This window comes from Arenibacter palladensis, from assembly GCF_900129275.1.
Classification (GTDB): domain Bacteria; phylum Bacteroidota; class Bacteroidia; order Flavobacteriales; family Flavobacteriaceae; genus Arenibacter; species Arenibacter palladensis.
The window spans coordinates 1-46,178 of the sequence record NZ_FQUX01000015.1; the positions used below are offsets into that span (position 1 = coordinate 1).

Genomic DNA, 46,178 nt, shown 5'->3' on the forward strand with positions numbered 1-46,178 from the left:
AAGAGGAGCTCCGGCGCAGCCATATCACCCCATCGATGACCGATGGATATGACTGCTACCAGAATGCACTGGCCGAGCGGATCAATGGGATATTGAAAGGGGAATTCTTAATATATAAATGTAACAACGGTAAAGATTTAAAGCAACTCATTGTAGATTCCATCAATACATACAACAACAGAAGACCACATTTGAGCCTTAATTATAAAACACCTAATTTTATACATAACAAAAAACCTGTGAAGTTAAATTCACAGGTCTAATATATATTCTTTAAAAACCGTCAACCTATTTTAGGACGACTCATTTTAAAGTATTCGATTTAAGCCAACATGGTAACCGGATTCTCCAAATACGCTCTAAGTGTTTGCAAAAATTGAGCTCCAGTAGCACCATCCACCGTTCGGTGATCGCAAGCCAATGTTACCTTCATGGTATTGCCAACCACGATCTGGCCATTTCTAACCACTGGCTTTTGGACAATGGCTCCTACAGATAATATTGCAGAATTGGGCTGGTTTATGATAGAGGTAAATTCGGTAATACCAAACATCCCTAAATTGGAAACGGTAAAAGTACTGCCTTCCATTTCCGCAGGACTAATTTTCTTATTTCTTGCCTTGCCTGCCAAATCCTTCACTGAAGCCCCAATTTGGGTCAGTGTCATCTGGTCTGCAAATTTAAGAACAGGAACCAAAAGTCCGTCTTCAACTGCAACCGCTACCCCTATATGTACATGTTGATTATAACGAGTAGTCTCATTGTTCCATGAGGTATTTACCTGTGGATGCTTTTTTAACGCCATAGCACACGCCTTAACCACCATATCATTAAAGGACACCTTGGTATCTGGCAAACCATTGATCTGCTCTCTTGAGGTCTTGGCATAATCCATATCGACCTCTATGGTTAAATAGTAATGTGGAGCGGAAAACTTTGATTCTCCCAAACGTTTGGCAATAACCTTACGCATTTGAGAATTCTTCACTTCCTCAGTCCCTTCTTGCCCTACCGGTAAATTGATTGGAGCCGCAACAGCCGCTTGTGGGGAGGAAGCCTTTTCCTGGGCAGGAATTGCTTTCTCGGCAGCTTTTTGTTTTGGCTGATATTCTTCGATATCTTTCTTTATAATCCTTCCCTGATCACCACTACCTTTAACATCCTCAAGATTTATTCCCTTATCCTGGGCAATTTTCTTGGCCAATGGCGATGCAAAAATCCTTTGGCCATCATTGGCAGCAATAGGTGCAGATTCCTGACCATTACTGGAAGAAGCTTCAGCCTTCTTGGCTTCTGCAGGTGCACTTTCTTCTTCAGAATCGGAACCTGATCCCGCACTCAATACAGCATCAACATCCGTCCCATTGGGACCTATAACGGCAAGAACAGAATCTACAGGTGCAGTTTCCCCTTCATTGATTCCTACGTACAACAGGGTACCCGAATAGAAAGATTCAAACTCCATTGTAGCCTTATCGGTCTCAATTTCTGCAAGAATGTCTCCTTCTTCAACTTCATCCCCAACTTTTTTCAACCATGTTGCCACGGTACCTTCTTCCATAGTATCACTAAGGCGAGGCATTTTTACAATCTCCACACCTTCAGGAATAGCAGTTGCCGTAGTTTTAGGAGCTTCCTTCTTATCTTCCTTCTCGGCTACAGCTTCTGTTTGTTTTTCCTCTTTGTCATCCGAAGATGCACTATTGATCAATCCGGATACATCTTCGCCCTTTTCACCAATTATGGCCAAAAGTGAATCTACTGGAGCCGTATCACCTTCTTTAATACCTATATATAATAAAGTTCCTTCATTGAAAGATTCGAACTCCATTGTAGCCTTGTCGGTTTCGATTTCTGCCAATATATCACCTTCTTCGATCTTGTCGCCTACTTTCTTTAGCCACTTAGCAACGGTCCCCTCTTCCATGGTATCGCTAAGTCTTGGCATATTTATTACTTCTGCCATTTACTTATATTTTATGTTGTACAAATGGATAATCCTCTTGATCGTATACCATATCATATAATTGATTTATAGGTGGATAATCCGATTCCTCTGCAAATTTTTCGCACTCAGAAACCAACTTTTTAACCCTAGTATCTATCTCCTTTATCTGAGCGTCAGTGGCATATTTGTTTTCCTTTATAGTAGCCAATACTTGGGATATTGGATCTATTTTCTTGTACTCTTCCACCTCTTCCTTGGTTCTGTAATGCTGGGCATCTGACATGGAGTGTCCTCTGTACCTATAGGTCTTCATTTCAAGAAAAGTAGGTCCGCCTCCAGACCTGGCACGCTCAATAGCCTTGCTCATTTCCTTGGCAACCGTCACCGGATCCATTCCATCTACTGGTCCACATGGCATTTCGTATCCCAATCCCAGTTTCCAGATTTCGGTTGAATGGGACGTTCTAGCTACAGATGTTCCCATGGCATAACCATTGTTCTCACAAACAAAAACAACTGGCAACTGCCAAAGCATGGCCAAGTTAAAACTTTCATGAAGCGATCCCTGTCTTACTGCCCCATCTCCCATATAACACAAGGTTACGGCATCCCTTTTAAAATACTTATCAGCAAAAGCCAATCCAGCACCCAATGGGATCTGACCACCAACTATACCATGGCCACCATAGAAACGATGTTCTTTGGAAAAAATATGCATGGATCCACCCATTCCTTTGGAAGTTCCCGTGACTTTACCATAAAGTTCCGCCATCACCTTTTTGGGATCAACACCCATACCTATTGGCTGAACGTGATTCCTATAAGCGGTAATCATTCTATCCTTGGTAAGGTCCATTGCATGCAATGCACCTGCAAGAACAGCTTCCTGTCCATTGTAAAGATGTAAAAATCCACGAACTTTTTGTTGAATATAGACTGCAGCAAGTTTATCTTCAAACTTTCTCCAGAACAGCATGTCCTCATACCATTTAAGGTAGACCTCTTTGGTTATTTTTTCCATTAATTGATAATTTATGTAGTAATTCGCTTTAATCAAAAACAAGTTTATGACCAAAACGGAAAACAAAAATACATATATAAATCAATAGGAAAAAAAATTAAATCAAAAGCTTCGCATAAAGCTATTATATAAAACAAAATAAGGAATAGTTGAGAAATACCTAAAATTTAAAGGCCATACTTCTTTTCCTATTCAAGAAATGTACTGTTAAAAGCCAAAGGAAGTATGTCGGCCACAGAATTACATTTTAAGATCTCTCCTGTTTCCCCAGACATAATTATTGATATAGGCCTCATTTGTCTTATTTCATATTCCGAAATGGACTGCCGACAATTACCACAAGGGGCAGCAGGTTTATTAACTACAAAATTTTTAGAAGTGGCGCTTATGGCAATGGCTTTGACACCTACACCAGGAAATTTTGCGGATGCGTAAAATATAGCCACTCTCTCCGCGCACAGACCAGAAGGATATGAGGCATTTTCCTGATTGTTGCCAATTACAATTTCATCATTATCCAACAATACCGCAGCTCCAACATTAAATTTGGAATAAGGGGAATAAGCGTTCTGCCTAGCCTTTACCGCTTCACGCATTAAAACTTGGTCCTCCTGTTCCAGTTCATCCACAGATTCATAGACCATTAGATCAAATACCACCCTACGTAGTTTCATAGCCAATTTGCATTAAACAAGTTTGTAAAAATAAACAAAACCTGCTTGTTGGCAGGTTTTGTTTATAAGCTATATATTTTTTTGGCACATTAATCATTTAAAAATTCTTCTCCCAGATTGAATGTCAGCGAAAACCTAAGTGTATTCTCCAAAGGATTTCTGACCTGGGAAGTGGAGAACAAATAAGACAGGTCTACTTGAGCGGATTTAAATCTAAAACCGGCACCCAAAGTGAAAAATTTTCTCGACCCTTTTAAATCGCTCTCATTAAAATATCCAGTTCTTAACATAAATGCATTTTGGTAGGTATATTCAGCACCAAGTGCCCATGTAAATTCTTTCAACTCCTCACTAAAGCCATCGGGTGCATCGCCAAATGATTTAAAAACGCCTTCAAAAAATGTAGTTTGCTGATATTCGTCATTATCTGTCCCGTCAATAACCCCGTCATCGTTATAATCTTGTGGTGTAGGAACCAATAATTTATTAAATTCAGTTGTAAGTCCAAGCACATTATCCTGGTCCAAAATTAAATCAAAACCTAGACCCGCTTTCAAATTGGTAGGAAGAAAATTTTCTTGTCCCGCATCATCATACTTTAGTTTACTTCCTAAATTTGAAATGTTGAAACCGGCCCTCCAACGACCATCAAAACTATTATAAGCAATTTCCCTAGAACGATAGAACCCCGAGACATCCACAGCAAATGAACTTGCCGCCTTGGAATCCTCGCTGCCGTTATCAGGCAATTTTAAATTAGAGCTAATAAACCTACCAGCAACAGCCATGGAAAAGGTTTCGCTTAACTTTAAAGAATAGGAACCATCAAATGCCAACTCGTTGGGTTTGGCCAATCTTGCCTGATCCCCGGCGAATTGCCTAAGTTCAATTTCTCCCAAGGTAAAGTACCTTAAACTTAAGGCGAAGGCACTTCTATCATTGATTTTCTTGTGAAAATTTGCACTTAACAGGGCTATATCGGTAATTATACTCTCCAAATACGGTGTATAACTAAGTCCTATTCCCATTTCCCTTTCGGCAAAGGCAAATTTTGCCGGATTCCACTGTTGCGAGAAAGCATCGGTAGAGGTGGCAACCCCCATATCCCCCATACCTGATGCCCTAGCATCTGCGGCAATGGTTAAAAAAGGAACAGCAGTGGTAATCACCCTATCTTCCTGAGCAGCAACTTTAAACACCAAGAAAAGCAAGAAAAGTATTGATAATTTTTTCATTTTAACTTGTTATAATTAAGATTTGGTTTCTATAGTTATCCAAAAGAACCCAAATGATAGATATCTCGGTTCATTATAGTCAAACGTCCATTTTCCAAATATCTTATATGTACCATAAAAAAATTGAGCATTTAAGTGCTTTTTACAATCAAGATATAATATAATAGGAATAATCCATTGCTTAAATTGTTTCATAGTAATTGAATTTACTTGTTATTTTACAAAGAATTATCAACTATCCATACTATATTAAATTTTAAGTCGTTATTCATGTTAAGCGATGCTCTTTGCATGTTAAATAAATCATCAATTTTTTTCATTTAACAAAATATTATGCCTTAATCATCGTTCTAAATGCCGAAAGCGACACAAAATATTAATAAAATATGAATCGCAAACTCCTTTAAATAGAAGTTTGTCCTTTGAACTCAAGTCCTAATTATGAAAAAACAATTCATCAAAGTTGTACTCTCTTGCGCTATTATAGCTGGTGGTTTTTCAAGCTGTAAAAACTCATCATCCTCTAAAAATGTCTCAAGGGCTACGGGCTGGAATATTAACGCCAAGGAAGGTGGATTTCAGTACAATTCAGACTTTAAAGAGCAGGAAACTGCACCAGGTTTAGTATTTGTAGAGGGAGGAACCTTTACAAAAGGTCAGGTTCAGGATGATGTGATGCACGAATGGAACAACACCCCTACCTCACAGCACGTGCAGTCTTTTTATATGGATGAGACCGAAGTTACCAATGTTATGTATTTGGAATATTTGGATTATCTGAAAAGCGTATATCCTCCAGAAAATCCTAAATATGTACACATATACACTGGTGCATTACCAGATACCTTGGTATGGAGAAACAGGTTGGGATTCAACGAAACTATGACCAATAATTATCTACGCCACCCGGCTTATGCCGAATATCCCGTAGTTGGTGTAAACTGGATCCAAGCGACCCAATTTGCAGAATGGAGGACAGACCGTGTGAATGAAGTAATGCTGGAAAGAGAAGGCTATCTTTCAGAAGATGCCAAATACAAAGTAATTAATGGCGAGGCAGAAGGTGGTTTTAGCACGGAAGCCTATTTAAACAGACCGGAATCCGTATACAATGGACAGATAGACTCTCTACAAGGGAAAAAGAAAAGAGATTCAGTTTCCGTCTTTGCCAAAAGGAGCTCCGGGGTTATTTTACCGGAATATAGATTACCTACTGAGACGGAATGGGAATATGCAGCCCAAGCACAGATTGGAAGCAGGGAATACAATAACTATAGAGGTAGAAAAAAATATCCTTGGGAAGGAGATTATACCAGAAATGGACAAAGGGTTGGTAGAGGAGATCAATTGGCCAACTTCAAACAAGGAAAAGGAGATTACGGCGGAATTGCAGGATGGTCCGATGACGGCGCCGATATTACCGCGGAAGTTAAATCTTACAAGCCCAATGATTTTGGATTGTATGATATGGCAGGAAACGTGGCCGAATGGGTTGCGGATGTCTACAGACCTATAGTAGACGACGAAGTAAGTGACTTCAACTATTTCCGAGGAAACGTTTATATGAAAACAGCCATTGGAAAAGACGGAAAAGTAAATGTAATTCGCGACTCCATTGTGTACGACACCTTGCCAAACGGTAAAGTAGTAGCGGTAAATTTACCAGGTGAGATTAAAATGGTACCGGTAGATGAGGAAGAAACCTTCTTAAGGACCAACTTCTCTTCCAGTGACAACCGTGGATACAGGGACGGTGAACCAGGGTCTACCAGATTTTATGATAGGTTTAGCGATGAGGACGAGGATGAAACAAATAAAAAGAAAATGTATGATTCTCCTGTCAGCAAGGTACAGGTAGACTCTACAGGAAATATCATCAGAGCTTATGACAAATCCAATAACAGAACTTCCTTGATCAATGATGAAGTAAGAGTCTTCAAAGGAGGTTCATGGAGAGATAGGGCCTATTGGTTAGACCCTGCACAAAGAAGATATCTACCACAGTATATGTCAACAGATTACATTGGATTTAGATGTGCCATGTCTAGAGTAGGTTCCAAATCCAAAACAAAAAACAAAACCCCTAGAGGCAAGAAAGCCAAATAGGCATAGCAAATAATTATATGAAGAAGCCCTTTTTAAAAAGGGCTTTTTTTATATCTTAGTTTTATGACAATAGAACATTTGCACCAACTCTTTTTAGAGTTTCCCCTAGTTTGTACAGACACTAGAAAAATAAGCCCTAATTGTATATTTTTTGCCTTAAAGGGAGATAATTTTAATGGCAACACTTATGCCGCACAAGCTCTTGAGAAGGGCTCATCTTACGCCATTGTTGACGAAGAGGAATTTGCAGGCCACGACAAGGCCATATTGGTAAATAATGTACTCAATACACTCCAAGAACTTTCCCGATTTCACAGGAATTATTGCAAAGCAAAGGTAATTGGCCTTACTGGAAGTAATGGCAAAACCACTACAAAAGAACTTATTACCGCTGTTCTATCAAGAAAATACAAAACTATTGCTACAAAGGGCAATTTAAACAATCATATAGGTGTCCCATTAACACTACTTTCCATTACCCCGGATACGGAAATGGCCATCGTTGAGATGGGTGCCAACCACCTTAAGGAAATAGAGTTCCTTTGTAAGTTGGCCATGCCCGATTTTGGATATATTACCAATTTTGGCAAAGCACATTTGGAGGGTTTTGGAAGTGAGGAAGGAGTAATAAAAGGCAAAAGCGAGCTGTACGACTATTTAACCAGCCACGATAAATCCATTTTTTTTAACGCGGACGACCCTATTCAAAAAGAAAAACTATCTAACGTCATCAAGAAATTTGGGTATAGCCAAAACAATAGTGAATTCTTTCGAATAAAACTTGTTGGCGCTGATCCTTTTGTTAAAATTTCTGTAGATGATATCCAAATTACAACCCAATTGGTGGGCAGCTATAATTTCACGAATTGCTGTGCCGCAATATTAATTGGAAAATATTTTAATGTTGAGTTAGACGAAATAAAAAGAGGAATTGAAAATTACATTCCCCAAAACAATCGTTCACAAATAATCAAAAAAAATGGCCACCATATAATTCTGGACGCCTATAATGCCAACCCTACTAGTATGAAGGCCGCCTTGGAAAACTTTCAGCAATTAAAGGCCGATTATAAGATTGCATTCTTGGGAGACATGTTCGAATTAGGAAAAACGGCAGAAAATGAACATCAGGAAATATCCAATATAGCCACCAATATGCAATTTGATCAAGTGTTTTTAATTGGGGAAAACTTTTTCAAGACAAAAAGTGACTTAAGTAAATTCAAGTCATTTGACCATCTTAGGGAAACACTTAATAACAAAACCTTGAAAAATGCCACAATCTTGATAAAAGGATCCCGTGGCATGGCATTGGAAAGAATACTCGATTTATTATAACCTTTAAAAATTAGGTTTTTGTGGGACATACTGGATTCGAACCAGTGACCTCTGCCCTGTCAAGGCAGCGCTCTAAACCAACTGAGCTAATACCCCATTCTCTGTAACAACAGAAAAAATAGTCCGCCAAAATTACACCAATTTTAAGAGTTTAAAACAACCTAGGAAAGTTTTTTTCAATAATTTGATCCTTTGGTATTCAAAATCCATTTCTCAACTATTGAAACAAAGGCAATAGGCTTCCACTTCACAACTATTCCGCAACACCTTATTAAAGAATAAAATCAACCCCTAATAAATTTGAATGGAATCCATTACTTTCTACTTTACTTTATTTCGATTTCCCAAACCTGAATACCTCTGAAGGGGTTCTGGCCCTTTCCAAAATACTTTCCATTTCAGCAACCACCTCTGGAAAATCGGAGGCCACATTATTGGCCTCTCCTGTGTCCTGGGACAAATCATATAGCTCTATCCGGGCATCCGGATTCTGTAGAACATTGTACTTCACCGCCTTCCAGTCCCCCATTCTAACTGCTTGCCTCCCCCCTTTTTCGTGAAACTCCCAATACAAATACTTGTGTTCCTTTTGTTCCGTGGAATTACCTAGCAAGGTGGGCAATAGGGAAATCCCATCCAAACCTGGGGTCTCCTTTACCCCCGCAATTTCCGCCAAAGTGGGAAAGACATCCCAAAATGCCGAAACGTGGCCCGTAACGGTTCCCGGTTTAATCTTATTGGGCCATTTAACCATCATAGGGACACGAATACCACCTTCGTACAAATCCCTTTTATATCCCTTTAACATACCATTGCTATCAAAATAATCCGGATCTGCCCCACCCTCTAAATGTGGACCATTATCCGACGTAAAAATTATGATAGTATTGTCCGCTATTCCCAAATCGTTTACCTTCTGAACAATTTCACCTACCTGTTCGTCCAAGATACTCACCATGGCCGCAAAGGCAGCATGACTTTCTGTTTGGGAACCATACCCCCCTATTTTATACTTAGGGCCTTCATCTATTCCCTTATATACTTTTTCTGGCCAATACTTTCCTCTAAATCTGTTCAGCACCTCCTCTGGGGCCACCAACTCTGCATGTGGAATTATCGATGGTACATAAGCAAAAAATGGTCTATCCTTATTCTCCTCTATAAACTGTAATGTCTTTTCATGAATAAGACTAGGAGCATAAATACCTTTTTTGGTACCGGAATTCTGTGGTAGCACTATAGAGTCTTGATTGGACCACAAATGATAGGGATAATAATTATGCCCTATCGTTTGACAATTGTATCCATAAAAAGTATCAAATCCTTGGTTATTGGGATCACCTTCCGACCCTGGATAGCCCAACCCCCATTTTCCAAAAGCACCGGTGCTATAACCAGCTTTCTTTAAAACTTCCGCAATGGTAAGGGTGCTATCGGGAATAGGAAATTGACCTTCGGGCTTAATGCCATAATTCCCCCTAACCACCGTATGCCCAGTATGCATACCAGTCATAAGCGCCGATCTGGACGGAGCACAAACAGTACTCCCGGAGTAATGCTGAGTAAAAAGCATTCCCTGGGCGGCCAATTTATCAATATGGGGAGTTTGAAATTTTTTTTGACCATAAACACTCAGATCCCCATACCCCAAATCATCGGCAAGAATATAAATAATATTTGGCGGGCCAATTGTTTTTGAAACTTGCGCAGAACCTACAACAGAAGATTTCTTTTCCATTTTACATGAAGTGAATCCCATTGCAGCAATTATCATCAATCCAAAAACAACTTTAAAATCCATTACCCATTTATTTATGATAAACATACGGAGAATTATAATAAGTCACGCTTGGAAATATTAAAAACCAATAAACACAATCCCCATTGACATCATCTTCAGTTTGTAGCCGTTAGTTCAGCTTCAAAAGGAACGGTAAATTTAAGATCATGAAACCAATACACCGAGGAAATCACCTCTATGACCATGGATTTATCTCCTAGCGACTCCCTATTATACTGCCAAATTATATCCTTTGCATCCGGAAAAGCTTGGCCTTCCAATTGTTCCGAAAACAACCTATTCAATAAAGTGTTCTTAGGCATACCCGCGACTAAAAGTCTAATGATCGATGCCTCAAAATCGGACTTAAACACAGACATATCTTCCTTTTTGGCAGCTTCCAACTCCAGTTTAAATCTTAGGGCCTCCGGCTGGGGAAATTTGCCATTAAAGGCTTGAAACAATAATTGTCCTGCATTAAAAAATTGTTCGTGCAATGATAAATCCGCATACTCCTCCCACATTTTTTCATGAAGCATTTCATGTGATAGATTGGCAATCTGACTGCTACTCAAATTATCTTTGAACAAATACTTTAAAACAATTTCCGCTGCTTCCGAGGGCTCAAAATCTGTTAAGGACAACATACACATTTCCTTTAATTCTGAAGACGGAATAGTGGCCGTATCCCCAAATTCCATAATCTCCAAAAGTTCCACATAATTGTCATTATCCCAGGAATTGGGCAATTCACGAATGGTTTCAAACTTTTTTAGTTCAATTCTGTATTTCATAATTATGGATTTTATTATTGCCGGTGCAACCCAAGTTACGCAAATAGAGGATTATGTTGTTAAATTTAATCCCTTGAATTTACCATCTACAATATAATTCCAGTTCAAAATAAAAATCAGTGAAATTTAAAGTAAATTTACCACTATCACATACTTAAGAAACACCAATAAATAGTAGTCCTTTTGAAATTTTATATCCTCATTTTAATCAGTCTTATCAATTGCCCCAACCTCTTTGCACAGAAACAAAATACCAAAATAGTGTTTGTTATTGTTGATGGTATCTCTGCAGACGTATTGGAAAAATTGGAAACACCCCAGCTCGATGCCATAGCTATAAAAGGTGGTTATACCCGTGCCTATGTTGGAGGTGAAAAAAATGGCTATTCAGAAACTCCTACCATTTCCGCAGTTGGATACAACAGTCTTTTGACCGGTACCTGGGCCAACAAACACAATGTATGGGGCAATAGTATAAAAGATCCCAATTACAACTATTGGACAGTTTTCAGATATGCCAAAGAAAATAGGCCGGAATTGAAAACAGCTATTTTCTCAACGTGGTTGGACAATAGGACAAAATTAGTTGGGGAGGGTCTTCCCCAAACCAATTTCCTAAAATTAAATTATCATTTTGACGGCCTTGAGTTAGATACCGTAAATTTTCCACATGACGAAGACCGACTTTACATTCATAAAATAGACGAATTGGTAGTAGATGAAGCCTCCAAGTATATAAAGGATGAAAGTCCGGACCTTTCATGGGTGTACCTTGAATATACCGATGACATGGGACATCGATATGGAGATAGCGAGGAATTTCATAATGCCATTGCCATAATGGATAAACAAATTGGACGCATATACAAAGCAATGGAGTTCAGAAGAAAAGTACATGGCGAGAATTGGCAGATATTCATCACTACAGATCATGGCAGGGACATGGAAACTGGCAAAGGACACGGAGGGCAATCAGACCGGGAACGCCTAACTTGGATCGTAACCGATGCCGATGACCTAAATGACTATTTTATGAGCGAAACCCCAGGTATAGTGGATATCTTACCAGCAATGCTCAGAAGTTTGGAAATCTCCCCTGAGCGCAACAGGGTGTTTGAAATTGATGGGGTTCCCATTACCGGACCGCTTTCCGTGAGTGATTTAAAGGCAAATATTCAAGGCCAAAATTTATTCCTTAACTGGAAAACTTACAATAAGGATAAAAAGCTCAAAATTTACCTAAGTACGGAGAATGGTTTTAAAAATGGAATTTATGACCATTACATACTGATCAAAAAAGTAAAGGGGAACAGTAATAGCACCAAAATAGATGTAAGCAAATATCCTTCCCGTTTTTATAAAATTGTGATAGAAGGAAAGCACAATTCTTCCAATACTTGGTTGGTATCTCAATAAATTCGTCGCTTGTACCGTGTTCAATTGGACCATCACTGGAATGATGGCGAAAACTTTGGAGCATCCAATTTCTTTAAAACCGATTGTGCAGAAAATCCTACCATTTATACATTTCCAGATTATACAATAGTTTATACTCCCTATCTTTATTAAAAATTAAAACGATATGCTAGCCGAAGCTTCATATTAAATAATTTTTAAATTAAACTGGATCACACATCCAGAACTTAGACTGTTTTTTTTTAGAATAATTATATAACCTATTGAAATAATTATATAACATTTTGCTTCCCCTATTTTCGACATTTGTATAACACCCAAAAATCAATTATCATGTCACAGATCATAAGCATTATACTCGTATTAAATCTTTGTTTTGCAGGGGGCACCATTTTCGTAATCCTTCATGGAATGTATATTTCGAAAAAAACACGGGCACTGGATATGGATTCCATTCAGAATTTGGAAAAGAGAAATATTAGCGATGGCTCAAAAAGTCAATTTTAAACTTATACAGCTAAAAACTCTAAGCCTTCATACATAGGATATACTTTGGGGGCACCCAAATGAAAATCCGAAGTTTAAATACAGGCATATTTCCATCCTAAACACCCTGTTATCCCAATATGCCTTCAGGCCTAGGAATACCGATTTGGAACACGGGGTAATATTTGTTTATTTTAAATTATACATAACTTCCAAAATCTATAGTACCCTGCCCATTAGAATCTTTAATGTGTAGTGCCAGCTTATCCATACCATTTTACCAATAATAGCCTTTCTTAGCTAAACTCAAATTCAAATCCTTCACTCCCATTAATCTGGTTTGCAAAACTTGTACGTACAAGTAAAATCATTATATTTACTAAGTCACATTTTCAATGACCGTTTGTTGCTATCTTCCAGGTTATGACATTTTGTTGCCTAAAAACAACATCTTAATAATACACTAGGAGATTCCATATAGGTAAATTGAAATAAAATACACCAATATGAAAATAGCCATGTTAGGATCGGGATTTATTGCTCGATTTTATGCCGAATCCCTACATTCCCAAAGACGAAAAGATCATTTGGTCATGGTCTATTCACGCAATGAAGAAAACGCCAAAAGATTTGCAGGGGATTATAACTTGCCGCACTACACGACGTTTATGGAAGAAGCCATAGCACATCCTGATGTTGAAATAGTCCTCATATCCCTGCCAAATCATCTTCATGAAATAGCTGTTGGCGTATGTGCCAAATTTAAAAAACATGTAATCTGCACCAAACCCTTAGGGCGTACTGCCAAAGAGGCCAAGCGCATGCTGGACCAAGTAGAGAAAGCCGGGATTTTTGGGGGTTATTTGGAAGACCTATGCTACACCCCAAAATTCTTAAAATCTATGGCAAGCATTAAGCGTGGTGAAATTGGCAATGTACTTTGGACAAAGTCAAGGGAAGCCCACCCCGGCCCACATAGCGATTGGTTTTGGGATAAGGAAAAATCCGGCGGTGGTGCCATCATTGATCTGGGATGCCACTGTGTAGAAATTGGCCGCAATTTTATTGGCAAAAACATAAAACCTTTGGAAGTCATGTGTTGGGCGGACACTCAAGTACATCCAATAGAAGCCGAAGACCATGCCATTGGGCTGGTAAAATATGCCAACGGAGCCATTGGGCAGTTTGAAGTAAGCTGGACTTTCCGTGGGGGAATGGACCTCAGGGACGAGGTCATGGGCACCGAAGGCACTATTTGGATCAATAGCTTTTTACGTACCGGCTTCGAAATGTTCACCACCGGAAAAGGGGGCGATGGATATGTTGCAGAAAAAGCTGAATCCAATACAGGCTGGCTATTTCCGGTAGGAGACGAAGCTCATGAACTAGGTTACCCCCATATGTTTACCGATATGTTTAATGCCATAGAAGAAAATAGGCAACCTCTTGAAACATTTTATGATGGTTATGTGGTAAATGCCATATTGGACGCCGCCTATAAATCTGCCGAAAGTAAATTATGGGAGCCGGTTATATTAGAGGATTGGCGGGGAGATGAACCCGAAGAACATCAAAAAAAATGGAATTCCCATGACGAAGACCATTACCTAATAAAAGAGGAAATCTTACCCAACGGAGACACCAAATTGATATTAAGACACAAACAAACAGGCGTGGTTACGCAAAAAGTAACCCATGGCAAAGAATAAGTGCCTATTGGCATAAGTCAACCATAATGAAGCCTATTAACAAAGCAATTACAGCCTTCATAAACGCCTATTTGAATGATACATTGGCAATTTAAAAATAAGTGACCAACGGTAAATAAGCACCAATAAACAAAAGAGCACCTTAAAACGCACTATGGACTTTAAGAACACCACATACATAATAATGGGCGGTACAACAGGGATGGGTCTGGCTGCTGCCATCGCCCTAAAGTCGAAAGGAGCCAACTTAATGGTGGTTGGAAGAAACCCTTCCAATTGTAAAAAAGCGGAAGAAATCTTAGGTCCGGACAGCATTAGCATGGACGGTGATGCCACCAACCCAAAGACCATTAAAAAGGCTATTCAAAAAACACATGAGACTTTTGGATATATTACTGGATTATTTCACGTTGCTGGCGGAAGTGGTCGTAAGTGGGGTGACGGAGCATTGGATCAAATAACATTGGAAGGATGGAACAAAACCATGGAACTTAACCTGACTTCCCTAATGTTATCCAATCAGGGCATAATAAATTATTTTCTTGAACACAAAACCCCAGGAACCATTTTGAATATGGGATCGGTGTTGGGCTACTCCCCTTCCCCAAAATATTTCACCACCCATGCCTACGCTGCAGCCAAATCGGCCATAATAGGTTTTTCCAAATCGATTGCCGCCTATTACGCGACCCACAATATAAAAATTAACGTCATTGCTCCCAGTCTGTTTGTTACCCCCATGGCCCAAAGGGCGGTAAAAGATGATAAAATATTAGAATTCCTCAAAACCAAACAACCCTTGGACGGAGGGCGGCCAGGGGTTTCCGAGGACATTAATAATGCTGTATTAATGTTCTTACACCCCAATTCCAATTTCATAACCGGACAAGTTTTGGCCGTAGATGGAGGTTGGAGCATTAGTGAGGGACAATACGGTTAAAAATATAGGAAGGAGTTCAATTAAAGAATACAAAAGCGTAATTTAAACTATGAGCGTAACAAAAAAATATCTAGCAAAGGGAACTGAAATCATATCCATTGTGGCAGAACAGGAATCGAATATACAAGAAGTAGCCCAAATTTTTGCCCAGTCCATACTGAGCGGACGCATGGTACACCTTTTTGGATCTGGCCACAGCCGTATGATGGTGGAAGAAATGTGGCCCAGATACGGGTCCTTTCCTGGATTCAACCCCATTGTGGAACTTTCATTGTCCTTTCACAATTTGGTAGTCGGGGCCAACGGGCAACGTCAAGCCATGTTTCTTGAGAATGTATCCGGATTGGCAGCTAGAATTCTAAGGAATTTTGATACTAGTCCACAAGATACGGCCTTGGTAATATCTTCCAGTGGTTGCAATGTAGTGCCAATAGAAATGGCAGAAGAATTTCAAAAAAGAAATATAAAAGTGGTCGCCTTGGTAAGCAAGCTTCATCTGGAAGGAAGTACTTCTAAAAAATCGGATGGTAAAAAATTAACTGATTTTGCCGATTTTGTACTGGATACTGGGGCGCCGTTGGGTGATGCCATGATCTATTTGGACGGCTTGGATTCTCCAGTGGCGCCAGGCTCCACCTTGGGCGGGGTACTACTTATAAATTGCATAAAAGCCGAGTTGGCCAAAATCTTGCATGAGAATGGCAAATCCCCAAAAGTATTGAGCAGTGGCAAAATCGTAGGAGAAAAACGAGCGGTAGATCTTTTCGAATCCGCCTATGATGAACATGCCCACCTGATGGCCAAATTATATCAAAATGTAGGGAATAAATAGGATGAAAACTGATGTTACAATACCTATATCCGAAATTTGCCCTAAGATTCCCAATTTTGGAATTTAACTATTTTTCAACATGAACTTTTCTACTGTAATTACTAAATCGTTTCAAACAGACATCCTCATTATCGGGAGTGGCAGCGCAGGTTCCACGGCAGCAATTGCAGCTTCAGATGGAAGGCACAAAGTTACCATAGTGGAGCGGTATGGTTTTCCGGGTGGTACCTCAACCCAGATGCTGGATACGTTTTACGGTTTTTTCACCCCGTCGGATTCTCCAAAAAAAATTGTAGGTGGTATTCCCGATAGAATCGTTAACGCCTTAAACCATTCCGGTGATATTTTTCTAAGGCCAAATACCTATGGTGCCGGCACAGGCGTTAATTACAATCCTGAAAAGCTAAAACTTGTTTGGGACAGTCTTTTACAGGAAAGTGGAGTTCAAATTTTGTATCATTCCACACTTGTTGGAGTGGAAAAAGTGGGGGAAACATCAACTTGTATATTTTTTAATAAGGGCTATGGTTTTTATTCCATAATAGCTAAAAGAGTAATAGATGCATCGGGTGATGCGGACTATTGTCATTGGGCAGGCATTAAATATGAGCGAGCTGGCGAGAAGGAAGCAGCCCAGAGCATGACCACTACCTTCCGCATGGCCAACGTAGAACAGCAGGAATATGAAGCTGCAGGAGGAAAAAAAATGTTGAAAGAGAAGATGGCTGAAGCCTATGAAAAAGGAACTTATGGTCTACCAAGAAAAGAAGGCTCTGCACATGAAATGTGTCAGCCCAAATGTATTTCCACCGTGGCGGTAAAAGTGGTGGATTTAGACCCTTTGGATGTGGAGGGAATTACAAAGGCGGAAATAGAAGGTCGCCGACAATCCTTTATTTTTGAAGATTTTTTTAGAGCAGAAGTACCTGGATATCAAAATGCCAAGATAATAGGGCTCTCCCATCAAATTGGAGTGCGGGAGACGAGCAGGGTATATGGCGAATATCGCCTTACAAAAGAAGATTGTATGAACGCCATGACCTTCGAGGACCAAATTTTTCTGTGTGGCGCCCCAATAGAAGACCATCGCAAATCGGACAAGGGAGATTCGGAAACTTTTTGGCAATATGTCCCGAAAGGAGGAGCTTACGGGGTTCCCTATGGCACAATTGTACCCAAAGAAAGCCAAAATACTTGGGTGATAGGACGATGCTTCTCCGCAACTCACGATGCACATGCTTCCTGCCGATCCATGGCTCAGACCATGAGTATGGGGCAGGCTGCAGGTCTGGCAGCCAAGATCTCTTTGGACACAGATCAAAATGCAAAAAATATCGATTTCAACAAACTACAAAATGCTTTATTCGCAGTTGGTGCAATTTTAGAGATGCCCCAGAAAATAGCAGATACATCCAGGAACGGATGGGAAAATAATAAATAAGATATGTCTCAAGAATTCTTTAGAACTATATTGGGCGACAGGCCAACTTCAGGAATGGGCCTCACCTATTCCCATGAACACATTATTATAGAAGATAGTTATGTAACAGCCGCACACCCTGAATTTTTACTAAACGATATAAATAAAATTTCAGAGGAGCTAATAAACTTTTATAAGGAAGGAGGCAGAACGGTGGTAGATACCATGCCGGCCAATTGTGGCCGCAATGTATTTAAATCAGCGGAGGTAAGCCGCCGTAGTGGTGTCAATATAATTGTCCCAACTGGAATACATCTGGAAATGTACTATCCAGAAAATCATTGGAGATATAGCTATACCGAAGATCAGTTGACTGAACTTTTTATCGCTGATATTGAAAATGGCATTGATCAATTCGATTATTCCGGACCTTATGTACAGCGGACAATCCATAAAGCAGGACTAATAAAATTGGCTACAGGAAACGAACGCATAGATAAACATCAGGAAAAAATCTTCAGGGCTGTGGTGAATGCACATCTGGAAACCGGTGCACCAATCTTAACCCATACCAATTTTGGAAAACAGGCCTTGGAACAAGCCCAACTGTTCAAAAATTTGGGAGCAAACTTGGAACATGTGGTGCTTTCCCATGTGGACCGGGCCAAAGAAATAAACTACAACAAAGCAGTATTGGATATGGGAGTCAGGGTGGAATACGACAGCACCTTCCGCTGGAAAAAAGCAGAACCTAATTATACTCTAATCCTTTTGGAAAATCTTCTCCCCCATTATCCAGATCAAATTACCCTGGGAATGGATATGGCAAAAAATGCCTATTGGAAAAGTTATGGAGGCGGCCCAGGCTTAAATTTCCTTTTAGAAACCATTCCCCAATTCTTAGCATCCAAGGGGCTTGAAGAGCATTATAAAAATATCTTTTTTGACAATCCTAAAAAATTGTATGCCTTTTCCAAATCATAAGACAAAAACCTATGGCCAACCTACAAAAAGTAACTATTTCGAATAGGATATTCGGTAGTATTACAATACAAATCGCCATACAAATTAAGATTGGGCCTACTAGTTCTGAACCTTATTGATATATGTAAAATAGGGGCTCCTACTGCAATCCCCAATTTTTTAGCGATATCCACACTGGCTTTTACCGACCTTAACTCCTGCTCCGCACCCATAATCTCAATTAAGTATTCCTGACTGAGGGTCTTAAAGAAAGATCCCTCCACAAATTCGTTAGACTTTATTGGCTCCAACGCGTTCAAAGCATACCAATTGTTTTCCAAAACCACGGGTTTGTCATCTATATAACGAACTCTTTGAAAATATACACATTGTGAACTTTTTTCATCTTCCGACAACGGAAAAACTATTAAAGGGTCCCACGCCACAATTTTGGGCTCTTCGGTTACCTTAGTTTTTACCTTGTAATCTGTAGAACCGGAAAATCCTTTTACCGACAAAAGGCCCAAGTACTTTCCCCTTTCAAGTACTTTACTGCCCTTACCATGTTCCTTCTCAATAAATCCTTCCTTCAACAGTTCGTCCAAAGCCTTTCTAACGGTTGTTCTAGTGGTACCGAATTGCACACAAAATTCATTTTCCGAAGGCAAGTAACTACCAGGGGGATATTTTTGAGTTTGTATCCTCTTTTTAATGTACTCTTGAATCTGATGGTATTTCTTTATCTTACCCACTTTCTATCTTCAGCTATCAATGCCTAATTTTATTGTCTTTCAGTCGCCGTGCAATAGTAATATTTGTGAAAACCACTTTACACATACTACCCACATTGTACAGACAAGTTAAATATTGGAAGAATTTCACACTTGTACTCACCACAAAAATAAACTATCCCTTCCATGTTTCCTAACCCATTCATCCAAACGACATAATCCTATAAGATTCATACATATTGTTGAACTTCAAAAATTGATATATTAATTTGATTTTCAATATTCTACAATGAAAACAAGCAATGAGGCCCCCAGAACCCACCTTAACGACCACTCATCCCCTGCCATAGCTATGACAATCCATCCAAACCTTCATAAAGCCTAGAATGGACCACTTAATTATTCAAGGAAAACTTCCAATTATTTGAAATTAAATTTTAACTTGTATGCACATGTTAAAATTATCATTTTTATGGCATCTGATAGGAGAATTAAAAACCGTTTAGCATCCCTGATAATTTCCACTACCATAGTCTGCTCCTATACAAGTTGCAAGGATACTAGAAATGCCGACTACACTACCCCTGAACTTAATTTCGAGACCAGTATTGAGAATGATTTCAGTGTGCCGAAGGGCTGGCAAATAACTTTATGGGCAGAATCCCCCTCCTTATACAACCCTACCAATATGGATGTTGATGAAAAGGGAAGGATATGGGTCACGGAAGCTGTTAATTATAGGGATTTCAATAACGACCCAAAACACCATCTGAATTTCGAAAAGGGGGATCGGGTAATGATTTTGGAAGACACCGATGGGGACGGGATTAGCGACACCTCCAAAGTGTTTGTTCAGGATAAAGATCTTGTAGCCCCCTTGGGCATAGCGGTCATCGGGAACAAGGTGTTCGTTTCCTGCGCCCCTACATTGTTTGTTTATACCGATGAAAATGGTGATGATGTGCCCGACAAAAAAGAAGCTTTTCTTACCGGGTTTGGGGGTTTTGACCACGACCACAGCTTACATTCACTCGTAGTAGGTCCGGATGGAAAATGGTATTTCAATACTGGAAATGCCGGACCCCACAATGTTACAGATAAAGCTGGATGGCAACTCCGATCCGGCAGTGTTTACACCGGCGGAACGCCATACAATGATAAAAACGAGCCCGCACAGCTCAGTGATGACGGGCGAATTTGGGTGGGAGGCCTTGCCTTGAGAGTGAACAATGACGGAACCGGCCTTGAAGTTGTAGGTCATAATTTCAGGAATTCTTACGAAGTTGCCTTGGATTCTTATGGCAATATGTGGCAAAACGACAATGATGACCAGGTAGTAACCTGTAGGGTAAGTTGGCTTATGGAAGGCGGCAATGCAGGATATTTCAATGCCAACGGTAAACGAACATGGCAAGCAGATCGTAAACCCGACCAGGACATTTTTTCTGCCCATTGGCACCAAGAAGATCCCGGGGTTATGCCTGCCGGGGACAATACAGGGGCCGGATCACCTACTGGAGTAGTCGTTTACGAAGGGGATGCCTTTGGCCCGGAATATCGTGGAATGCTATTAAGTGCCGATGCCGGACGCAACGTTATATTTGCCTACCAGCCCTCTCCTAATGGGGCTGGATTTGATTTGAAAAGGCACGATTTAATTACCTCTACCCAAGAATCTACCGAGGCCTATGTATGGAACGATATCGATGAGGACAAACGCAAATGGTTTAGGCCAAGCGATGTTACCGTTGGAACCGATGGCGCCATATACATTGCCGATTGGTACGATCCAGTAGTTGGGGGCCACCAAATGATGGACACTATTGGCTACGGCCGAATTTATAGAATTAGCCCAAAAGGAAAAGAACTAAAAACCCCACAAATAGATCTAAGTACCATTGATGGTCAAATTACCGCCCTTCTAAATCCAGCTGTAAATGTTCGAAGTCAGGGCTTTGAAAAATTATTGGAGCAAGGTGAACGGGTGGTGGGCAAGGTTAAAAAATTATTGGAGTCGGACAATCCCTATCATCGAGCAAGGGCCATCTGGTTATTGTCCAAACTAGGCCCCCAAGGAAAATCCATTGTAAAAAACGTTTTAAAAAATGAATCGGATCCCCGATTAAGGATTGTGGCTTACAGAGCGCTGAAAGATGATGCGGAATCCTTTAAAAAACATGCAGCAATAGCTATCAATGACCCCTCTCCCCAAGTAAGAAGGGAAGTGGCCATTTCTTTTCGCGACAAGACATGGGAAGAAATCGGACCTTTCATCCAAGAACTATTTGAAGGTTACAACGGCAATGACCCCTGGTACCTTGAAACTTTGGGCATGGCTATGGATGGCAAGGAAGAATTAGCTTATGCCGAGTTGCTTTCCAATCAGCCCGAAGATCCTTTATATTGGTCCAATACCTTTGCCTCCCTCGTATGGCGACTACATCCCAAATCTGCCATTAATGCACTAAAGGAAAGGGCCCTGGCCGAAAGTCTATCTCCCGATCTAAAAAAACAGGCAGTAGATGCCCTGGCCTTTATTAATGAAACTGAAGCGGTCGCGGCTATGCTGGCCATACATAAATCCAGTACGGACGAAAGGGTAAAGGAAATGTCCCAGTATTGGCTCGACTTCAGAAAAAGTAACGATTGGTATGCCCTTTGGGCCTGGGAAACGGAAAAAGGGGAAGGATTCCGTGTTCCGGATGATATTGCCCAACTCAACGAAATACTTTTAAACCAAGACACACCAACAAAACAAAAGATCGACGCCGGTAAAGAGATGGCCGGAAGTTTAATAGGTGGACGCCTCTTAATTAGTTTAGCCGCCAATAATCAGCTTTCCAATGAAGTTATCAATGGGGTATCCGAGGCTATTTTTAACAATCCTGAATTGGAAATAAGAACTTTGGCCAGTGAACATTTTAAAAAATCCGGGGAAAGACCATTTTCGATTACCTCCATTTTAGAATTGACAAATGATGTCTCAAAAGGGGAAAATATTTTTCTAACAAAATGCACCAGCTGCCATAAAAACGGAACTACTGGTAATGACATTGGACCAGACCTATCGTCGATTGGGGAAAAATTCGACAAAACAGCTTTGTTGGATGCCATTATTAATCCAAACGCCTCCATCGTATTTGGTTATGAACCAATTATGATAAAAACCAAAAGTGGTCAGGCCCTGTACGGCTTTCTTCTTTCAGAGGGCGAAACCACTGTCCTAAAGGATATGACCGGAAAACAGATGGTTATAGCCGCGGATGATATAGAAAGCAAAGAGAACATAAAAATGGGCATAATGCCAAATGCATTTGCCTTAGGCCTTACGGAACAAGATCTGGCCAATTTATCCGCCTACTTATTGACCTTAAAGAATAGTACGCTATAGACTGAAACAACATTAAACGAACTATGTTATGAGCGCTACAATAACTAGAAGGGATGTATTAAAATCCTCAGTTGGCATACTTGGCCTAAGTGTTTTGGGAGCCTATGAGGCGTTTGCCAATGACAAAAATAGGCGATTTAAGATTGATTGGGGCCTGCGATTGGTCCATCCAGAAAATGTCGGAGGTAGAAGCCATAAGGGTTGGCAAAAATATTGGACTGGACGGTGTTCAGATCAGCTTGGGAACATTGACCAATAATATGCACCTAAGGCAAGCCAGCATTCAACAACAGTACAAGGATGCCTGCTCAGAGTACGGCATGAGTATAGGTGGTATAGCCATTGGAGAAATGAACAATATCCCTTATAAATCGGACCCTCGCGCTGAACAATGGGTATGGGACAGTATTGATGTAGCTAAAAGAATGAATGTTAATGTAGTTCTACTGGCTTTCTTTCATAATGGAGATCTTAAAAATGACAAGAAAGGCACTCAGGAAACGATTCAAAGGCTAAAGAAAGTAAGCAAAAAAGCAGAGGACCATGGTGTCATCTTAGGTATAGAATCTTGGTTAAGCGCCGAAGAGCATATGGAAATCATAAATGACGTTGGGTCACCAAACGTACAAGTGTATTACGATGTGGCCAACTCCAACAAAATGGGGTACAATATTTATGACGAAATCAGATGGCTGGGCAAAAAACACATCTGTGAACTTCATGCCAAAGAGAACGGGTATTTATTAGGGCAGGGAAAAATAAATTTTGAAGAAGTAAAAAAAGCGATTGATGATATCGGCTATGAAGGATGGATACATATAGAAGGGGCCGTTCCCGAAAATGCTGATATGTTTGATAGTTATGTTTTGAACAACAAATATATCAGGTCGGTTTTAAAATAAAGCCTTAGACTTATCATATCTAATCATATCTAAGTCCAGTCTTTTACGTTTCGGAAAAAATTAATAGAATTAGCTTTCATTAACAATAGAAAGGATCAAAAAAAAAGGATTCTCCAGTTCTCCATTAACATGGTTGACATTAAAAACTTAAAGTGAAACTTATTGGCTTTAGAAAAACCAAAAAAGGCTTCCAATTTCTTGGAAGCCTTGTCTTTGTTACTGTGGGCCCTACTGGGTTCGAACCAGTGACCCCCTGCTTGTAAGACCCAGATTTCATCCTACAAATCAATGCAAAACACATCATATTATATTGATTTCCATATACTTATTTTGTTTTTAATAAAATTGGATATCATTTGATATCAAATGATATCCAAAAAAAGTGAGCCTAAAGTGAGCCTTATTTTTTCCTAAATTTAAGTGAAATTAAGGCTACAATGGCAAAGGTTAGGTTGATATTGGACACCAGAAAATCGGCAAAAAGTTCGACCAATGGATTGTACCCAGTGGCCATCCGACTATTTCATAAAAAGACAAGGATCATTCGCCTACCCTATCATTGTCCCAAATCAGGATGGGACGAACGGTATATGCGTATGAAAAAGTCCACTTTCAAAAATAGGCACATGGATTGTGACAAGGCCAACGAAAAAATGTATACCAACTGCATACGGCCCACAAGCTTATCACCGATATGGGTGACAGCATCAACTCCATTGATGTCGACACACTGGTCCAGTACATACATCAAGCATGGGACAAAAAAGTGGATACCAAAATACGGGACGATATTGATATCGGTATTACCCTCGGGGAGTGGGGAAAAGTGATCATCGACAGAAAACTAATGTCCAACAAACCCAGCACAGCGGCCTGGTATGCCGGGGCCATTAGGACACTTACCAAATTCAACAAGGGAAAAGATCCGAGATTGAACCAAATAACCGTTACCTTTTTGACCAATTTCCAAATTGTACAGGAGGCGAAGGGTAACTCCAAAAATGGGGTAAGCGCCTATTTGAGGGCCATAAGGGCCGTATACAACAGCGCTATCAAGGAAGACAAGTATTACACGAAAAAGAACCCGTTCCAGCATTATAAAATACCAACTTCCAGGCGGACCAAGAAAAAAGCCGTCAAAAAAGCCGACCTCATAAAGATCAGGGAGGTACACTAATCCAAGGGCAGTCCCGTATGGCATGCCAAAAACTATGCCTTGGTCATGTTCAACTGCAGGGGAATGAATTTTGTTGACCTGGTAAAACTGAAGGTAAGCGACATACACCAAGACCGCATATTCTATGGCCGTAGCAAAACCGGTGATCAGATATCCGTCCGCATAACCGAAGAACTTTCGGAAATATTGGGCTGTTACACCGTGGGCAAAGCTAAGGACGATTACCTTTTCCCTGCAAATTATTATGGTAGTACAAGACATTATGAAAAATACAAGACCCTAAGACGCAGGATGAACGGGCATCTCAAGACCATTGCCAAGGATGCCGGAATAGAAGAGCACTTTACAACCTATACCATACGCCATTCCTGGGCCACCATTGCCAAATATATGGGAATACCTACAAAAGTTATCAGCGAAGGACTTGGCCACAATTCCCTTAAAACGACCCAGATCTATTTACGAAGTTTCACCAACCACGTTTTAGATGATGCTAATGAAATGGTGGTTTCTTAGGTATTAGTTTAATAAAAAAATTGCCTCCCTTTTTCATTAACCAAGATACCTTTATATTATTCTACTACTCTACCTAAACCGTTTTCAAAATGTTTCTAAAGTGTTTCCGTATTCACCTGCAGAGAATCGTTATTTTCAATTGAACATTTATTGTTGGCTTTAATTTTTCAATACAATATCATCTAAACAATTTGCCAAACTTTATTGTTATATAAAAAACTATTAATTTTAATTGGATCTGTTTTTAGTTATACTATTAATTTTAATATAGAATTTAACCTCATTGCCCTACTTAATTTTTTAAAAAATTAAATGGGTCTTCAAGTGAATGCATTGGCTCTGTAAACCATTTTGGGCCTTCATCGGACATGTATATATGATCTTCATGGCGAATACCAAATTTATTTGGAACGCAAATCATGGGCTCGTTACTAAAACACATTCCTGGTTCTAAAACCGTTTCGTCATTTTTTACAATATAAGGCCATTCGTGGATATCCAGGCCTATTCCATGACCGGTTCTGTGGGGCAATCCTGGAAGTTCATATTCCGGTCCTAAACCATGGGATTCAAGAACGGCACGGGATGCTTCATCTATGGAAGCACATGATTGTCCTAACCGAGCAGCATAAAAAGCAGCTTGTTGGGTTGCTTTTTCTATTTTCCAAATTCTTTTTTGTAATTCCGATGCCTCACCAAAAACATAGGTCCGTGTAATATCTGATAAATAATCATGTAGTCTACAACCAGTATCTATTAAAACCACCTCACCCTCTTCCAAATTCTTTGGTGATTTTACCCCATGTGGAAAAGAACTATCTACACCAAACAACACAATGCAAAAATAAGACCCTGAAGAAACCCCATAACGGATATGTGCTTCATTTATAAAATCTGTAATTTCCTTTGCACTGATACCAACCCTTAAAATGCGGGCAACTGCCTTTTGCACCTCTAGAGTAATATTCATCGCTTGTTGGATAATAGCTATTTCTGATGGTGATTTTATCATTCTGCAACCGGCAGTAATAGGTTTGGCATCGACTAACTTTAATCTGGAATTTGCTTTTAATATACCATTCGTCACAAAAAACGGTGTTACTTCATCCATAAAGACTTCACCTTCACCTACTCCTTTTTCCGCGACTATATTTGCAAATAATTCATAAGGGCTTGAATGCTCCTTCCAACAATTAATATGTCCTTCTATAAGCATAAAATCCAGTAAAGTACCTTTTTCAAACTCCGGGGCAATATATTCCAAAGTGCCATTAGAAAATAGCAACGCACCTACCATGCGCTCGCTTGAGTTCCATCGCATTCCTGTAAAATAGTACAAATTTGTTCCGGCATGCAAATACATAACTTTCACATTATGATCATTCATTAAATCGCATGCCTTTTTAATTCGATCCTTAAATTCTTCTTTTTGAATAGGATTAACCAAATGTGCCATGGGCTTTATAGCCTTTAACTCTTTTTCAATTGTTGAACTTCCAATTCCCATTTTTCCCATAAAACTTCCTTAATTTCTCATTAAACCTTCAATCTCTTCCATTTCAATTGGCATATCCTTGGTAAGATTGATTTGCCCTACATCAGTTATTAAATAATCATTTTCCAAACGACAACCAATACCTTCCTCTGCTATATAAATACCTGGCTCACACGTAAGTACCATACCAGGCTCAAAAACTCTGGAATACAAACCAACATCATGAACATCAAGTCCAATATAATGCGCTGTACCATGCATTAAATATTTTCTATACAACGGATTTTCAGGGTCTTGATGCGCTACATCTTTTATATCGAGTAATCCCAATTTAATAAGTTCCGTTTCAATGAGGCTTCCCATATTCCTTTCGTAGGTAACATGCCCGACCCCTGGCTTTAAAAGTTTACTTCCTTCCTGTAGGCAATGAAGTACCGATGTATAAACTTCTTTTTGCCTATCGGAAAACTTTCCATTTACGGGAAAACAACGGGTTGTATCGCTATTATAATTACCATAGCAAACCCCAAAATCCAATAAAACCATATCACCTTCCCTGCAAACAGAATCATTTGAATTGTAATGCAATGCACAGGCGTTTTTACCAGATGCCACGATAGGCTTAAAAGCATGCCCTGAAGCTCCTGCCTTTGTAAAACGATATATCAATTCCGCTTCCAGCTCATACTCCTGTACATTTGGTTTTGTGGCTTTTAGAACATGCTTAAATCCATCTACACTTATGGCTGCGGCTTTTTTTATTAAATCGACTTCTTCCACGGATTTAACAGGTCTTAATGACCTGGTTATTTTTGCCGCTCTATAATATTCGTGTAATGGATACTTTTTTTTGCACCATGAAATCATTCGGTCTTGTTGTGTTTCTTGGTCATTGGTAATACGCTTTAAATGCTCGTTGTGCCCTAAATAAAAACTATCAGCCTCAAAGGCCATGTATTGCAATATTTTTTCAAAATCCTGTACCCATTCCACACGAGCAATCCCAGAAATATCAGAAGCTTCTTGCTTTGTTAATTTATCACCATCCCATATTTTAACATGTTCATTGGTTTCCTTTATAAAAAGAATTTCTTTGTTCCCTTCTTTATAAGCATCCGGGTACATCACTAATATAGTTTCCTCTTGGTCTATCCCTGATAGGTAAAACAAATCACTATTTTGAGCAAACCCCATAGTACCGTCCGCGTTGGTATGCTTTACGTCGTTCGACACCAAGATGGCGATAGAATTTGGTTTTAACTTAGCAGCAAAACTGATTCTATTCTTTACAAATAAAGTATTGGGTATTGGGCTATATCTCATATATTAAAAAGTTCTATCAGGGTGAAAAGGCGTAAGGTCTAAAACTGTTTTTTTATCCGAAATAATTTGCGAAACCAGTTTTCCCGTTGCTGGCCCTAGACTCCACCCCATCATAGCATGGCCAGTTGCAATGGTTAAATTATCGCATTTTGAAGATTTACCAATATATGGCAAACCGTCTGGCGTGCATGGGCACAACCCACATTGTGCAGCTTCCTTTTCTTCTATGGCTAACTCCAAATTATTATAGTATATTTCTGCAGCTTTCGAAATAGCTTGTATCCGAATAGGATTAATATTATGGTTCATATCGGCAAGTTCCATTGTACCGGCAAAGCGTGTAAATCCATTCATGGGCGTTACAGCCACTTTGGCTTCACATAAGATAGCCGGAATTGTTATATATGTTTCTCGATAAACGTTGATACTATACCCTTTACCTGCTTGAACCGGTATTTTCAACCCTAACTTTTTTGATATTAAAGGACTCCAACCTCCTGCAGCCAAAACCACCTCATCACAAGTAAGTACTTGCTTATCCGTAATCACTCTTGAAATACCAGAATTGGCTATTTCAAAATCCCCTACCCTTTCATTTGAAAAAAACACAACACCTTTGGACTTTAAATAACTTAACAATTCAGCCATAAAATTATCTGGTGTCAAATGTGCATCAGAATGGTAATATATTGCTCCCCTTATATTCAATTTAGCTTGGGGCTCTAAATTTTCAACTTCTTTTGTTGATAATTTTTCTATCTTCAAACCTTCTTTAATACCTCGTTGGCCAATTTCCCATTCTGCTTCTCCTTTTTTATCAGTTTTATAGCACATTAAAAGACCTTTGCGTTCATACTGAAAATTAAAGTCATTTGAAGCTTTCATTTCCTCATATAAATCACGGCTCAACAAATTTATCTCCTTTATGGGCTTTATTGCTTTTACTACTTTTGAAACTGTTGCTGACTTTTTAAAGGCCCATGACCATTTTAGGAAATCAATGTCTAAACGGGGCTTGACATAAAAAGGACTTGAGGCATTGAACATCCATTTAATTCCTTTTGATATCATTCCGGGTACTGCCAAGGGAATAAAATGACTCGTTGTTATATAGCCAGCATTCACGTATGATGCTCCGGTTTTGAAATTGGACCTATCTATAACCATAACTTGATGACCTGCTTTTTGAAGATAGTATGCAGAACACAACCCTATAATTCCCGCACCTATAATTATTATGTTTTTGCCCATTATGGTTTTAGTTTAAAATCCCATATAGGCTCTTCTCCCAAAAGGTGTTCCACAAAATAATTCCATCTCTTCTTGGTAAAATAATCTTTATATTGCCCAACATAACCATGTCTCTGACTTGGAATAATGAGTAAATCAAATTCCTTATCCGCTTTCACTAAAGCTTCTGCAAATTTAAAGGTCGCGGACGGGTTTACATTGTCATCCAAGCCACCATGTACCAGCAATAATTTTCCTTTTAAATTTTTAGCGTTGCTGATATTGGAAAACGTTTCATAAGTTTCATCCACTGGCCAACCCTGGTACATTTCCGGCCACCATGCCTTTTCCATCCTAAAATCATGGTCTCCAGAACTGGCTACTCCAACTTTATAAATATTTGGAAAAGCCGTCAATGCCCTTCCGGTGTCGTAACCACCTGCAGAATGTCCAAAAATACCCACTCTTTCAGTATCTATCCAATCATACTTTTTACCTAAATATTTGATGGCCAAAACGTGGTCTTCTAAATTATTTCCCATGTTTTTATAGGAGTGGTCTTGGAATTCCTTGGAACGGCCTGAGGTACCCAAACCATCAACCTGCATTACAATAAAGCCCAACTCCGACAAAGCCTGATTAGAGAATGCCACATCAAAAGATTTGGGAAATCTTTGTGTATGTGGACCAGTATACGAGGCATCGATAATGGGATAGGATTTTAAACTATCAAAATTTGAAGGTTTCCAAATAGCACCGTAGATTTTGGTTTTCCCATCTTTTGCCACAAGCTGGAACGTCTCAGGAGCACTCCAGCCTTTATCTATTGCATAGGATGCATCTGCAGAAGTTAATTCGGTCAAAACCTTACCTGTTTTTGAGCTTCTTAATACGGTCACTGTTGGAGTATTTACCGAGGACTGGTTATCTACAATATAATTACCAGCTTTTGAAAATGACACTTGGTGATGCAATTTTTCAGGCGTCAATAGCCTCATCTTTCCCTCTAACGAAACCTTATACAACTGTTGATGATATGGATTACTACCTACTTCACGTCCCGAGGCAAGAACATAAATATCTCCACTTTTCTTGTCGATATATTTAATATCATTGACATAATATTCCCCCTTGCCCAAATGTGATACACGATTACTTTTAAAATCATATAAATACAATTGCCTCCATCCGCTCCTTTCCGAAAGAAATGCTATTTTTCCCTTTTCCTCTAAAAGATGATACTCAAAATTATCAATATTTGTCCCGCTTATTTCTTCTATTAAAATACGTGACTCAGTAGTATTTAAATCAATTTCCTTTACGAATTCTTTTTTAAAACCTCGTGTTCTGTAGTTTGCATAAACCACCCCAGGCCTACCAGACCATTGGATTGAAACGGCATTTATGTGTGTATTCTTGGGAAGTTCTGTTTTCACTTCCTTTTTGGTCCCAATGTTGTAAAATACCGGTTTAAGATGCACCATTGTACTATCTCCAGGAGATCCTCGATAATAAGATAATAATTTTGGCCTGTAAATTGAATCGATACTCCAATCCAGTAAATACATCTTCTCAGCATGTCTCAAATCGACAATATTGGTAGTCAACCATTTTGAATCCGGAGACCAACTTACCCAAAAATGTCTTGGGCGCTCACCATGTTCTCCTTCAATAAGATCAAACCAGCCGTAATTGGAGGCATATTCGTAATTTTCGCTTCCGTCCATGCTCAATTGATGTTCTTCTTCCGATTCAGTAGATCTTATAAATAGATTATGGTCCTTGGAGTAAGCAATCCATTTCCCATCAGGTGATTTACTTTCAAATTCATTGACCTCTGCATCATTTTCCTCTCTTAAAACTTTAATTTCGTAAGATTCAAGATTTAGGACATATGTAGTACCTAAGTTAGTGAATATCAAATTTTCATCACCTAAATACTCCATATTGGTTAACGTAAGATTATTAGCGTGTATCTCCTTTCCAGAGAATTTTGCTAAACTACTTGCCAATCTTTCTTGATCAAACAACGGTTGCTGAATAAAATCTTTAAGGTCCACCTTTTTATATTCAGCACCTTGATTTGAATAATCAACAAACCAAAGTCCTACATTGTTCCTAAACCAATTGGCTTCCGTATGAACATTAAAAATCGTTTTGTTATTATAATTTTCATGGATAAAACCAGTTGCCCTATTATAATCATCAAGTGTTAATTTTTGGGCATATATTGTATTTATTAAAAACAAAAACGCAGTAATAAAAATAATCCTCCTCATTAATTTTAATTGAATTATTAGAAAACATATACCCCTACCAATTGCCACAGGAGACTAATTAACCAAAGATATATGGACGGTGTCTTGCTCCTAGAATATTTTGTAAAACTTACCAATACAGAACTTTGCACTTAATATCCTTTCTGTAATATTTCGAATTTCCCTTATCTTTATTATGCTAATTTTATATTACTGCCCTATCCCTGGAATGTAGAATCGATTTTGATCATAATCTCGTGAAGTAAAAGCACTATAGAGCATCCAACCTTTGGAATAAATCCTTACATCTACAGCCAAACGACAATAACACCACTCCTCACAAGTCAATTTTCTAAATTGCTCATAAAGCGTGGTGTACAACCACATTTCTTCAATCAAAAATCTCGCTATATTTCAAAATACTTGAGGTACCAAAAATTATTTCAAAAAATTGCCTATCAAATACTTTTACAATTTAAACAAGCACAATTGCAAAATAAAAATATAGCAATAATTATACTACTGCATCCAAATTATTATATGCTGGCAACTTTGGTCTTTTTTCCAGGCATTCTTCAATAATCTTCACAACATTTTCACGTTCTTTACCTGCTAGTTTTAGTCTAGGTGCCCTTACATTTTCAGAGCCTATTTTTGTATAAACGGACGCCAATTTTATGTTTTGAACCAACTTAGGGTGAATATCCAATTCCAGCAATGGCATGAACCATCTATAAATATCCAGAGCTTCTTTTATCTTGCCTGCTTTTTGTAATTCGTAAATAGCAACAGTTTCTTCGGGAAAAGCATCAACCAATCCTGCTACCCAACCATCTGCGCCTATAAGCAAACTTTCCAGCGCCAACGTATCCACACCTGTCATAATTGACAATCTATCTCCAAATCTGTTTTTTATACGGGTTACGTTAGTGGTATCTCGAGTCGATTCCTTTACCGCCTGAATATTTGGACATGCCTCAATCAATTCGGCAAACATATCCAAAGTAACTTCTATCTTGTAATCTACAGGGTTATTATAAATCATAATCGGCAACAATGTACTATTGGCTATGGCTTTGAAATATTCCACTACTTCTTCATCTCCTGCCTTATAACGCATAGGGGGCAAAACCATTAGTCCTTTAGCTCCATCTTCTTCCGCGGTTTTTGCCAAATTTATTGCTGCCTTTGTTGTTTGCTCAGCTATATTCATTAAAACAGGTACTTTTCCATCCACAAAAGCTACAGTCTCCCTTGTTAAAATACGTCTTTCGTCATCAGTCAGGGTACTTGCTTCTCCCAGAGTACCTCCTAGCACAATTCCATGTACTCCTGCATCTAATTGAGCTTTAATATTTAACTTAAACAAATCTAAGTCCAATTCATCCTTATCTGTAAATTGGGTAGTAACCGCAGGCATAACACCTTTCCAAGATATCTTCATAATTTTGATTTTTATGCCGGTAAAATTACCCCTAAATACATCTTATTGTTTAGCTTATCGTAACAGATTATTATTGAATATTAGCTAATTAGTAGCATTGTCCAATAATTGGATCAGTACATCACCCTCAAAAACATCAATTTACGCAGGACTGACCAATGAGGCATCGGAAGAAAACTATTGACAACATTTCTACGCCAGTCTTCACGGAATTGGAAGGCCCGACTGTTTCGTTCAGTTGGGCAAACGCCTAAGCATTTAAATCTAATTAAGTGAGTAACTTAAATTCACTGATATGACACTAAGAAAAATACACCTAAGTTCTATAATAAAGTTATCCTGGAAACCCTAGAAGAAAGAAAGACCACTCTTAATAGACCCGGAAGTTAAAGATTAGACCACATCAGGTCTAACTTTGAAAATTACAGTATCCTTCCCATGCTATAGCAGTTTAAGATACGGGTTCCAAATCCAGAAAAACAGAAGCTAAGTAAAAAACCGAAAGTCTGCTCAATGTTATGACCTATAGAACCTAGTCAGCCTCTGCAGGTCCTCCCTTCCAGGCTATATAATATACCCAAGGAGGAAAGTAGCCCAAATTTGAACCCCATGCGTCTGATGGACAAGCATGATCCTTATCAGCGTAACCAATTCAACTGAGAGGTTTTTGCAAGCCCAACACTTTTTAATTACTTGCCTATAAACATAGAATATTTGGTGCCCTAAGCCTAAATTTTCACTATTCAGTGCCTTTGATGCTATTTTATACACGCTGGGAGAAATGCGTTTCATCTAACGTAATGGAAAGATAAATTTTCTACACAACCCATAATGCTATCACTTAGCATAAAAACAAAAATATAGCACATTATTTACCCAATTATTATACTATATTACCCAAACTATAGCAAAAATGATTAAAACGTTGTACCTTTTTACAAAGTAATATTAAAACACCCAAACTATGAAAATTCTGCCCTTTAGAATTCCCAAGCCAGAACAGGAGGCTTTGGTTTACCAAGAAGAGTCTGGAGATATTTTCTACAGCCAATTACATCAGCACGCAGAAATACAGATTAGTTATATTGTTTCAGGGGAGGGATCGCTTATTGTGGGTGACACTATTAACGAATTCAAAACCAATGACATACTTGTCATTGGCGAAAATGTTCCCCATGTTTTCAGAAGTGATCCCAAAGGACCATCCAAGTCTATAATGTATACATTGTTCTTCACAAAAGAGTCCTTCGGAAAAGGATTTTTCACCCTATCGGATATGACAAGACTCCAAATCTTTTTTGAAGAATCTATTTACGGTATAAAAATATTATCTGAATGTGAAAGTCTTATTTGGCATTTTAATAGATTAAAATATCAAAGCCGAATCCAACGCATTGCCACTTTAATAAATATACTGGATATTGTAGTTTCTTCCAATAGGCAACCTTTATCTACGTATGTCTATCGAAAAAAATATACAGAAGATGATGGTAACCGCATGAAAAACGTAATTGATTATGCTTTGCGTAATTTTCATAAACCCTTTTCTTTGGATATGGCTGCAGAAAAGGCAAATATGAGCAAAAATGCATTTTGTCGTTACTTCAAAAAGAGAACGGGTAAAACCTTTTTCCAATTCCTCATAGAAATAAGAATTGAACATGCCTGTCGTCTTCTGTTTAAAGACAATGACCTTCCTATCTCAGAAGTCTCTGACCAATGCGGTTTTTTGAATATTGCCAACTTCAATAGAAAATTTAAAGAACTTAAAGGAGCAACACCAACACAATACAGAAACTTTAGCTTAGAAAAATGGAGGAGCAGATTCCCTGAATCCGCTTAGTAATTGGAAGTTACAGCATTTGGCCGTACCCGAGATATTTAGAATTTTGCAAAACACATAAAAAAATCCTACCATGGCAATTTTCATCAAGATTGCGAATTGATTATTATACTATTCACAGAAAGTGCGCCAAAGGATTTGCCTTTGGAGCAAATTACCTTCAACCAACATTGGAATTTATAATACCTATTATATTTCTTTACAATTCCAGTTTAATCATAAAACTTCCAATCCGAGCTAAAATCTTTTGTCAATTTTTGATCCAACATGATGGCTCTTATCATTTCCACCGGCATTGCATTCAGTTTAATGACCTTGTCATGAAACTCCTTTATATCCATTTTTAGGCGGTCCACCATTTCCTCTTTCAAAGCGTAAAATTGACGCCCTCCTGTGAGATATCCCACTTGATAAAGTGGATTACTATTACTGGATAAAGGTCCACGAATCTCACTTTCCGCATTTTTTTGCTCATGTCCAACTTTTTCTACCAGAAAATCAATACACCGTTGTGGTGTCCACTCGCCCATATGAAAATTGAAGGAAAATATAATACGGGCACAGCGGTGCATATGCCAGAACAACATCCCTATTTTCTCCTCAGGCGTTGATGGAAAACCCATATCCCACAATAAGAGTTCCCAATAGAGTGCCCACCCTTCCATCCAAAAGGGAGTATCGAAATTTCGGTAAGTCCTGTTACGGGCATTCATAAAAAACTGCATATTATGTCCGGGAATCAATTCATGGTGTACGGTTGCGAATGAAAAATTGGGGTTATTTCCCCTCATACTCATCATCTTGAATTCATGGTCCATGGTATTCGTGGGATAGGAAACGGTGATATCCCATCCTCCTGTAAAGAAAGCGTTGGTAAGCTGCCTTTCTGGCGACATCATGTACATGCCCCAAACTTCTTCAGTGAGTGGGGAAATTGTGATCAAGTCATTTTTTTTCAGAAAATTAACGGATCTTTCGTAAAGATTCAATATTGCCTCGGGTTGCTTTCCAGGAGGAACATAAGTTTCCTTAACTTGCTCCAAAGCCGCTTTCCAATCATTTCCAAAACCTAATTCTTGGGACGCATTCAACATTTCTTTTTCGCACCATGCAAATTCCTCATTGGCTATTTTTGTGAGGTCTTCTGGTGTGTAAGGAATCATTTGATATTGTAGCAGGCGCATAAGCTCATCACGTCCCACTGGTTTACGGGAAACAATTCCATTTTTGTCCGGTGTTTGTTTTTTCTCGAAAAGCTTGGTATATTCTTTTAATGATGTGTCCAAATATTTATATGTTTTTGAAGTCCACCAAGTGAACATAGGATCATATCCATTATAAAACCCATGAACGTCGGCCAATGTCTGTTGCAACGCATTTCCAACTTCAGTTGCTTTTCTGATGACCAAAACACTAAGGTTATCCACATCTTTTAAAACTTTTTTCAAGGAATCGATCTGGATAAGTATTCCTGACCAATCTTGTGCCACCTTTTGTGAATCGGGCTGAATGCCCCTTCTTCGCAGTTTAAACAAATCATAAACAGTACCACTAAAAGGAAACCATTGGGACACACTGTCCAGCTCTTGTCTTAGCACTTGCGACTGACGCAAATTTTCGTTGAGATCCCTTTTAAAAAGAATATAATCTACCTTACATTCTTGGGACAATCCCTCAAAGTCTATGGCTCTCAATTTGACCAAATATTTCTTGTACAAACGATCCATTCGATCAATCTTTTCTGGATAGGATACAGACGCCAACCCTCTACCTATGGCATAATACGGTCCTAAATTGGGACTATAAAAATTACTGAGCACCTTAGAATCTGCTGCAAAATTTCCCATAAGAAATGGCATCTCCTGGCAGGGAATAAAATCTCCTTTTCTCAATTCTTGGGCAGTAACCATGGATATCAGTAACAAAGCTAAAAATACGGTCATCAATCCATTTCTCGTCGCTATTGCTTGGGTGGGTCGTAAAACTTCCATTGGGCCTTATAGTTTATATTGATTTTCCCATCGGTCATAATGGCTTTTATCATCTCTACCGGCATTGCATTCATGGTGATAATTCTATCATGAAATTCCCTGTTGGTCAATTTTCCACTCTCAACAAGCTCTTTGTGCAAAGCATAAAATTGACGACCTCCCGTTAGGTAGGCCAATTGATACAAAGGAGGATAATTCCCCTCGAAAGAACGTCTTACCTCTCCTTCCGCATTGGCCCGCTCATGGCCAACTCGATCTACCAAAAAGTCAATACATTCCTGAGGGGTCCATTTTCCAATATGGTAGTTCAAGGAAAAAATGATGCGCGCGCAACGGTGCATATGCCAAAAAAGCATCCCTATACGATCTTCGGGTCCCTTAGGAAAATCCATATCCCACAATAAAAGCTCCCAGTATAAAGCCCATCCCTCTGTCCAGAACGGTGTACCGAAATTACGATAGGTGCGGTACCGATTGTTCATAAATGCTTGAAGATTGTGTCCTGCAATCAATTCATGATGGACCGTTGCCTTTGAAAAATGTGGGTTATTCCCGCGCATGCTCATCATTCGTTGTTCATAGGTCATAGAATCTGTAGGGTATGATATACTGATTGCGGACCCTCCAGTAAAAAAGGGGTTCACTAATTGACGCTCTGGAGACATCATAATCATTCCCCAAACCTCTTCCGCCAAGGCGGGAACTGTTATCAAATCGTTATTTTTTAGAAAATCGACGGATTCATTGTAAAGGCGAAGGATCATTTCTGGTTGTTTACCTGGCTCCACATAGGTGTTTTTTACTTTTTCCTGGGCCGCTTTCCAATCCTTGCCAAAACCCATTTCCTTGGACGCCTTTAACAGTTCTGCCTCGCACCAAGCAAATTCCTCATTGGCCAATTTAATTAGTTCCTCCGGAGTATAATCTATCATCTCATACTCAAGTTGTTTCAGCAGCTCTTCCCTGCCTACAGGGTTACCCACAATGCCACTTTCATCCACTGGTTTTCCCTTGTCGATCTTCTTTTTGAACAGGTCGGCATAATCATCAAGACTATTAGTCATGGATTCATATACGGTGGGCATCCACCAGGTAAAAAGAGGATCATATCCGTTGTAAAAAGAGTACACATTTTCAGAAGATTTTTTTAGGTCCTCAATTAAGCGTAACGCTTCTTCAACCTCTACTTTGTTTATGTAAGTGGTTTCTTCAAGTTCCCCTTTTAAGATCTCTATGCTATTTACAACACTGTTCCATTCTTTTGCCATCTTAGTGGCATCGGGTTGGTACCCTCTTCTTCTTCCCTTTAAGTAAGAATATATGTTGTCTGAAAATGGAAACCATTTTTTAATTTTTTGGTAAACCACTTCTTGTTCTTTGGCCTCCATATTTTCCTTTTCAAGATCTCTCTTGAACAAAATGTAATCGACTTTACATTCTTGAGGCAATGAATTAAAATCTAGCTTTCGCAACTTTGCCAAATAGTCCTCGCGCAATTTTGTCAATCTTTCCCTACATTCAGGGGAAACTCCCGCATTTAATTTCCTGCCCCAACGCCCGATTGAGGAAGGAGAATAGTATCGGACCAGCACATTGTAATCTGCACTGTATTTGGTAATTAAATCAGGCATTTCCTCACATGGCACGTACAAAGAAATTTCTTGTGTTTGTGCCGTCAAGGACATTGAAATAGATCCCATTATTAAAAAAAAGGAAGCCACCCATAATTTTTTTTTGTTTCCCATCTCGATAATTGGTTTTGTTTAAAATTATTAAATGCCTTATGAAAATGCCCCGGTCTTATTCGGATAATCGAGTCATCCTGGCATGCTTGAAAACTCAAATTTTCTTGATACCTTAAAGGTATTGTATATTTTAACTGCGAAGTAATCCAATATTAACCGGAATTGATATTATGTTCCCAAACATGGGCTTAAAGTCAAAGAGTTGATACTAAATTTTTAAAGGTCAATTCAAACAAACAATTCCAAAATCCAATTGCCAAATGCACTAAAACTTATAACGCTGATTAATTATAACAAAAAAAGACATAGAATTAAGAAACAATTACCTGATCGTTTTAGAGTGAACTATTTAACTGTAAAAATCCTGGGGCCATCAAAAATTTGATGACCCCAGGCTGCTAACTCAAAAAACAAACTAACTATTCTGCACTTTTGGCGCAGAACATATTTTTACAAAGGTTTGTCAGTCACTGAACAAAATCGATTATAAAATAGGAATATCCCAATCTACCTCTAAAATAAACCAATCAAATAGCCATTGACCATTATACCAATTACTTAGACAGTACTTCCACCCCTAAAATCGGCCGATCACAAATCAACCCTAAACATCATTCCTTCAATGGTAGGTAAGCCTATGGTAGCTTACTAAACGTCCTACCCTTTATTAAATCATCATATGTTTTTAATTCTTGGTCCACATATTGACATCTTTTAACCTGAAAGTATTTTATCACTTTAATATGTTTGTATAGTAAAAAATTTTAAACATTCAAGCCATCCAATATAAAAACTATAAGACCGAAACAATTGCCAGACAATTCCTAAATTACCTGATATTATTTACGAAATGGAGCCTATACTTCACCTTGGGAACATTCACCTGAATTAGAACAATGCGTTCGACGAGAGGTTACTTTATCTGTATTTAGCAACCATATACTTGGGTCAATCGATGTATCGTTAAGTACCTTAGGTTTGATGAAAAAAGCGGGTACAGAATTAGACCCGCTTTCATTTTAATTCAACTATTTATTATCCCACGTGGTACCTTTAACTAACCAATTCGGCTGACCAGTTATATTGGGATTTCTTTCCACCTCATTAAGAGGATATGGAAACCTTCTTGGAAAAGTTTCAGCATTTCCTACGTTATTCAACATATATTCAAAATCGAATAAAGGATATCCCGTTCTAATCCAGTCAAAATATGTTTCATTGGTCCTATATAAATTGGCCATATATTTTTGTTCCATAATCAATCTTTGTGCGTCTTCCTCATTGGTTGGCATGGTCAAAGAAGCCTGTGCCAAATAGGAATCAATATCAACTGGATCCACTCCAACAAACTCCATGTCAGCCCGTATCCCTGCTTTCATAGCCTCCTCAGCCAAAGCCCATTGACCCTTAAAAGCGTACGCCTCTGCTTTGATGAATTCCGTTTCGGCATACATCATTATCTGTGCAGGATAGGACATGGAAAGATAAGTAAATCTCCAGTGACTAGGAGTCTTGCCTGGCTGAACCACTTCTCCTGCCCTAAGTCCAACAAATCCATCGGGGAATTCCTCAGAAAAGGTAAACATAATTGGCCTTCTGGGATCATTGTATGAATTCATCAGGTCTATCAAAAAGTTACCTGGTGTCAACCCGAGTCCACCTGAATATGCCCTGGTCATATAACCCCATAATGGGTTCGCATTCGTCAATTCTTCCAAATGTTTCCACATCACATTGTCATCATTGGAAGTCATTCCATTTTGAAGGAAAGACAAAACCAAATCTGCCTGTGTCGTCTTGGAAGTGCTGGGATCATAGGACAATCTTAAAGCCTGTCTTGCCTTTAACGAATAGGCATATCTAATCCATTTATCCATGTCCCCATTTAAAAGATAATCATCAGTATCAGGAACAAGATCACCTTGATTGGGTGCACTCAAAAGTGTTATAGCCTCATCCAAAAGACCATTAGCACGGGCATACAGTGTTGCCTGGCTAGCCAGACTCGGTTGTAAAGCATCCAGCCCTTGCATAGCTTCTTCCAGAGGCGCTTGATCATAAACATCTGCTATGTAAAACCAATGAAATGCAGCTATAATCCCAGCCACTCCTTGATAATGGGTATTCCCATTTTCCTTAGCTTTTTCATAAAGCTCTACAGCATGTTTTAAAGATGCGCTATAGGAATTCCAAACCGCATTTCCATAACTAGGTACTATAGTAAAATTTGGTGGAACCGAACCTTCTATGGCATGCCAAGATAACCACTGTGGAAAACCGTTCCATGTTTCAAATCTTTCTGTGGCCAGCACAGCCCATTCGGCTTCAATACCGATCAGCATGATGTCTTCCGTAATTAAAGGTCCGTCCACAATACTATTCGGATCGGTGTCTACGTCTATCCAATCATCGCAACCTGTTAACAAAGTTAATAGCATGATAAAGAGAACGTGTTTTTTTATAGAAATATTAAATATTTTCATAGTCTTAAAATTTTGCGGTTACTGTAAATGTGTAAGTCTTCGTTGCTGGCAAGCTATAGGTAGCATATCCATTTCCATTGGTAATACCGTCCGTACTAATCTCAGGATCGATATCACTAAAACCATCCTTGAATTTTCTCCACAAGTTCCTACCAGACAATGTAAAATCTAGAGCGGATAACCCAATTTTTGACAACATCTCCTTTGGACTCCTATAGGTAAGGTTAGCTTCTCTTAACTTAATATAATCCTTGGGCATGATGTGCTCTTCACTCCCTGCAACATTGGTTTGAAAATAATGATCATAACGTGTAGGTACTGGGGCATCACCAGTCAGGACAACCTCTCCATTTTCGAGATATCCCATTACTCCATCACTAAAAGTGATCATATTGTCCTCAGGTCTATATTCTTGTCTCTTGGCCAAACCGTAATAAGTCAGATAGCCGTCATTCTGACTATACATATACCCCCCTACACTCACGTCCAATAATGCAGAAAGTGATAAATTCTTATAGCTGATGACTGTTCTAAGACCTCCTATCCAATCAGGCGCTGTTTGTCCTAAAATCAGGTTTTGCCTATTATCCCTTAGAGGTCGACCTTGTCCTTCACCAGGATTGGCATCCAAAACCAAACGTCCTTGGTCATCTCTTAATAAACCTTGCCCATATAACACAGGGTAGGGCTGACCTACAACTGCTGATGTCAAAGAACCCACAGAAATAGGTTCGTCGTTGGTACCCAATTTATCTACCATTGAATTGTCTTTTGCGAAGTTCAACGTAAGGTCCCATTGAAAATTATTGGTTTTAATTGGTGCAGCATTCATTGAGATTTCCACACCTTTGTGAGTGATTCCCCCAATGTTGACATCCCCATAAGTAAATCCTGTAGAGGCCAGAAATTGCTCGCTCAATATTTGGTTTTCACTCCAGTTGTGGTAGTACGCAAAATCCACTCCCAATCGGTTATTTAAAAACTTTAACTCCACACCCAGTTCCACTTCGTTCTTAAACTCATTGGTCAAGGATTCATTGGGTATCTTTGTAGTTGACAAATAGCTTGACTGCCCACTGAAAGGCCATTGCACTCCGGGAGTGTTAGGATTGTCCAATACCACATTTCTGGCATATGCTCTAGCCGGAGATCCCACCTTAGCATAACTGGCCCTTAGTTTTCCGTAATTAAAAACATTTGATCTTGGCAATAGTTCACTGAAGACGAATCCTAGACTATGGCTGGGATAAAAAAAGCTGTCTTCTACACTGGATGCCCAATCATTCCTACCCGTTACTGTGTAGTAAAGCCAATTTTTATATCCAATCATAGCCTGTCCAAAATAGGAGTAAGATCTAAAAAGGCTTTTACTTTCATAAGAATTAAACGAGCTAACGTTGGCCGTATTATAAATACCGGGCAACACCAATCCATTACCCTCATAAACTAAAGTTCGAAACCTATTTTCAGAGATGTTATGACCTATTAGGGCATTAAGACTAATATCCCCAAAATCATTATCGTACGTCAAGGTCTCCACGGATTCAATATTTCGCTCAAACTGCTCTGAAGTGTTGTATAGTCCTTGAGCAGTGGCATATCCACCTAAATTATGAAACGAATTCTGATTTAGACTAGAGGTACTGATACCAGTTACAGATCTAAATTTCAAATTAGGAATAATTTTATAATCAATAGTAACTGACCCGTTGAATCGATCTCGTTCTATATTGCTACCGGTATTATCTTTCACCCATAGCGACGGGTTCCTGGAACCTCCACGATAGGACCTTAACCTTCCGTCCTCAGCATAAATCGGATATGGATTCCATGTCCATGGAGCAGCCAAAACTGTATTCATGAATGCGCCATTAGAAGTCGACTCTTCAAAACGAAAGCTTTTTTGGGTTGAATACAACATATTGGTAGATATGGTGAGTTTAGGTGTAAACTTATAGCTAGTATTGGCCGTAATGACGTTTCTCCTATATTTTAAAGGTTCAACCACCCCATCGTTCATCAAATTACTATAACTCACAAAATAAGATCCATTAGACCCTCCCCCAGATGCACTGAGTGTAGTTTCATTGGTAACTCCAGTTTGAAATATATCCCATCTATCATACTTTTGAGCTCCTGGAACATCCTTAATCCTAGGACCCCAGCTTGTAGATGTAAACGCGGTCTCACCATCTATATAAATCCAATCGGTACCATCCCAATATCCTTGCGCCCATTTATCCTGTAATGGATACTCATAAATCCTATCAAAGCTGGTTGAATTGGATAAAGTGATGACAGGCTTGGTTTCAAATCCTCCCGACTTAGTGGTTATTATGAGTACCCCATTAGCTGCCCTGCTTCCCCAAAGTGCAGCGGCTGCGGCTCCTTTAAGCACACTAACGCTCTCTATGGCATTCGGGTCTATATCTCCAAGACCTGAGGATTGTGCGGTATTTCCTGAATTAAAAGGAACCCCATTAACTACAATCAAAGGTTCGTTACTCCCTGTAATAGAGGATCCTCCCCTAATAACTATACGCGTTCCACTACCGGGCTGACTCGACGGACTTGTAATTTGGACTCCTGCAACCTTTCCGCTCAAAGAATTTACAAAGTTATTTGTAGCTTTTACCCCACCAATATCATCTCCTCCAACTTGTGCCGTTGCATATCCCAATGCTCTTTTTTCGCTCTTAATACCCAAAGCGGTAACCACTACCTCTTCAAGTGCCTGTGCACCCTCCTCAAGAGTCACTGATATACTTGTTTGCCCATTAACTGCAATTTCTTTGGTAACATATCCAATATATGAAATCGACAAAACGGCATTTGTATCAGAAAGTTTAATGGTAAAGTTACCATCAAAATCAGTTTGCGTTCCATTAAGGGTTCCTTTTTCAAGAACACTGGCCCCTGGGAGTGGCAGGCCGTCTTCATCCAAAACAGTTCCATTTACAGTTAATTGCGTTCTATTAATGTTATCCAAGGTGAATTTCTCTACAAATACATTAGCCTCCAATTCTGGGCTCCCTGAATATAGAGATCCACCCACAAACCTGTTGGTTTCTGCCGCCCATAAGGAACAGTGAAAGACCAATATACCGATTATCAATATTTTTTTTAATTTTTTCATAATTCTGAGTTGATTGTATTAGTTTTTGATTAGTTTAAATCTTATACCGTTATAGTATGTTAATTGTTAATAGAATTTTAATCTAGCAGGTTCACTTCATATTTACTTCTTTTTGTTATACATTCAATTATCTTGTTTCAAATTCGGTTCCCATCTAAAAATGTAATCGGTAATGCTTTCCATTTCCAAGTAGAAAATATCAAACCATTTCGGTTTAATTTCAAAGTCATCATCATTCCATTTTTTTGGCTTCAATAGATTAGGCGACACTGTCATTTTCAAGTCACCAATTACTCCTCTCAATAGACTGATGTTAAGCGTTTTAAAATGTTGATTGACGAAAATTAGAAAAAGAATTAGTAACATAAACCCTGTCGGGTAATATAATATTGGGAAAGGCTAATATGTTATACTTTATGTGTCTTTTTGGTTAATTTCCTGACTATTATCCTCAAATTAAGATGGAGAAAAAGTTTCCTACATTTAGTAGATACAGGGCTTGACCTAGATAGACAGATAATTAATTTTACTTGCCTTGGACAAAAAGGTGAGTATGGCAAAATAGATGCTTAAAATAAAATCGTTTGTAGCAAAACAATATTAAATCCAATCTTATTTATACATTGAATCGCTTTAAACTTGATTATACCAAGTGTTGAATTCCATCGGTAAATCTTTTCCCTAATAACCCGCCTAAGCAACCACCTTTCCTTTGATAGGGTATTTACTTAAAAATTCAGAAATCGTCCATTAAGTTTGGGGCAAGGACCATCTACAACAACATCAGTAAGAATATATTTAAGGAATCCTTACAGTAGTTGAAATGTCTTTTTCTATGGTATAGAGCCCAAGTAACCAACATTTTTAAGCAATTGACCAAAATTAGTTAAACCAATTTCCAACAAATTCGTAGTTGGCGAAAACGCATTGACGGCTTTAAAGGGGATTTGCATTCTATACTGCAAATATACATGTTGCTGAAAAGTACTCTAAATAAAGTAATAAGCCACATGCTTTATCTCAGGCACTCTTTACAGAATCCCTAGGTTTTTATCGGATATAATGGATAAGTCTTATGTAGTTATTATCATACCCTTAACTGCTATAGCTAAAATAGGGGGTTGTCACAGGAGTATATTGTGATTTAAAAGGTAGTTTCACTTAGGCTCAAGTCGTAAGTACAAACCGAATCCATGTTGAATACAATTAAAAATTAAATCGGAATTAAGAGACTTGGCAAACGACAATAATCAATAAATTTTATGTTTTAGATACTTCAAATATTGAAACTACATTTATTGATTACAACATTCTTTTTATTCGCTCCGCATAGGTTACATTGAAAATCCATCTACAGACAAAAAGTTGCTATAATTAGTGATTCCCTCAAGATTAAACAAGAGAAATTTTAAACATCTTATTAAATTCCGAAATCTTAAGCTGTCCTGGACATTGGATTACCGAACAAATCCACTATGGGCTTTCCATGCCCATCAGGCGTTGTATAAAACGGTCTGCCCTCAATGGTATAATTTGTTTCAGGATGTATTCCCAAAGCATGGTAAATTGATTGATGCACTTGATCTATTACCACGGGATTTTCTATGGAAGAACATGGCCTTTCATCCGCTGTTTTACCATATACAAGACCTTTTTCGACTCCTCCCCCCCACATCAGTATTGAACTACCATCGGTAAAGTGTCTGTGCATACCATAGAATTTCTCATCCTCTATGATATCCGGTTGATCTACCTGGTCCTTCACTTGTTCGCCAGGCCTTCCCTCCATAATGGCGTCCCGACTGAACTCACTGGCCAAAATAATCAATGTCCTATCCAAATGACCACTTT

The 46,178-nt window shown here is 38.9% G+C and carries 32 protein-coding genes and 1 tRNA gene; 15 read left to right on the forward strand and 18 right to left on the reverse strand.

Translation table 11 applies throughout. The features are described 5' to 3' along the window. Window positions 1–263, forward strand: a 263-nt coding sequence (locus BUA60_RS22280; RefSeq protein ID WP_143153262.1) for an integrase core domain-containing protein, incomplete at its 5' end; no start/stop codon positions are given. A 59-nt stretch (window positions 264–322) separates the two neighbouring features. Here BUA60_RS22280 and BUA60_RS22285 read toward each other — a convergent pair. The 4 genes from BUA60_RS22285 to porV all read right to left on the reverse strand — a co-directional run bounded on the left by BUA60_RS22285 (window position 323) and on the right by porV (window position 4,878). Then, window positions 323–1,966 (reverse strand): pyruvate dehydrogenase complex dihydrolipoamide acetyltransferase, encoded by a 1,644-nt coding sequence (locus tag BUA60_RS22285; protein WP_072865718.1) that lies wholly within the window; start codon window positions 1,964–1,966, stop codon window positions 323–325. 4 nt (window positions 1,967–1,970) lie between these two features. Beyond that, window positions 1,971–2,969: a pyruvate dehydrogenase (acetyl-transferring) E1 component subunit alpha gene (pdhA, locus tag BUA60_RS22290; protein ID WP_072865720.1), complete on the reverse strand. Its 999-nt coding sequence runs from the start codon at window positions 2,967–2,969 to the stop codon at window positions 1,971–1,973. 188 nt (window positions 2,970–3,157) lie between these two features. Next, window positions 3,158–3,643 carry a cytidine deaminase gene (gene cdd, locus BUA60_RS22295; protein WP_072865722.1) on the reverse strand — a complete coding sequence of 162 codons (486 nt, stop codon included), beginning with the start codon at window positions 3,641–3,643 and terminating at the stop codon, window positions 3,158–3,160. 89 nt (window positions 3,644–3,732) lie between these two features. Then, window positions 3,733–4,878, reverse strand: a complete 1,146-nt coding sequence (gene porV, locus BUA60_RS22300; protein ID WP_072865724.1) for a type IX secretion system outer membrane channel protein PorV — start codon at window positions 4,876–4,878, stop codon at window positions 3,733–3,735. 441 nt (window positions 4,879–5,319) lie between these two features. Between porV and gldJ the strand changes: the two genes are divergently transcribed. Continuing rightward, the gene (gldJ, locus tag BUA60_RS22310; RefSeq protein WP_072865728.1) at window positions 5,320–6,984 is read left to right on the forward strand and encodes a gliding motility lipoprotein GldJ; all 1,665 of its coding nucleotides are present in this window, start codon (window positions 5,320–5,322) and stop codon (window positions 6,982–6,984) included. Window positions 6,985–7,047: 63 nt separating this feature from the next. Beyond that, window positions 7,048–8,322 carry a UDP-N-acetylmuramoyl-tripeptide--D-alanyl-D-alanine ligase gene (locus BUA60_RS22315; RefSeq protein ID WP_072865730.1) on the forward strand — a complete coding sequence of 425 codons (1,275 nt, stop codon included), beginning with the start codon at window positions 7,048–7,050 and terminating at the stop codon, window positions 8,320–8,322. A gap of 21 nt (window positions 8,323–8,343) precedes the next feature. Here the strand turns inward: BUA60_RS22315 and BUA60_RS22320 are convergent. From BUA60_RS22320 to BUA60_RS22330, 3 genes are all read right to left on the reverse strand, one after another. Continuing rightward, window positions 8,344–8,418, reverse strand: a tRNA-Val gene (locus tag BUA60_RS22320). Between the two features lie 235 nt (window positions 8,419–8,653). Then, window positions 8,654–10,123 (reverse strand): arylsulfatase, encoded by a 1,470-nt coding sequence (locus BUA60_RS22325; RefSeq protein WP_072865772.1) that lies wholly within the window; start codon window positions 10,121–10,123, stop codon window positions 8,654–8,656. A gap of 95 nt (window positions 10,124–10,218) precedes the next feature. After that, the gene (locus BUA60_RS22330) at window positions 10,219–10,896 is read right to left on the reverse strand and encodes a hypothetical protein (RefSeq protein ID WP_084532731.1); all 678 of its coding nucleotides are present in this window, start codon (window positions 10,894–10,896) and stop codon (window positions 10,219–10,221) included. Window positions 10,897–11,079: 183 nt separating this feature from the next. Between BUA60_RS22330 and BUA60_RS22335 the strand changes: the two genes are divergently transcribed. The 7 genes from BUA60_RS22335 (at window position 11,080) to BUA60_RS22360 (ending at window position 18,683) form a co-directional block, all read left to right on the forward strand. Continuing rightward, window positions 11,080–12,312 (forward strand): alkaline phosphatase family protein, encoded by a 1,233-nt coding sequence (locus BUA60_RS22335; RefSeq protein ID WP_072865733.1) that lies wholly within the window; start codon window positions 11,080–11,082, stop codon window positions 12,310–12,312. 333 nt (window positions 12,313–12,645) lie between these two features. Then, window positions 12,646–12,819, forward strand: a complete 174-nt coding sequence (locus tag BUA60_RS23140; protein WP_178347054.1) for a hypothetical protein — start codon at window positions 12,646–12,648, stop codon at window positions 12,817–12,819. Between the two features lie 485 nt (window positions 12,820–13,304). After that, window positions 13,305–14,507, forward strand: coding sequence for a Gfo/Idh/MocA family protein (locus tag BUA60_RS22340; protein WP_072865735.1), 1,203 nt, complete (start codon window positions 13,305–13,307; stop codon window positions 14,505–14,507). A 154-nt stretch (window positions 14,508–14,661) separates the two neighbouring features. Beyond that, complete coding sequence (locus BUA60_RS22345; RefSeq protein WP_072865737.1) at window positions 14,662–15,447, forward strand: SDR family NAD(P)-dependent oxidoreductase; 786 nt, start codon at window positions 14,662–14,664, stop codon at window positions 15,445–15,447. Between the two features lie 49 nt (window positions 15,448–15,496). Continuing rightward, window positions 15,497–16,279 carry a sugar isomerase domain-containing protein gene (locus tag BUA60_RS22350; RefSeq protein WP_072865739.1) on the forward strand — a complete coding sequence of 261 codons (783 nt, stop codon included), beginning with the start codon at window positions 15,497–15,499 and terminating at the stop codon, window positions 16,277–16,279. Window positions 16,280–16,358: 79 nt separating this feature from the next. Next, window positions 16,359–17,720, forward strand: coding sequence for an FAD-dependent oxidoreductase (locus BUA60_RS22355; RefSeq protein ID WP_072865741.1), 1,362 nt, complete (start codon window positions 16,359–16,361; stop codon window positions 17,718–17,720). A gap of 3 nt (window positions 17,721–17,723) precedes the next feature. Further along, complete coding sequence (locus BUA60_RS22360) at window positions 17,724–18,683, forward strand: phosphotriesterase family protein (RefSeq protein ID WP_072865743.1); 960 nt, start codon at window positions 17,724–17,726, stop codon at window positions 18,681–18,683. Between the two features lie 20 nt (window positions 18,684–18,703). On the opposite strand, the gene BUA60_RS22365 is transcribed toward BUA60_RS22360, so the two are convergent. Further along, entirely contained in the window at window positions 18,704–19,414 is a 711-nt protein-coding gene (locus BUA60_RS22365) for a GntR family transcriptional regulator (protein WP_072865744.1), read from the reverse strand. A 451-nt stretch (window positions 19,415–19,865) separates the two neighbouring features. Here BUA60_RS22365 and BUA60_RS22370 point away from each other — a divergent pair, with 451 nt between their 5' ends. The 4 genes from BUA60_RS22370 to BUA60_RS22385 all read left to right on the forward strand — a co-directional run bounded on the left by BUA60_RS22370 (window position 19,866) and on the right by BUA60_RS22385 (window position 25,379). After that, window positions 19,866–22,784, forward strand: a complete 2,919-nt coding sequence (locus BUA60_RS22370; RefSeq protein WP_072865774.1) for a PVC-type heme-binding CxxCH protein — start codon at window positions 19,866–19,868, stop codon at window positions 22,782–22,784. A gap of 119 nt (window positions 22,785–22,903) precedes the next feature. Then, window positions 22,904–23,686: a sugar phosphate isomerase/epimerase family protein gene (locus BUA60_RS22375; RefSeq protein ID WP_218587960.1), complete on the forward strand. Its 783-nt coding sequence runs from the start codon at window positions 22,904–22,906 to the stop codon at window positions 23,684–23,686. A 694-nt stretch (window positions 23,687–24,380) separates the two neighbouring features. Next, window positions 24,381–24,863 (forward strand): phage integrase SAM-like domain-containing protein, encoded by a 483-nt coding sequence (locus tag BUA60_RS22380; RefSeq protein ID WP_072865746.1) that lies wholly within the window; start codon window positions 24,381–24,383, stop codon window positions 24,861–24,863. A gap of 63 nt (window positions 24,864–24,926) precedes the next feature. Further along, entirely contained in the window at window positions 24,927–25,379 is a 453-nt protein-coding gene (locus BUA60_RS22385; RefSeq protein ID WP_178347055.1) for a tyrosine-type recombinase/integrase, read from the forward strand. A 292-nt stretch (window positions 25,380–25,671) separates the two neighbouring features. Here the strand turns inward: BUA60_RS22385 and BUA60_RS22390 are convergent, their stop codons facing one another. The 5 genes from BUA60_RS22390 to BUA60_RS22410 form a co-directional block, all read right to left on the reverse strand. Then, entirely contained in the window at window positions 25,672–26,895 is a 1,224-nt protein-coding gene (locus BUA60_RS22390) for a M24 family metallopeptidase (RefSeq protein ID WP_245802607.1), read from the reverse strand. A 9-nt stretch (window positions 26,896–26,904) separates the two neighbouring features. Next, a complete protein-coding gene (locus tag BUA60_RS22395) occupies window positions 26,905–28,197 on the reverse strand; it encodes an aminopeptidase P N-terminal domain-containing protein (RefSeq protein WP_072865750.1) in 1,293 nt (430 codons plus the stop codon). A gap of 3 nt (window positions 28,198–28,200) precedes the next feature. Then, window positions 28,201–29,448: an NAD(P)/FAD-dependent oxidoreductase gene (locus tag BUA60_RS22400; RefSeq protein WP_072865752.1), complete on the reverse strand. Its 1,248-nt coding sequence runs from the start codon at window positions 29,446–29,448 to the stop codon at window positions 28,201–28,203. Further along, the gene (locus BUA60_RS22405) at window positions 29,448–31,706 is read right to left on the reverse strand and encodes a S9 family peptidase (protein WP_072865754.1); all 2,259 of its coding nucleotides are present in this window, start codon (window positions 31,704–31,706) and stop codon (window positions 29,448–29,450) included. Before BUA60_RS22405 ends, BUA60_RS22400 begins: the two co-directional genes overlap by 1 nt. A gap of 493 nt (window positions 31,707–32,199) precedes the next feature. After that, a complete protein-coding gene (locus BUA60_RS22410; protein ID WP_072865756.1) occupies window positions 32,200–33,129 on the reverse strand; it encodes a dihydrodipicolinate synthase family protein in 930 nt (309 codons plus the stop codon). 964 nt (window positions 33,130–34,093) lie between these two features. On the opposite strand from BUA60_RS22410, the gene BUA60_RS22420 reads away from it, so the two are divergent. After that, on the forward strand, window positions 34,094–34,972 hold the full coding sequence (locus tag BUA60_RS22420; protein WP_072865760.1) for an AraC family transcriptional regulator: 879 nt from the start codon (window positions 34,094–34,096) through the stop codon (window positions 34,970–34,972). 212 nt (window positions 34,973–35,184) lie between these two features. Here the strand turns inward: BUA60_RS22420 and BUA60_RS22425 are convergent, their stop codons facing one another. From BUA60_RS22425 to BUA60_RS22450, 5 genes are all read right to left on the reverse strand, one after another. Then, the gene (locus tag BUA60_RS22425) at window positions 35,185–36,963 is read right to left on the reverse strand and encodes a DUF885 family protein (RefSeq protein WP_245802608.1); all 1,779 of its coding nucleotides are present in this window, start codon (window positions 36,961–36,963) and stop codon (window positions 35,185–35,187) included. After that, entirely contained in the window at window positions 36,933–38,708 is a 1,776-nt protein-coding gene (locus tag BUA60_RS22430) for a DUF885 family protein (RefSeq protein WP_072865764.1), read from the reverse strand. The genes BUA60_RS22425 and BUA60_RS22430 overlap by 31 nt, the downstream gene beginning before the upstream one ends. Window positions 38,709–39,736: 1,028 nt before the next feature. Then, window positions 39,737–41,191: a SusD/RagB family nutrient-binding outer membrane lipoprotein gene (locus BUA60_RS22435; protein WP_072865766.1), complete on the reverse strand. Its 1,455-nt coding sequence runs from the start codon at window positions 41,189–41,191 to the stop codon at window positions 39,737–39,739. 4 nt (window positions 41,192–41,195) lie between these two features. Next, window positions 41,196–44,327 carry a SusC/RagA family TonB-linked outer membrane protein gene (locus BUA60_RS22440; RefSeq protein WP_072865768.1) on the reverse strand — a complete coding sequence of 1,044 codons (3,132 nt, stop codon included), beginning with the start codon at window positions 44,325–44,327 and terminating at the stop codon, window positions 41,196–41,198. A 1,435-nt stretch (window positions 44,328–45,762) separates the two neighbouring features. Further along, window positions 45,763–46,178, reverse strand: a 416-nt coding sequence (locus tag BUA60_RS22450) for a DUF1501 domain-containing protein (RefSeq protein WP_143153264.1), incomplete at its 5' end; no start/stop codon positions are given.

Coding starts and splice junctions, on each gene's coding strand:
- BUA60_RS22285 (WP_072865718.1), bottom strand. CDS start 1,966: ATGGCAGAAGTAATAAATATGCCAAGACTTAGCGATACCATGGAAGAG.
- pdhA (WP_072865720.1), bottom strand. CDS start 2,969: ATGGAAAAAATAACCAAAGAGGTCTACCTTAAATGGTATGAGGACATG.
- cdd (WP_072865722.1), bottom strand. CDS start 3,643: ATGAAACTACGTAGGGTGGTATTTGATCTAATGGTCTATGAATCTGTG.
- porV (WP_072865724.1), bottom strand. CDS start 4,878: ATGAAAAAATTATCAATACTTTTCTTGCTTTTCTTGGTGTTTAAAGTT.
- gldJ (WP_072865728.1), top strand. CDS start 5,320: ATGAAAAAACAATTCATCAAAGTTGTACTCTCTTGCGCTATTATAGCT.
- BUA60_RS22315 (WP_072865730.1), top strand. CDS start 7,048: ATGACAATAGAACATTTGCACCAACTCTTTTTAGAGTTTCCCCTAGTT.
- BUA60_RS22325 (WP_072865772.1), bottom strand. CDS start 10,123: ATGGATTTTAAAGTTGTTTTTGGATTGATGATAATTGCTGCAATGGGA.
- BUA60_RS22330 (WP_084532731.1), bottom strand. CDS start 10,896: ATGAAATACAGAATTGAACTAAAAAAGTTTGAAACCATTCGTGAATTG.
- BUA60_RS23140 (WP_178347054.1), top strand. CDS start 12,646: ATGTCACAGATCATAAGCATTATACTCGTATTAAATCTTTGTTTTGCA.
- BUA60_RS22340 (WP_072865735.1), top strand. CDS start 13,305: ATGAAAATAGCCATGTTAGGATCGGGATTTATTGCTCGATTTTATGCC.
- BUA60_RS22345 (WP_072865737.1), top strand. CDS start 14,662: ATGGACTTTAAGAACACCACATACATAATAATGGGCGGTACAACAGGG.
- BUA60_RS22350 (WP_072865739.1), top strand. CDS start 15,497: ATGAGCGTAACAAAAAAATATCTAGCAAAGGGAACTGAAATCATATCC.
- BUA60_RS22355 (WP_072865741.1), top strand. CDS start 16,359: ATGAACTTTTCTACTGTAATTACTAAATCGTTTCAAACAGACATCCTC.
- BUA60_RS22360 (WP_072865743.1), top strand. CDS start 17,724: ATGTCTCAAGAATTCTTTAGAACTATATTGGGCGACAGGCCAACTTCA.
- BUA60_RS22370 (WP_072865774.1), top strand. CDS start 19,866: ATGGCATCTGATAGGAGAATTAAAAACCGTTTAGCATCCCTGATAATT.
- BUA60_RS22375 (WP_218587960.1), top strand. CDS start 22,904: ATGACAAAAATAGGCGATTTAAGATTGATTGGGGCCTGCGATTGGTCC.
- BUA60_RS22380 (WP_072865746.1), top strand. CDS start 24,381: ATGGGTGACAGCATCAACTCCATTGATGTCGACACACTGGTCCAGTAC.
- BUA60_RS22385 (WP_178347055.1), top strand. CDS start 24,927: ATGAATTTTGTTGACCTGGTAAAACTGAAGGTAAGCGACATACACCAA.
- BUA60_RS22390 (WP_245802607.1), bottom strand. CDS start 26,895: ATGGGAAAAATGGGAATTGGAAGTTCAACAATTGAAAAAGAGTTAAAG.
- BUA60_RS22395 (WP_072865750.1), bottom strand. CDS start 28,197: ATGAGATATAGCCCAATACCCAATACTTTATTTGTAAAGAATAGAATC.
- BUA60_RS22400 (WP_072865752.1), bottom strand. CDS start 29,448: ATGGGCAAAAACATAATAATTATAGGTGCGGGAATTATAGGGTTGTGT.
- BUA60_RS22405 (WP_072865754.1), bottom strand. CDS start 31,706: ATGAGGAGGATTATTTTTATTACTGCGTTTTTGTTTTTAATAAATACA.
- BUA60_RS22410 (WP_072865756.1), bottom strand. CDS start 33,129: ATGAAGATATCTTGGAAAGGTGTTATGCCTGCGGTTACTACCCAATTT.
- BUA60_RS22420 (WP_072865760.1), top strand. CDS start 34,094: ATGAAAATTCTGCCCTTTAGAATTCCCAAGCCAGAACAGGAGGCTTTG.
- BUA60_RS22425 (WP_245802608.1), bottom strand. CDS start 36,963: ATGGAAGTTTTACGACCCACCCAAGCAATAGCGACGAGAAATGGATTG.
- BUA60_RS22430 (WP_072865764.1), bottom strand. CDS start 38,708: ATGGGAAACAAAAAAAAATTATGGGTGGCTTCCTTTTTTTTAATAATG.
- BUA60_RS22435 (WP_072865766.1), bottom strand. CDS start 41,191: ATGAAAATATTTAATATTTCTATAAAAAAACACGTTCTCTTTATCATG.
- BUA60_RS22440 (WP_072865768.1), bottom strand. CDS start 44,327: ATGAAAAAATTAAAAAAAATATTGATAATCGGTATATTGGTCTTTCAC.